Raw genomic sequence first — 57,671 nt, forward strand, 5'->3', positions numbered from 1 at the left:
TAAAATAGTCAGCCAAATACTCAGCGAGCGTGACGGAGCGGTGCTGGCCGCCCGTACAGCCGATCGCGATGACAAGCTGGCTTTTACCTTCCCGCTTATAAGACGGAAGCATAAAGCCGAGCAGATCAACAAGCTTTTCAATAAACTTTTGTGTTTCGTTCCACTTCATCACATAGGATGACACTTCCTCATCTTTCCCCGTAAGCGGCCTCATGCTTTCAATGTAGAACGGATTCGGCAGAAACCTTACATCAAACACGAGGTCGGCATCTATCGGAAGCCCGTATTTGAACCCGAATGACATTACGTTCACTGTAAATGTTTCACCTTGGTTCGTGGCGAAATGCGCCACGATTTTTTCACGCAGATCACGCGGTTTCATATCCGATGTGTCATAGATCAGCTGAGAGCGCCCTTTCAATTCTTCAAGCAGCTGGCGTTCCAGCGCGATTCCTTCGAGAGGAAGCCCGGTAGCGGCCAGCGGGTGAGAACGCCTCGTTTCTTTGTATCTCGTCACAAGGATGGAATCCTTAGCGTCTAAAAAGAGAATGCGCGGTGTAATCCACGGATTTTCCGCCATTTCATCCAGCGCCTCAATCAGCCTGTCAAAAAATTCACGTCCCCGCAGATCCATGACAAGCGCGACCTTGCTCATTTTTGAACTTGATTCTTTCATCAGCTCCAAAAATTTCGGCAGCAAGGAAGGCGGCAGATTGTCGACGCAAAAATAGCCGAGATCCTCAAAGCTTTGAATGGCGACGGTTTTCCCCGCTCCAGACATTCCCGTAATGATGACGAGCTGAATATCATGGTTTTCATTCATACTCATCTTTCTCCCCCCTGCGGTCTTTCTTTTATTTAATAAACTGCGGATCTAAACGATAGCTGAGCAGCTCGAAGTCCGGCGTATACGTAAAGGTGCCGTGCAAAAGCCCTTGGCCCTTGATCATAAAATCAAGGATATGCCCGTCTCCGGGGGCCATCGGAAGGCTGTGGATATCTTTTACGTCATGCCACTTCAGAACGCCTTCCTCTGATTCAGCGACATTCCGCCCCGTGTAGGAGTCGGCGACGAAAGTAAACATCATCCACTCTGACACGATTTGTTCCTGTTCCTTAATAATAAAGGTAAATACGCCTTTTAACTGCGGATTTAGTATATAAATGCCCGTCTCTTCTCTGTACTCTCTGATGACGGAATCTCTGACGGACTCGCCGCTTTCCATCTTCCCGCCAGGCGCGACCCACCAGCCCCGTCTCGGCTTTTGGAGAAGGAGAACCTGATCATCTGTCTGCAGCACACAATTTGTCACTCTTTGCACAAGTACGTCACCTAACCTTCTCAACAAATCATCGTCTCTTCATTATACCGTTTCGGCATGTCTCTCACAATGCAGAGACACCGACATCCTTTTCTTTTATTTGACAGAAAACAGAAAATCGCAAAAAAAGGGCACGGATACTGGAATCCGTGCCAAAGTGTATTCATTAAAAAGGGGGTCAATTACTACATTCATCTTAAAACATCAGTATTTCACCCGTGTTACAGCGTAATTAAAACACAGTAACGATTCAAAAACTGAACATTACAGTGATTATTTAACGGTTTTGAGCGTTTCCTCAAGCTCTTCCACATAATGCTGAACGCTTTGAGCCGCAATACTTCCGTCGCCTGTCGCCGTTACGATCTGGCGGAGCGTTTTTTCACGGATGTCTCCCGCGGCGAAAATGCCTGGAACTTTTGTCTCCATTTGAGCGTTTGTTTCAATGTAGCCTTCTTCATTTGTGATGCCCAAGTTTTCGAACGGTTTAGAAAGCGGAAGCATACCGATATAAATAAAGACGCCGTCAGCTTTGAATTCTTCCTCTTCTCCCGTCACGGTATCCACAAGAGTAAGTCTGCCGACTTTTCCGTTTTCCTCATGGATTTCTTTTACGGTTTTGTTCCATTTGAAGTCAATTTTCTCATTGTCAAAGGCACGCGCCTGAAGAATGCTTTGCGCCCGCAATTTGTCACGTCTGTGAACGATGGTGACTTTTGAAGCGAAGCGTGTCAGATAGACGCCTTCTTCAACGGCGGAGTCTCCGCCGCCGACAACGACAAGCTCTTTATTTTTAAAGAACGCGCCGTCACAAACCGCGCAGTACGATACGCCGCGGCCGCCCAGTTCTTTTTCGCCGGGAACGCCGATCTTTTTGTATTCCGCTCCGGCAGAAATGACGATGGCGCGCGCTTTATATTCTTTTGAACCGGCTTTGACCGTTTTATATTCTTTGCCGTCAACGATTTCTTTGATATCGCCGTACGCATATTCCGCACCGAATTTTTTCGCATGTTCAAACATTTTATTAGAAAGTTCAGGGCCGAGAATGCTTTCAAAACCCGGATAGTTTTCAACATCCTCCGTGTTGGCCATCTGGCCGCCCGGAATTCCTCTTTCGATCATTAATGTGGATAAGTTCGCTCGTGATGTGTAAACAGCAGCGGTCATCCCCGCCGGACCCGCGCCGATAATGATCACATCATAAATTTTTTCTTCTGACACCATGATTCACTCCTTTTCGAAATGGGGCGCACCCTATATGACTAAGAATCCCCATCAATCGTATTCCTTACCCATATCCTATTAAATCTGAGAGCAATTCGCTATTTTTTTGCTCATTTTTCTGAAAAACCGTGATTAGGCAGCTCCTGAGCGGGTATACAAATAAAGAAAGAGCCTTCCGGGATAGAAGGCCCTTGTCTTATTCATTATTGCACGACACGTCTTACATTGCCGTTGAATGCTTTCTTCCAGTAAGGGTTGCTCATAGAATCAATGGATACACCGTGTGATGTATTATCGTTCAGGAACGTTCCGTTACCTAAGTAGATGCCGACGTGGCCGTTTGTTTTATACGTATTGAAGAATACTAAGTCTCCGCGTTTCATGTCAGACGCGCTTACTGCTTTACCTCTTCCGATTAATGTATCTGTGTTTGTGCCGCTTGCAGGTCCGAGGTTAACGCCTGCGTTAGCATAAGCCCAGCGTACGAATGAAGAGCAGTCAAAAATACGGTTGTTAATATCAGATTGAGTGCGTCCGCCGCCGAACTTGTACGGGGATTGACCCACAAGGCTTGATCCTACGCTGATCGCGCCTTCAATACCGCCTGAATTTGAAATAACAGATCCGCCGTCAGAATCATCTGAACCGCCGCTGTTATGAGATGATCCGCCTGAAGTGCTCTTCGGTTTGCTTGAGCTGTCATCAGATGATGTTGAAACAGCCGCTTTTTTCACAGTTTTAACCGCCGGTGCCGGCTGGCTGTCATCTTTTTGGTTTTGGTCTTCAGAAGCTTTTTGCGCTTCTTCCTGTTTTTTGATCAGGGCAGCTGCTGCAGCCTGCTCAGCTTTAATACGCTTCTGTTCTTTTTCAGTGTCAGCTTTTTCGTTTGCAAGCTTTGATGCTTCTTTTTTCAGATCAGAGATAGCGGAAGCCGCTTTTTTCTGGCCGTTTTTCGCTTCGTCGAAAAGCTTGTCTTTCTGATCAAGCTGTTTGTTCAGGTCTTTTTGCATAGACTCGAGTTTCGCAAGATCATCTTGAACTTTTTTCAGCTTCACGTTAAGTTCAGCTTCTGCATCTTCGAGTTTCGCTTTATCCTGCTCCTGCTGTTTGATCAGGTCTTTATCCGCATCAACGATAGAAGATACCGCAGTCGCACGGGAAATGAAGTCTCCGAAGCTTGTCGCCCCTAAAAGAACATCTATGTATCCTTGAGAACCGCCGTTTTCCTGTAAAGAACGAACGCGTTTTTTCAGGATTTCATTGCGTTTTTCAATACGCGCTTCTGTTTCTTTGATTTCTTTTTTCAAATCAGCGATCTGCTTTTTCGTTTTTTCGTTTTCAGCTTTTTTATCTTCGATTTTATTGCTTGTATCCAACGCTTTAGCGTTAATGTCTTTCAGTTCTTTTTCAATCTTAGCCTGCTTGTCCTGAAGCTTAGACAATTCTCTTTCTTTTGCTTCAAGGCTTGAAGCCACCTCAGATTGCTTGCTTTCGATTTTTGCTTTTTTGCTGTCTAATGTTTCCGCCGATGCAGTTTTTGTAAACGGGATCAAAAAACTGCTTGTCCCGATGACGGAAGCCAAACCAAGTGTTAATAAACTCTTTTTCACTTTTTCTTTCCTCCCTTTTACTTTAAACCTGTTCTCATTTGGAATTCTATTATGAACATCAAAGTTACGCTCCCTCACATACCCGTGAGGCTGATGATTTTTATGTATGAATCTTTAAATCTTTTAAATTGGTATAGATTATACAGCACATGTAAAATAAACTAATCTCTTATGTACGAGACTCATTATACCATCATGTTTCGACAATTTTTATTACAGTTATATTTCAATGTGATTGCAAATCTCATATTTTGCAAAATAAACGGTGATTACGGCCTGATTTCGATTCGAAAAGCAAAAAAATACGTATGAATACCTCTTTTTTCGGCGGTAAAGTTCTGTTTTGCCCTTTTCTGATAAAAAAAGAACCGACTCTTTATATAGAAAGAATCGGTTTTATTCTAAAATATCGTCTATTTGTCTGATGTATTTCGAAAGGGTTGCCGGCGTTATACCGTAAACGGCTGCTGTTTCTTTTTTCGTCGTTTTTTCGCCGTTTGCTTCTTTCCATACATATGCGATGGCTGCTGCCCATGCCCGCTCATTCTGTACGGCAGCGGCGGCGCGGATGTGCTGAATGACGTGAAAAACCCAGCAGCTCATGACGTCAGTTTTTAAACTGTCGGCTTCCGCTTTCTCCAGAAGCTTGACCGTCCGATACGTGAACACCGCATCACCGGAGACGCCAGAAGCGCCTTTTTCACCGGAAAGCAGCAGTCTGACGAAATCTTGTTCAAACGGTGAAACGGCGCGTTTTGCCGTCAGAACTTTTTCAAGCTGGTCCCGCTCTCCTTCAGCGCTGCTGATATAATAGGCGGCAAGCCGCTGTTCAAGTGAAGCAGGCAGCGGTTCCTGCCGCTCCGCCCAAGGCGCGGGCCGGTCTGATTCGGGAAATTCGGCTTCGGCCTTTTTCCAAATGGTTTCCGCAAATTCTGTGCGGCCTGTCCCGTAGGCTGAGGCGGCCAGCCAATAATAAAACGTGTCGTCGCCTTCGAACCCGCTTTTGTAAAGAGAACGGAGCCATTTATAACCGAGATCATGTCTGCCGACAAGCGCAAGCGTCGCTCCCAGCTTATAGCGCTGTTCGAATAAAATCGGATACACGTTGGCGAGTTTTCCGCTCAATTCTCCGACTTTTTCATCTTCTCTCTCGTAATAGCAGAATACAAGGAGGTTGCACAGGGCATGGAGATTGCCTTCATTTTTCTCAAGCACTTCGAATACCGTTTGTTTCGCTTTTGTGACATTGCCTGAGTAAAAGTAAGCGAGCGCCAGATTGTTGTATGCAGACCAAAGCTCGGGGTAATCGGCCGTAATCTCTTCAAGCATGACAACCGCTTCATGAAGCTGGCCGCTCTCAAGAAGCGTTTTTGCCCGGTCCTGCCTGATCAGCAGCTCATCCTGGTCGTAGAGCGATTCGTCTTCACCCGCTTCACCGAAATCCAAAAGCTCCATCAGATTTTCAATCTCTTCGCTGAATTCCCCGTCCGGATCGGCATCTGAATAAGCCGCCGCTTCTTTGTATGCTTCCTGAAAGAGTCCCAAATGCGCGAAATTATTCGCTTTAAAGTAATGACACTCGGGCATTTCTTCTTTCAGGTTCACCAAAATAAAGTCGAACAGCTCATTTGACTGCTGGTAGTGGCCCATTTCAGAATAAATGACGGCCAGCCGGGACAGCATTTCGGAATCATTCGGCTCGAGGTGGACGGCCCGCTGAATCAGTTTGCTGGCCCGCTTTAAATTCCGCTCTTTATATGCTTTTAAGCCTTTATGAAAAAAATATTGTCCATCCTGAAGCAGCTGGACAATTTGCGCGTGCTTTTTCTGTTCAGAAGTGTGTTTTCCCACAAATATCCTCCGTTTTATACGTATTACCGTCAGTAGTATACCATAAAACGGTTTCACCTCAATAGTTCAAAAGACAGGATCGGCTTCGTTTTTTACTGGCTGGTTCGACCAGATTTTAGCTGTTTTTTTCACGAGGCTCGGCTGGAAGAATGACACGGAAAAGGGTTCCTTCGCCGCGTTTGCTCTCAACCTCTATCGAACCGCCGTGCAGCTCTGCGATTTTTTGGGCGATGGACAGGCCGAGCCCGCTTCCCCCTGCGTTTCTCGCCTTGTCCGCTTTATAAAACCGTTCAAATACACGCTCCGCCTGTTCAGGCTCCATTCCGATTCCGTCGTCGGCGATTTCGACAGCCGCCGCTCCCGGCAGATCTGCAATTTTAACGGAAATGCGGCCGCCTTCACCGGTAAATTTCACGGCATTGTGAATCAGATTCATCCATACTTGGCTGAGCAGTGCTTCATCTCCGTACACATACGACTCCTGTAAATCAATGAGAAACTCAATCTGTTTGGCGGACCATTCAGGCTCACAGGTCAATATGGTGCGCCGCAGCTGTTTGTCAATGCGGAACGGTTTTTTTTGTATCGGTTCGGTTTGGCGTTCGAGCGCAGTGAGCTTCAGCAGATTTTCACTGATTTTTGATAATCGTTCTGTTTCTGTCTCGATGATGTGTAAGTAGCGCCCCCGCTCCTCATATGATAAATCCGGTTTTTTCAGAAGATGTGCGTAGCCCTTTAATGAAGTGAGCGGGGTTTGGATTTCATGGGAAACGTTCGAAATAAATTCTTGTTTCAGTTTTTCCATTTCACTCAGTTCCGCGGCGAGTGTCGACAGTTCATCAGCTAATTTCGTCACGGGGTGGTTCCGCTCAATCTTCTCCATTTTCCGGGAAGCGGCCGCTGTGAAGTTGCCGCTCGACATTTGCTTAATCGTGGCGGTCAGCGAATCCCAGATCGCATGATGCCTTTCACGTGCTGACTTTGAAAAAATAAACATCGTTACAAACAGCAGGCCGAAAACAAGCCAAAGCGTCAGAATCTGCTCGGCGTACGGAACAAGCAAAATCGGCCATATGAGACCGAAACCCTGAACGATCAGGTGAGCCGCCAGCCATAAGAATGCGGTGACGGTGAGAAGGATGATGATTTTTCCAGCCGTTCTGAAGATCCGTTTCATTCTGTCACCACAAACCGATACCCGAGCCCCCGCACCGTATGGATGGCAAACGGATAGTCCTTTTCCGGAAATCGTTCCCTCAGCCTTTTAACATGCACATCAACCGTCCGCTCGTCACCTTCATAATCAAAGCCCCAAATATCTTCTATTAATTGTTCTCTTGAAAACGTCTTATTCGGATAACCGGCGAGCTTAAATAAAAGCTCAAATTCACGCCGGGGCAATGTTAATCCCGCTCCGCCGCCGCGCGTTACGGTGCGGGATTGCTTATCTAATGTGACCGTTCCGATGGTCAGCAGTTTTTCAGCGGTGATCCGGTACCGTTTCAGCAATGCTTTGACCCTTGCTTCCAGCTCGAGCGGCTCAAATGGTTTGACGAGATAATCATCCGCTCCGGAAGTAAAACCTTGCACTTTGTCCAGCGTTTCGCCTTTTGCCGTCAGCATCAAAATCGGAATGTCCGTAAAGCTGCGGACGGCTTCGCTGACTTCAAACCCGTCCATTTTCGGCATCATCACATCCAGTATGATGAGGTCTATAGGTACTGATTCGATCAGCCGCACCGCCGCTTCCCCGTCTTCCGCTTCTGCGACGTCAAAACCGCTCTGCTCCATCATAAGGCGGACAAGCTCACGGATATGGCGGTCGTCATCCGCAACCAATATGACAGCCATGAAAATCCCTCCTTCTGCTTTTTTCTTTTCATGAATCGACATGATGTCTATAAACCGAATTTTTTCATTGTCTCCTGTACCGGCATACACGCTTATGGCTTGGCTCTTCATCGTTACCGACCGTACACCCGTATGAACAGGACTCCGGCTGCAAAATAAAAAGCAGCTTTTTCAGCTGCTTTTTATTCATAAAGTCTTGCTTTACACAGCTTTGTTTTCTAAGTCGGCATTCAGCTTCAGCTGCTGCTCTGCAAAATCGCGGTACAGCGAATGGGATGCCATTAATTCATGGTGTGTGCCCCGTCCGGTGATTTCACCCTGTTCGACAAAGAGAAGCTGATCTGCATCCACAACCGTGGATAAACGGTGGGCAATCACAATCGTGGTGCGCCCTTTCATTAAGACTTCGAGCGCCTGCTGCACCCATTTTTCAGATTGGCTGTCCAGACTTGATGTCGCTTCATCAAGCATCAGAATGCTCGGGTTGCGAAGGAGCGCTCTGGCAATGGCGATGCGCTGGCGCTGTCCGCCTGACAGCATAATTCCCCGCTCACCGACCTCGGTTTCAAATTTCTTCGGTAAGTCTTCAATAAATTGCAGGGCGTAGGCCATGTCGGCCGCTTGCCTCAGTTCCTCATCTGTCACTTCGCGTTTTAATCCGTAGCAGATATTGTCGCGGATGGTGCCTGACATTAACGGGCTTTCTTGCGACACGTAGCCGATATGCTCCCGCCATGACTCAAGGGAATACGCATCAATCGGTTCATTTCCGAGCAGGATGCTGCCCGCAGTCGGATTGTAGAATCGTTCAAGCAGCTTAAATAACGTTGTTTTTCCGCCGCCGCTCGGTCCGACGATCGCGGTGACTTTGCCGGCCTCAATCGTAGCCGTAATGTCTTTTAAGATGGTTTGATCTGTTTTGTAGCCGAATGAGACTTGTTCAAGCTTAATCGGCTGATCCGCGTTTTCAATGGCTTTTCCGGTTTGGATATCTTCTTCTTTTTCTGCAAGAATATGAATCATCCGTTCCGTTGCGCCGATGGATTTTTGAAGCTGTGTGAAAAATGAAGTGATCTGGCCCATCGGCATAATGATCTGAAACAAATACAGGATAAAGGCAACGAGTGCGCCGGCTGTCAATTCACCGGATGACACCTGCATCCCGCCGTACCCGATGACAGCGACCAGCGCCGCCATTAATACAAGTGTAATAAGCGGGCCTACGAGCGACTGCACCTTCGCTTCACGCAGCCCGAGTTTAAAGAGCGCCATGATGCCTGCTTTTCCGCGTCCGTATTCCGCTTCTTCAGCGTTTGACGCTTTTACAAGCCTGATTTCCGGGAGGATGTGGTTTAATAATCCGGTGAATTTCGCCGTTTCATCCTGTGTTTCCCGAGAAATTTTAAACATTTTCCGGCCGATCGGCACTAAAATCACCGCAGCCAGCGGCACGACGATCAGCACGAGCAATGTGAGCTTCCAGTTCATGAAAAATAAGATCGTCAGTGACCCGATAACGGAAATGATTCCGGTAATAAATCCGCTGATATTGTTTGTGATCAGCTCTTTTACCACCATTGTGTCATTGGTGACACGGCTGATCGTTTCTCCTGTGGCGTTTTTGTCAAAATAAGAGACGGGCAGTTTAATTAATTTCTGCCACAATAAATCACGCAGTCCCGAGATGATTTTCTGGCCGCTGTAGTTCAGGGCATAGGTGGCGTAGGCGCTTAATGCGGCCTGTACGATAAACACGGCTGCGATGATTCCGATTTGCACGCCTGACAGCGACGACATGGAAAAGCCGTCAACGAGCTGTTTTGTCAACAGCGGAATCAGCAGGCTGACGAGCGTTGTCACAATACTGAGAGACAGCGCGAAGGCCAGCATACCGTATGATGGTTTTGTTTTTTTGACTAATGAAAAGAATGAACTGAATTTCCCTTTAGGTTTTGGTTGTTTATTCGGCATATGTTTTCCTCCTATATCACTGTTTATACTATAACGGATGTGCATGAACGGAATATGAACAAAACGTATATTTTTGATAAAAACCAAAATAAACTCTATTAGTCAATATTATCAAATTCATCTGCCTCCGGTTGCGGAAATAAGAAATATTTAATTGAATGTTTAAGTTTGACAGATTAAAAACCTCACGGATCTCTCCGTGAGGTTTGTTTTACTCAGATGCTGAATGGCGTTTCGCAAGGACGTCAAGCACGTCGTCCAAAGGAAGCGACTGCTCACGCAGAAGAACGAGCAAATGATACAGCAAATCCGCCGCTTCCCATTTTAATTCTTCATGGTCGCGGTTTTTCGCGGCGATAATAACCTCTGCGGCTTCTTCGCCGACTTTTTTGAGGATTTTATCGACGCCTTCCCGAAACAGATACGTTGTGTAGGCTCCGTCAGGCATCTCCGCCTGCCGTTTGGCGATTACGCTTTCCAGTTCGTTTAAGATGCCGAAACGATCCTGCGCGTCCGCTTTTTCCGGAGAAAAGCAGCTGTAACTTCCCTTATGGCAGGCGGGTCCTGAGGGCTCCGCAAGCACGATGAGGGCATCTTGATCGCAGTCATAACGGATGGCTTTCACCTTTTGGGTATTCCCTGATGTCGCTCCTTTATGCCACAGCTCCCCGCGTGAACGGCTGTAAAACCAGGTTTCTTTCGTTTCTATCGTTTTTTCGTAGGATTCACGATTCATATAAGCCAGTGTCAGCACTTCTTTGCTTGCCGCATCCTGTACGATGGCGGGAATCAGTCCGGCCTCGTCAAACCGCAGTTCATCTGCCCGTTTCATCTCACATTCACCCCGTGTTTCTTCATATAATCTTTCACTTCTTTTATAGATGTCTCTTTGTAATGGAAAATGGAAGCTGCAAGCGCGGCGTCCGCTTCACCGATCGTGAAGGCTTCAAGCATATGGAGCGCGCTGCCGGCTCCCCCTGACGCAATGACGGGCACCGGGACGGCACGTGTGACAAGCTGTGTGAGCGTATGATTAAAGCCTGTTTTCTCACCGTCTGCGTCCATGCTTGTCAGCAGGATTTCACCCGCTCCCCGGCTGACGGCTTCTTTTGCCCAGGCCGTGACTTCCCACTCGGTTTTCTTTCTGCCGCCGTGTGTGTACACTTTATAGCAATCCGAATCTTCGTCATACTTTGCGTCAATCGCCGCGACGATGCATTGCGAGCCGAAAAAATCCGCTCCTTCCGTAATCAGCTCGGGGCGGAGGACGGCCGCTGTATTAACGGATACTTTATCAGCGCCGGCGCGAAGCATTCGTTTCATATCGCTTAATTGATTGATCCCGCCGCCGACCGTAAACGGAATCGCCAGTTTTGCCGCAACCTGTTCTACGACGTCTGTCATCGTCTTGCGGCCTTCGTGAGAGGCGGAAATGTCGAGAAAAACAAGTTCGTCAGCGCCCTCCCTGTCGTAAGCTTCGGCCAGCTCGACAGGATCGCCCGCATCTTTCAGCCCGAGAAATTGAATGCCTTTGACGACGCGTCCTTCTTTCACATCGAGACACGGAATGATTCGTTTCGTGATCATGCGTCCTTCACCCCGCTGAGCGCTTCAGCCAATGAAAATTGTTTTGTATACAGCGCTTTTCCGATAATCGCTCCCGATACGCCGGCGTCTTTGAAGCGGGCCAGTGCTTTGAGATCGGCGACTGAGCTGACTCCGCCTGAAGCGATGACGTTTTTTCCCGTTGCTTTTGCGAGCTGAACGGTGCTTTCGATGTTCGGTCCTGACAGCATGCCGTCAGTTGCAATATCCGTGAAAATGAAGGTTTCCGCTCCTTCGGCCGCCAATTCACGGCCCAGATCGGCCGCCCTTACCGAGGATGTTTCCAGCCAGCCTTCCGTGGAGACATATCCGTTCCTTGCATCAAGGCCGATCGCGATTTTGCCGCCGTATTGTTTCAGCATGCTCCTCACGAATGCCGGATCGGATACGGCCGAGCTGCCGAGAATGACACGATCAACACCTTGTGATAAATAACCGTACACATCCGCTTCAGAACGGATCCCGCCGCCGATCTCGACTTTGATATCAAGCTGCCGCGCAATGTCAAGAACATGCCTGTCGTTTACTTTCCTGCCTGCTTTCGCGCCGTCAAGATCCACGAGATGAATCCACTCGGCACCTTCTTGTGCAAATTGCGCCGCCATGTCTAAAGGAGAGTCACCGTATATCGTTTCCTTGCCGTAATCGCCTTGGATGAGGCGGACGCATTTGCCGTTTCTCATATCGATTGCCGGATATAATGTAAAAGCGTTCATTTCTTCACCTTCTGTTCCGCTGCCATTTTTGTAAATTGCGTTAAAATCGCCATTCCGGCCGTACCGCTTTTTTCCGGGTGAAACTGTGCACCGAAGACATTGCGTTTCCCGACGACCGCCGGAACACGAACGCCGTACTCAGCGCTTGCCAGAAGATCGCCGTCTTCCATCCCGTCTATATAATAGGAATGGACAAAGTAAACGAAGCCTTCTTCCGCTTCCGAAAGCAAAGGAGACGTTTGGTGAAACGTCAGCCGGTTCCAGCCCATATGCGGCACCTTCAGCTTGTTTCCTTCGGCATCTCTGTCTTTGAGTCTCACAGCTTTTCCGGCTAATAAACCAAGTCCTTTTGCAGAGCCGTTTTCGGTGCTTTCCTCGAAAATGAGCTGCATGCCGAGGCAGATGCCGAGGAGCAGCTTACCCTCGTCAACCATACGGTGTATGAATTGATCAAGCTTTGTGCTGCGTAAATTGTCCATGGCATCACTGAATGATCCGACACCGGGAAGAATAAAAGCATCCGCTTTTTCAAGCTCTTCCGGCCGGTCTGATACGACATACGGGACGCCGACGCGTTCCAGCGCCTTCGATACGCTGAATAAATTGCCCATGCCGTAATCAATTACACCGATCATTTACAGCATTCCTTTCGTAGACGGCACACCCTTGACGCGCGGATCAATGGATGACGCTTCATCAAGCGCTCTGCCAAGCGCCTTAAACACGGCTTCTATCATATGATGAGTATTCGTGCCGTAATGAACGATGACGTGCAGATTCATTCTCGCTTCCAGCGCCAGTTTCCATAGGAATTCATGTACCAGCTCGGTATCAAACGTTCCGACTTTCGCTTGCGGAAATGCAGCGCGCATCTCAAGGTGCGGCCGGTTGCTCAGGTCTACGGCGACTTGGGCGAGCGCTTCGTCCATCGGCACAAGCGCTGATCCGTACCGTTTGATCCCTTTTTTATCACCGAGCGCCTCCAAAAAAGCCTGCCCTAAACAGATGCCGATATCTTCAGTCGTATGGTGATCATCTATCTCCGTATCGCCTTTTGCGTCAACAGTTAAATTGAATTGCCCGTGCTTTGTGAACAAATCAAGCATATGAGTCATAAACGGCACATCCGTGCTGATGTCGGCTTTTCCTTCTCCGTCTATTTCGAAAGCCAGCTTAATATCCGTCTCATTTGTTGTTCTGGCGCGTTCCGCTTTTCTCATCGGTCATTCCTCCGTTTCTCGCTTCAATCGATCTTGCGTGCGCTTCAAGCCCTTCCAGTCTCGCGAAGGCGGAAATGCTGTCCGCGTGTGTTTCAAAAGCCTTCCGGCTGTATGAGATGATGCTCGATTTCTTTTGAAAATCTGTTACATTCAACGGGCTTGAAAACCGCGCCGTTCCGTTTGTCGGCAAAACGTGATTCGGTCCGGCAAAATAATCGCCGACCGGTTCAGCGCTGTATCGTCCTAAGAAAATCGCTCCCGCGTGTCGGATGCTTCCAAGCAAAGCCTCCGGCGAATGCGTCATGATTTCTAAATGCTCGGGCGCCAGCGCATTCACCGTGTCCACTGCATCTTCCATCGATTCCGCGATATAAATGCGGCCGTGATCCCTGATCGACGCTTCGGCGATTTCTTTACGCGGCAGCGTCTGAAGCTGTTTATCCACTTCATCGGCTACCGCTTCTGCAAGCTTCCGTGAGTCGGTGACAAGCACGCTTGAGCTGAGCGTATCGTGTTCGGCCTGTGAAAGCAGGTCAGCGGCGACTTCTTTGGGCACCGCCGTATCGTCTGCCAGAACCACGATTTCACTGGGCCCGGCAATCATGTCAATATCCACAACGCCGAAGACTTCGCGCTTTGCGAGCGCCACAAATATATTTCCGGGGCCCGTGATCTTATCAACAGGCTGTATCGTTTCAGTTCCGTAAGCGAGCGCGGCAATCGCCTGTGCGCCTCCCGCTTTGTAAATTTCCTTTATGCCGAGCTCAGACGCCGCGGCCAGAACGCCCGGTGAAAGGCGGCCGTCTTTTCCCGGAGGACTGACGAGAACGATCCGTTCCACTCCCGCAGCGAGAGCGGGGATGACATTCATTAAAACGGAAGACGGATAAGCGGCCGTCCCGCCCGGCACATATACGCCCGCGGAATCGAGCGCCGTTATTTTCTGCCCGAGCATCGTGCCGTCTTTGCGATGGTAAAACCAAGAGGATTGCAGCTGGCGTTCGTGATATTCTTTAATATTGGCAATCGCCTGTCTGATCACTTCCAGCAGCTGATCATCAAGCAGACGGTATGCCTCGGTGATTTCCTCTGCGCTCACGGCCATTTGGTTCAGGCTGATGCCGTCAAATGTTTTTGTATAGGCCAAAACGGCTTTGTCACCGTTTTGTCTGACGTCTTCAATAATCCCCCTGACGGTTTTCCGCTGCTCTTCGGTTCCGCTGTCGATGGAACGCTTCAGTGAGAACCGCTCGCTTCTATTTATTGCGGTTATTTTCATTTTGCCGTTTCTCCTTCCACAACCTTGGCCAGCCTGGCCGCCATTTCGTCGATTACATCATCCTTCATGCGGTAGCTGACCGGATTGACGATAAAACGCGATGTGATGTCACAAATATGTTCTGATTCAACGAGACCGTTTTCCTTTAATGTCCGCCCGGTTGATACGATATCTACGATTCTGTCAGCAAGCCCGATTAAAGGCGCCAATTCAATCGAACCGTTCAGCTTAATGATTTCCACCTGCTCGCCCTGCTCTCTGAAATAACTTGACGCAACATTCGGATATTTCGTCGCGATCCTCGGGGCGACTCCGTTCCAATCCGCTCCGGGAAGCCCCGCAACGGCGAGATGGCATTTGCTGATTTTCAGATCGAGCACCTCATACACGTCACGCTCTTCCTCAAGCATGACATCCTTTCCGGCAATACCGGCATCAGCGACGCCATGCTCGACATAAGTCGTCACATCCATCGGCTTTGCCAGAATAAAGCGGAGATTTTCTTCAGGAACGTCAATGATCAGCTTTCTCGATTCTTCAAACTCCTCGGGCAGCCTGTACCCGGCCTGCCGCAGCAACCCGGCCGCTTCTTCGAATATCCGTCCTTTTGGCATTGCCATTGTGAGTACCTTACCCATTCTGCTCTTCCTTTCTGGCACCGATAAAGTATGTGACGTTTGCGAATGATTTTGTCATATGATCGATATTTTCAATGCCCGCCAGATCCTGCAGGACGACTTTTCTGCCTCTCGCCCTTTCTTCCTCCGCGAATAAAATGGCCTGCGCCCGCTGCTCCTTGCTGAAAATCACGGCGTCCGCTTCACTAGTTTCTTCCTGGATGCCGAGCGCTTCAATCAGCCTGTCGATACGGAGCCCGAAACCCGTGGCGGGAGCGGGGCTGCCGAAATGGCCGAGTAGATTGTTATAGCGTCCGCCGCTTCCGATGACAAAACCGACATTGGCCGCATACACTTCGAATAAAATTCCCGTGTAATAACTCATATGGCTTACCATATTCAGATCAAGGCGAATATGCTCGGCACATCCGTAATCCTCAAGAATGTCCCACAGGTCTTCCAGCTCCTGAATCAAGCTTTGTCCGGAGATGCCGATGATCTCCTCCGCCTTGGCGCAGATCTCTTTCCCGCCTCGCAATTCCAGAAGTGCGAGCAGCCGGCTTTTGTCTATTGAAGAAAGCGGAAGCGATTTGACATGTTCCCTGTATCCCACGTAATTCTTTTCAAAGAGAAAGCGCCGCAGAACATCCGCCCGTTCGGCATTGCCCAAAACCTCGACAAACAGCTCATCTGCGAGTCCGGCATGGCCGATCGCGATTTTAAATTGGTGCAATCCCGCGTTTTTCAAAGCGCCGGCCGCCAGCGCAATCACCTCGGCGTCCGCGCTTGTTGATCCGTCGCCGATCAGCTCCGCGCCGACCTGTTCAAATTCGGCCGGGCGTCCGCCTTCCCGCTCCTGAGCGCGATAGACGCTTGCCGCGTACCCCGCTCTGAGCGGATGATTGTGTTTGTGCAGCTTAGACGCCGCCACCCTGGCAATCGGTCCGGTCATGTCAGGCCGAAGCACAAGCGTTTTTCCGTCCTGGTCGAGAAGCTTAAACAGCTGCTGTTCTTCAATGGCTGACTGGACGCCTACTGTTTCATAGAATTCAAGGGTCGGCGTCTCCATAAACTGATAACCCCATTTATCAATTAAATCCGTCAGTGTGGAACGGACTTTTTTCTTTGCTTCATATAAACCGGGCAGCGTATCTCTCATGCCATGCGGTTTCTCAAACATAAACATTTGCCTTTCACACCTCCGCTTTGTCTGAAGGAAAATTCCGAATCCTTTAGTTCGCTAATATGATAATATGTTAGCAGATAAAAGAATGAATTGCAACGCCCAATGTCCGCCTATTCTTTTCCATAAACATGGCTAAAGAATGAACAAACCTGTAAACATATCGGAACGATCGAATCATATTGAGCAGAAGTGCTATAATACATAGAATAGCTTCATCAGAACAAGGGAGAGTAATAATGAAGACGCTTGGAACATTATGTGTGCTGATTCTGACAGCCATCCTTGTCTATCTCGGGTATAACATCTATACAAACGATATTCATTTGAATTTTTTTAATCAGCAGTCCGACGAGCCTGATGAGAAAACACCGTTAAAAGGGAGCGCGTCACCGCTGAATGTCGTTCTGTACAGACAGATGGATTCTCCCAGACTGTACAATGGCTGTGAGGTGACAAGCCTTGCCATGATTTTGAATAATGCCGGATATCATGTGTCAAAAAATACATTGGCGGATAAGATCAATAAAGTTCCGCTCACTTACAGCAGCGGGCTGAAGGGAGATCCGAATGAAGGATTTGCCGGAGATATGGAAAACGGCCCGGGTTTAGGCGTTTATCATGAGCCGATTGATAAACTTGCCAAAGAATATGCGGGAAACAAAGTATACGACCTGACGGGAAAAGACATTTCTTCAGTGTACCGCCAGCTTGAAAAAGGGCGGCCGGTCTGGGTGATTACCACCACATCCTTTAAGCCGGTTGATAATATGCAGACTTGGAATACGCCGAACGGAAAAATCGACATTACGTTCAGCATGCATAGCGTAGCCGTTACCGGTTATGATCACGATTATGTATACGTTAATGATCCTTACGGCTATAAAAACAGAAAAACAGACCGATCTGACTTTGAAAAAGCCTGGAAGCAGATGGGCAGCCAGGCCATTGTGATCAAGTCATAAAAAAACCCCGCTGACGTTAATCAGCGGGGTTTTCCATTCGTTTTTTCATTTCTTCGTCCGTATAGATCACCTGCATCGGATTTCCTCCGACAAACGCCCCGGCCGGGACATCTTTGTGCACCAGCGTGCCGGCTGATACAACGGCTCCGCTCCCGATGGTGACGCCGGGCAGAATCGTTGTGTTTGCCCCGATCATCACCTCGTCACCGATTGTGACAAAACCGGTCCGGTACTCATGTATTAAATATTCATGAGCCAAAATCGTCGTATTGTAGCCGATGATACTGTTTTTTCCGACAGTGATTTTTTCGGGAAACATGATATCCGGCATCACCATCAGCGCGAATGACGTCTGTTTTCCGACATTCATTTTCAAAAAGGTTCGATACAGCCAGTTTTTCACGCTTAAAAACGGCGTATACCTTGCGATCTGAATGATGATGAAATTTTTCATCACCTTCAGGAAGGGAACCGTCTGATAAACATGCCACAATGAATTTTCACCTGAAACCGGATGGCGGTCTGTTTTTCTCATGGATTACTTCACTCCGGTGATGTGCAATAAATCACTCATTTTCTCGAGCATATAATCGGGTTCATAGGCGGAAAGCGTCTGTGCGCCTTTAATCGTCCACGCGACGCCGGCTGTTTTCGTGCCGGCGTTTTTGCCCGCCATGACATCGTGATAATTGTCACCGACCATTATGGCTTCCGACGGATCGCACCCAAGCCGGCCGAGCGCAAGCCGCACAGGCTCGGGGTCAGGCTTCGGATGCTTGACATCATCAAGCGTGACGACAGTATCGAAAAACGCCCCGATGCCTGTCAGCTTCAATCCCATATTGACTGTATCCCTCAGCTTCGTGGTGACAATACCCAGCTGATACCCCGCTTTTTTCAATTCATCAAGCGTTTCATAAACCGTTTCGTACTCCGTGACGAGCTCATCGTGCTTTTCATGGTTGAATGCTCTGTACATGCTGATCATCTCATCGCACTTTTCAGCATTAATGCCTGCAAACGTTTCATACAGAGGCGGGCCGATAAACGGAAGCACATCTTCCCTTTTGAACTGCCCCGGGCAATAATGATCAAGCGTATGAAGGTAAGAAGCGATAATCAGTTCATTCGTGTCAATCAGCGTGCCGTCGAGATCAAATAAAATGGCGGTTACACGTTTATCAGTCATCTTATGTCCTTTCCGATTTCAGACGTCAGTCCGTATCTGCATACCGCTTATCGGCATACCCCTTCATGCGTCTGAAAATCATTAAAATAATCGCAAGTACAATCAGCACAATGGAAATGACCTGCGCGATCCGAAGCTGGCTCGTAAGCATCAGGCTGTCCGTCCGCATTCCCTCAATAAAGTATCTGCCGATCGAATACCAGATCACATACGTCAAAAACAGATCGCCCCTGCGCAGGTTCACGCGGCGGAGCAGAAGCAGAATCACGACGCCCGCAAAACTCCACAGCGATTCATACAAAAACGTCGGGTGATAATATTGTCCGTCTATGTACATCTGATTAATGATGAAATCCGGAAGATGCAGACTTTCCAAAAATGACCGGCTGACCGCTTCACCGTGAGCCTCCTGGTTGATAAAGTTCCCCCAGCGCCCGATGGCCTGGCCAAGCAGAATACTCGGCGCGGCAATATCCGCCAGCTTCCAGAATGAGATGCCTCTTACTTTTGAAAAGACGATTCCCGTTGCGATCGCGCCGATTAATCCGCCGTGAATCGCAATGCCGCCTTTCCAAATTTTAATGATTTCCCCGGGGTGTTCCGAGTAATAGCTCCACTCGAAAAGCACATAATATGCCCTTGCGCAAATGATTGCGATCGGGATGGCGAAAAGAACAAGATCAATAAAAATGTCCTTTTTCAGCCCCCGCTTTTCACTCTCCCTCATGGCCATCCAAAGCCCTAATAACGCGCCCGCGCCGATAATGATTCCGTACCAGTGCACGGATAACGGCCCGAGCTGAAAGGCAATCGGATTGATTGGTGTTCCTGCTTCATTCATATCATTGCCAACTCCTATTCGTCTTGTTCGCCGTCCTCAATGACATCCGCCAGCTTATTCGTGAATTGCTCGGCAGCATTTAAGCCCATCCGCTTCAATCTGAAGTTCATCGCCGCAACTTCGATAATAACGGCGAGATTTCGCCCAGGGCGGACTGGAATGGTCAGTTTTGTAATTTCCGTATCAATGATTTTCATTTTTTCTTCTTCAAGTCCGAGACGGTCGTATTGCTTCCCTTGCTCCCAAAGCTCAAGGTCCATGACGATTGTAATTCTTTTATTGCTTCTGACGGCGCCCGCTCCGAACAGCGTCATGACATTTATAATGCCGAGACCCCTGATTTCAAGCAGATGCTCAATCAGATCAGGCGCATTCCCGACGAGCGTATCCTGATCCTCCTGCCGGATTTCGACGCAGTCATCCGCAACAAGACGATGGCCGCGTTTGACGAGCTCCAGCGCCGTTTCACTTTTACCGACGCCGCTTTTTCCCGTTATGAGCACGCCGACGCCGTATATATCCACAAGCACGCCGTGAATGGCGGTTGTCGGCGCGAGACGGCTCTCAAGAAAATTCGTCAGCCTGCTTGACAGCCTGGTTGTTTTCAGAGGGGATCTGAGCACAGGCACACCGTTTTGCTCGGAAGCTTCTACAAGCTCCGGCGGGATCGGCATATCTCTGGAAAGTATGATAGCCGGCGTCACATCGGTGCACAGCGATTTCATCCGCTGTTTCTTATCTTCCTCGGGAAGCTGATCGAAAAATGACAGCTCCGTTTTTCCTAAAAGCTGCACCCGTTCTCTCGGGTAATATGTAAAATAACCGGCGATTTCAATACCGGGCCGTGATAAATCACTCATCGTAATCGGGCGGTTAATCCCTTCTTCTCCGCTGATCAATTCTAAATGGAACTGCTCCATTACGTCTTTGGTCCGAACCTTTGCCAAGATATGTTCCTCCTGTTCTGGGATGTTCCGAGCTTTGAACAGTTATATTTTATCACTTTACCGTCTGAACCAAAACAGATTTATACAATTCCGGCATAACTGGTATAGATAACTAGTCTGAAAAGGAGTAAAATAAAACTAACAACTAACCAGAAAGGCGTGTTTTAAAGTGGCTGAAAGCTTGTTAATCAGCGGTGCGGACATCGTAACAGAAGAAGAAATCATCCGAAACGGATTTCTTGGTATAAAGAACGGCATCATTTCTTACGCGGGGAAAACAAGACCGCAAGAAACGTATGAGAAGGAATGGAAGGCGCCCGAGGGTTCATATGCGCTTCCCGGAATGATTGATATTCATATTCACGGCGGATACGGCGCGGATACGATGGATGCTGATGTTGCAGCTCTTGATACAATGTCCGCCCGGCTGCCCGAAGAAGGAACAACCTCTTTTCTAGCGACAACGATCACACAGCAGCACGAAAACATTGAAAAAGCGCTCGTCAACGCCAAAAAATGGACGTCTTCCTCACCGCAGGCCCAAAAAGGCGCTGAGTTGATCGGCATTCATTTAGAAGGACCGTTTGTCTCTCCGAAAAAGGCGGGAGCACAGCCGAAACAATGGATTACTCCTGCTGATGCCGGGCTCTTTCAGAAATGGGAGCGGCTCTCGGGAGGGCTGATCAAAATCGTGACGCTTGCGCCGGAAGAAGATTCTGATTTCAGCCTGATCCGTTATTTAAAAGACCAAAACATCATCCCGTCAATGGGACACACAGACGCGGGAGCCGAGCTTTTACAAAAAGCGGCGGATGCCGGGGCAGTGCATATGACGCACCTCTTCAACGCCATGAGCTCCTTTCATCACCGTGAGCCGGGGGGCATCGGTACGGCTCTCGCCTGCGGCCGTATCACGGCGGAGCTGATCACCGACGGCATTCATTCTCATCCTTTGGCCGTTAAGCTTGCCTATTTGGCGAAAGGAAGCCAAAACCTGATCATGATTACAGACTCCATGCGGGCAAAAGGGCTTAAGGACGGAGAATACGAATTCGGCGGACAAAAAGTCACCGTTCGCGGGGACACGGCGCTTCTCTCTGACGGGACGCTGGCCGGTTCCATTTTAAAAATGAATGAAGGCGCGGCGCTCATGCGCAGGTTTACAAACTGCTCATGGCTGGATATAGCAAATATGACATCGGCAAATGCGGCCCGCCGCCTCGGCATATTCGACCGTAAAGGAAGCATCGCGGAAGGAAAAGACGCCGACGTTGTTCTGACGGACGGACAGTGCGGCGTGCTGGCAACGATTTGCCGCGGAAACACCGCATATATCTCAAGGGAGGCTGATTGGACATGAACGTTATCACATGCAGACATTATGAAGAATTAAGTGAAAAAGCCGCAGCGATTATTGCTGAAACAGTGAAACAAAAGCCGGATGCCGTTCTCGGCCTTGCGACGGGGGGCACCCCTGAAGGCGTATACAAAGAACTTGTGCGGATGCACCGCTCAGAAGGCTTGTCATTCCGGAATGTCACGACGATCAACCTTGATGAATACGCCGGGCTTTCTCCCGAGGACAAAAACAGCTATCATTATTATATGAATACACATTTTTTTGCACATATCGACAGCCGAAAGGACCGCCACTTTCTCCCTGACGGACGGGCAGACGATCTTGATGCCGAATGCGGACGCTATGACCGATTGATTCAAACACTCGGCGGAGCGGATATACAGCTTTTAGGCATCGGACACAACGGCCATATCGGCTTTAATGAACCCGGGACGCTATTTGAATCCCGAACCCATGTCGTTGAGCTGAATGAAGAGACAAGACAGGCGAATGCGCGGTACTTTCCGTCAATTGATCAGGTCCCTGTAAAAGCCCTGACAATGGGGATCGGGACGATTTTGTCCGGCAAACGGATTTTGATCATGGCATCCGGAAAAAGCAAGGCCCAAGCGGTGAAGCAGCTTCTGGACGGGTGCGTCAGCGAAGCATTCCCCGCCTCCGCCCTGCACGCGCATCCGGATGTGACGGTCTTGATTGATGAAAAGGCTGCGGGCGGCGATTGAAAGGATTTGACCTATGCAGATTGATAAACAATCTCCGATTCCGATTTACTTTCAGATTATGGAACAATTAAAAACACAAATCAAAAACGGCGAGCTGAAAGCGGATGCGCTGCTTCCGTCGGAGCGGGAATACGCCGAACAATTCGGCATCAGCCGAATGACGGTGCGCCAGGCGCTTTCCAATCTGGTGAATGAAGGATTTTTATACAGGCAGAAAGGCCGGGGAACGTTCGTCAGCAAACTGAAGATGGAACAGCCGCTTCAAGGGCTGACAAGCTTTACGGAAGATATGAGAAGCCGGGGCATGAAGCCGGGGAGCAGACTTGCCGAATACCAGCTGATTCAGGCGACGGAAGAATTATCTTCTATCCTGGGATGCGGCTATCCGGCAACGCTTCATAAAATCATCCGCGTCCGGCTGGCAAATGATATCCCGATGGCGATTGAAGCCTCGTACATTCCGTTTGACAAAGCGGGAAAACTGGACGCCTCTCATTTTCAATCATCCATGTATGAGCATATTGAAGCGTACAATCAGATGCCGATCTCACGGGCAAAACAAGAGCTTGAACCGGGAGCCGCTTCCGAGGAAGAAGCTGAGCTGCTCGGTATCCAGCCCGGCGCCCCCGTCCTCTATATCAAGCGGACCACTTATCTGCAGGACGGCACTGCCTTTGAGCACGTCAGATCCGCCTACAGAGGCGACCGCTACACATTCGTGCATTATATGGACAGGGTGAAATGAAACATCTCCAACCGTTACGGGTTGGAGATGTTTTTTTGATCTGCCATTTTCAAATCAAGCCGGTGAATGTTCTCTATGACTCTGGCAAAACGAAGAGGCTGTGGTTCTGGCATCTATTTTTATAAAGAAAAGAGTAATAAAATGCTACCCTCTGTTTTGGACAATATACGGAACCTGCTTTGAAACCAGTAGCAGCGGTTCTTTGTTTTTATGAGCCAGCGAAAACATGATTGCGCCTTCAATCATCGAGTTGATTGTCACCCCGAGCTTCTCCGCTTCCTCTTGTTCAAACCCATGCTCAAGAAATTTTGCCGCAAACACATCCGTCCACTTTTTGAACACCTCAACACATGTGCATCTTAACGTTTCATTGATCAGAGCGGTCTCACCCGCCAGCAATCCAACCGGCACGCCCTCAATATTCTGCGGATCATTAAACTGTTCAGCCGTTACATGAATAAAGTGCTGAATCGCTTCTATAGGGTCCGCGAATTGAGACATACTATTCTGTATTTGCTTTTCAACGCATCTTCCCGTATATTTGATCGCCGCAATGGCGAGTTCTGCTTTTCCGTTTGGAAAGTGATGATACACAGACCCTCTGGGTGCTCCGCTCTCTTTTATAATTTGATTCAAACCAGTCGCATGATATCCCTGAATCTGAAAAAGATATGCAGAGGTTTGAATAATTCTTTCTTTTGTCCCGGTTTTACTGTTCATTATGTTTCCTCCTGCATATTACGAAAACCAATCGATTTTAGTATAGAAAAGGGACATAAAAAAGTCAAAAGCACTTATCACAGCAGGGCGCCGCCATTTACGCACAGAAAAAATCCTGCTGACCGTCAGATTTTCTTCTGAGCGATCAGCAGGCTGTATTTTTTTCGTTATGGGTTTGAGGCATGCCTGAAATCAAACTGATCCGGAGCCGGGCGATACGGCGTATTTCCCGTTTTGAACATCCACAGCGGTGATATTGTTTTGCCGTTGTACGGGTCCTTAACGACGGTGTACCAGTAATAAACGGAATCAGGCTGCAGGCCGTCCCAGACCCAATTTGCGGTTTTTCCGCTTTTTACGTGTTTTTTATGACCGAGCAGTTCGTTCGTATAGACGTTGCATTCAAAATAATCGGTCGCCACCCTTTTCCTCTTCGGCTGTAAATCCATTTCTGCTGAGAATTCGTCTTTATCAGCGAACAGATCGGTGTCATAGTAATTGATGTCATCCGTGTACGGCGAGTAGGAGAACATGTGAACCTGATTGGCGGCCTGATCGAATTGCATCATGCGCATAAAGCCCTGCCCCCCTTCCGGACCGTCCTGGTAGTCGGTCAGAATTTGGTGAACGAGGCGGTCCGGTTTTCCGTCCCCGTCATCGTCAAGCGCATCGGTTTTTTTCATGGCGTTATGGTAATGGCCGCTTAATACCATCGCCACATTGCGATTCGGCTTGACGACTTTTCGATAGATCGTTTCCCCGATCGGGCTTCGATTTCCGCTGACAAGCAAGTACTCATGAAAGCATAAGATGGCGGTTCGGTCCGGATACCTCTTCAGCACTTGATTGATCCAGTCAATCTCTTGTTCCGCAATGCCCCAGCCCATATAAATCATAATAAAATCGTTCCCGCTTGCCGACAGCAGGTCATAATGCCCGCGGTTATTTTTATATGATCCGCCGTAATGCATGTTCTGTTCAAACCGGCGGCTCCCGAAGAAATCCCCGAAGGTTCGATATGTGCCGTCTTTATGGCCGACGTCGTGATTGCCGGCAAGCACTCCGTACGGAATCCCCGCCTTGTCAAGTGTCCGCATGGAGTGATCGGCGTTTTTCCACTGTTTCATCACCATTGAATCATCGACGATATCACCGGTATGAAAGACATATTTAATATTGTGCTTTTCCTTATTTTCTTTGATCCACTCCGTCATTTTGTCAAAAATGTGCGGGTGTCCTTGTGCGTAATATTGTGTATCCGACATCCAGACAAACGTGTAATTGCCTTTCGCCGGTATTTGATCCTGCACGATGACATTCATTTTTGAGTTCTTCACCGCATCCGCTGCGGAAACGGCGGCTTTTAATGTAAACGGCTTTTTATCTTTGGCAAGAACGCTGTCCGCCTCCTGCCAGCGGCTTGTCCGGTAATTCCAAATATACATGGTTACCTTTCGGCCGGGCAGAGAGCTTCCTTTCCAGACCGCCTCGGCCAGATCCGTTTCGTCGATAGACGGGTCAACGGAGACTTCGAATCGGTGATAAGGAAAACGCTCCACACTTTCCGTCGATACGGTTTTTCCGTCATTTGCCGAGATGCGGTTCATTTCCGGCAGGGTAAACGGCATTTCATTTTCTTTTATGCCCCTCGGCGGTTCCGTTAATGAGGCGTGTTTATACACTTTCACGCTGCCCGGATTCCGCGCGGTATAACGGAAGCCGCGATAAAATGATACATTCATGTCATCCTTCGTCGGGTCTTTTACCCGGACGGACAGCTTTGCTTTGTGGGCGCCGATTTTTTGATCCGCAAGCTCCGGCTGGTTCGGCTCCTCCCGTTTGATATGGAAGGTGCGGACGGACGTTGTTTCATTTCCGGCAAGGTCTGCCGCAATGATGGTAAGGGTATGTTTTCCGGGCTTGAGATCGGCTGATGACGTGTGATGCGGGAGCGTAATGCTTTCTCCGTCCAAAAACGCTTTGACCTCTTCCACTTTGCTCCATTTATCACGGATGTCCGCATTCAGCTCAACATTACCTTTCAGCGCCGCGCCTTCTTTGATACCCGGGACAATCTTCGGCCCCGTATTGTCCACCCGCACAGATTGGCTCAGCTGCTCCTCACCGTCGCTAACAAAAATATGGTGATAGCCTTCAGAAAGCTTCGCCGTGTTCCACGGCAGCAGCCGTGACGTAAACAAATGATCCGGCAGGCTGAATGAGAAGGTCTTCTGCTGATTCGCCCGCCTGCCGTCACCGATAAACAGCTGCTCAGCCGGATCCGTCTTCCCGTCTTTGATCACCGTTCCATCCGAAAGCACCAGACGGGCATGTTTCACCACAAAATCATCCCGATTCTCTCCCGTGTCATACGGAGAAACCTTTGAGCCCGAACGGATGGATACTTTCTGTGTTTTGCCCCCTTTTTGTAGCAGACGTTCCGGAAGGAGAACCGAGTGCGTTCTGTAACGGTGAGACGGATCGTCAAAAATGTGCAGCACCTCATTTTCCATTATGACGGTGTTTTGAAAATAAAGATTCGTTTTCCGGGCATCGAAGGCGAAATAGACCTCTTTTTCCAGCGCCGGCCGGGTCTCCTGCCGTTTGCCGTCAATCCACAGCTTGATCTTATCGGGGCTGACGTCGGAAGTCGCTTTGAGCAGATAGGTGCCGGATATCGTATCTTCGGGTTCAACATTCATTCTGAGTCCGTGTGATTTGCTCGTCTGTTCAATGTCAATCATCTTGACGGGCGTTTTTGCTTCATTTTCTCCATCACTGGCTGCGATATAATACTCAAGCTGATCCTGACCGAGCAGTTCCGGGGAATAAAGAATATGATGGTATAAGCTGTCGTTGCGGTCTTTTTCGGCCAGAATTCGTTTGAATGGTTTTTTCTCATTGGTCCGGTAATAAAACGCGGCTGTTTTGACAAGGTTTTTGTCTTTTATGTCAGCCTTTAATTCAATGCTTTCAGCGGGCCGGACGGGCTTTCTGTCTGTAAGGTCTTCGATGACCGGTTTTTTCTTGTCGGGTTTTATCACCCTTTTCTGCTGCGGGATCTGCGCCTGAAAAACAGAGCCCGGTGACGGCTTATGCTCGCTCGTGGAGATCCTCAGCAATTCTCCCGTTCCGTTCAGCGGATATTTGTACAGCAAAGAAGTCAGCCGGCGGAAAGCGTGTTTCCGGTAATGCGCTGAGGCGATACCCTTTCCGGTATTTGCCGACAGCACCACCGTACGCGGGCGGCCGTTGGACATTCCGTCCGTCCCTTCGATGACGGCGAGATGTTCTCCCTCCTTCAGGCGTGTCCCGTAATAGCGATTGAAATCATCTATCGTCAGTTCTGATGCGGCGCGTCTCAGCCAAAACACGTAAGTCCCGCCTGACGGAATGACGGTATCTTCTTTCGGTCTCCATATCATATCTGATTCCGGCCCTTCCTTCGGATAGCGGTAGCGGATGTGATAGTCTTTAAAATGAATGGGTCTGTCCGTCGTGTTATACACCTCGATAAATTCATAGGCATCAGCGCCGTCTTCATTTTTCGTATCAACCGCAAGCTCCGTAATCATCAGCTCGGGAATATGATTCAAATCGGCTTGATAGCCGTCCAGCTTCAGCCGCTTTTTCTCCGATTCCGCCCGCTGTCTGCCGTTGGTGAAAACGAGGTAATATTCCAATTCTCCATTCCAGATATCCCGCTTTGAAACCTGGGCCGTAAACAGCCGGATTGCGCCTGGCGCGGGCTCCATCGGCACCATTTTAAATCCCAGCTCATTGCTTTGTTTATAAAAAAGAAACGCCGAAAACGCTTGATAGTCAGCATTCCGTACATGAGCCTGTATGAACAGGTTTCTTTTCATTTCCGCCTTTACTTCGATTTGGGGAGGATTCTCCAGAAGCGGTATGTAATGAGGCGGCTGTCCGAATTCCTGCTGATTCACGGGGATTGCCGATTCTTTGCGCGCCGCATCCGCAGAAGGACTCACACAAAGCAAACCAATCAGAAAAAAGAGCGTCATCACAAGTTTCATCTCATTACCTCCCTATGCATTATGTTGCGTCAGGAGGCTGCCGCTTATGTAAATCACACATAAAAAAGCTGCCCTCTCGGGACAGCTCGTTTTTTACCTTTTTCTAAGCGGCTCCAATATGCCTTTTTGGATCAGCAAGTGGAAAACGGACAGCACGACGGATGCCCAAATGGCAGTGCCGAACCCATCAATCTGAAAGCTGTCTCCCATCAAGGCTGCGGTCATCATTAACGTAATGGCGTTGATGACAAACAGAAAGAGGCCGAGGGTCACAACCGTGACGGGCAATGTCAATATGACGATGATCGGCTTGATCAGTACATTTAACACAGAAAGAATCACACTGGCGATGACAGCCGCTCCGATACTGCTGATATGGACGGAATCAAAATATCCCGCGATAACGATTAATAATAAAGCATTTACTAAAATGCTGACTGCCCATTTGATCATTTATTTCAAATCTCCTTCTAAAGGTACAACAAAACACCAGATAATATATACAATCGGCACGATTCCGCTCGTGACAAGCGCTAATACAACGGTGATAATGCGTAAAAGCGACGCATCCATATTGACGTACTCCGCCAAACCGCCGACAACGCCGGCGATTTTACGGTTTTTTTCTGAACGGTAAAGTCTTTTCATCCAATCACCTCTGAGTATGCTTGAGCTTAATGGCTCCTGTTAACGATTCTGAGAAAATCGAGAGATGCTGATCATGGCCTTGATTTGATGCCAGCATCAGTTCTTTTTGAATGGTATCATTCTTTTCCTTTAAAATTTCCGCATCAATCAGCTCATGGCTGAGAGAGCCGAGATTGCTTTTCAGCTCCGCTTTCACCGCCGAATCATCAGGCAGAGCGATATCCACGTTTCCGGTCGTCGTTTTCGTGTAGATGGAGCGGCAGTGCGGCGCTGTCACGGTAAGCATGATATTGCCGTTAAAGCTTTGAACGTCAATGGATTCACTCGATCCGCGCAAATCAATCAAGCCGTTGATCGTTTCCGCTTCAATCGCTCCGCATTGATGTCCGGCCAGCTTGATTTGTCCGTTAGCCGTTTCCGCCGATGCTTTATCAGCCGTCAAATGAGAGAATGACAGAACGCCGTTTGTCGTTTTCGCCGAGAATTCTTTTACATGTAAATGTTCCCCTCTGATCGGTCCGTTAAACAGCTTCACTCTTATCTTATCGTACTCTTTCTGGGGAACATAAAGCGTGACATTGGTTTTCATCGTTTTCTTTTCCGTGCGGACAAAAAACTTATTGCCCTTCACTTCACACTCAATGTGCTGAAGAAATGCGGTGCGCGCCGCCTCCTGACTGTCCGCCCGGTACACTTTCGCCTGGCACTCCGCTCTGATATCTTCATCCGCCCACGGCACGATATTGACGCTGCCGTTTGCAATCTGCATATCAATGGCCGAGAATTCACTGTCTTTAAATTGAAAAATATGCTGCACTTCGTGTGCGTGGCCGAAATTCAGATCAAGATCCGCTTCCTTCACTTTTTTGACGGCAGAATCAATCCAGTCGAACAGCTTCGCCCCGAGCGACGGCTTTTGGCTTCCTTTTGCCCCGCTTTCGAAATCTTCCGCAGGTTCCTGGACCTCCGCAGATAATGCGGTGATCTGCTCTTCTTTTTCTTTATATTCATGATCCAGTTTTTCAATGAGCGTCAGTGCTTCCTGCGCCGTCAGCATGCCGTCTTCCACAAGCTTTAAAATCCGTTCTTTCTCCTGTTTCATACAAAACGCCTCCCCCGACTTTTCTTACACCTGGCGTAACACCTTAATTCCCTGCACGATATTCCAAATGACCATTCCGATGAGGATCAGAAAATAAACAGCTGCTCCTGTTATCATAACAAAAACGGGCACCATACTCTCCCCCTGAGCCGTAATCAATCCGCCGACAACACCCGCGGTCACAATCAGCAATCCCGCAAACGGAATGATATGGGAAATCAGAGCGCGCATGGCATGCCGCTTCGTCTCTTTTTCATCGACGACAAAGTAAGCCACAATCGGAAGAATGAGCGGCGCGAGAAACACGCTGAAATAACAGATTGATGCGATAATCGCTTGATTTCGGTTCAATAAAAACACTCCCTGTGCCGTGATGTAAAAACCCTTCCTTATACATACGTATGACGAATGGGCGGGTTTCATTTTCATGCTAAGGACATGCTTCGTTATACGTAATTTTTGATTTCAGAGATTTCACTATAGAATCTTTTCCCCGAACCGATTACAATATGTAACAAAGCCTGACCGTATGCAAGGAGGACATACAAATGGAGAAAGATCCCAAAAACGCCCAAGTAACGGAAGAGAGTCTTCGAAATTTAATTCGCGAACAGAAAAGAATGAACAGCGAAATGCTGGCTGAATTGGAACAGATCAAAGCAGCCCCTCTTCCCATTTCCCATGATATCCAATATATAAAAGTGCTGCTGGACAGCAGCAGCACCCATATTCTGCAGGACTTAATGCATTTAAGCAGACAGCTTCCCCAACAGAAAAAAAGCCTGTAACAACAACAGCCCAAAACCGATGAGTTTTGGGCTGTTTTTATTGATCTATTACGTGGCTGCCGTTTCTTTTTCGGCCAGCAATGTTTTCATCCGTTTTTTATCACGTTCCATTACCGGTTTCAGATAACGGCCCGTATATGATTCTTTCACTTCGACAACTTCTTCAGGCGTCCCGGAGGCTACGATCGTGCCGCCGCCCGATCCGCCTTCAGGTCCCAGATCGACGATGTAGTCAGCCGTTTTAATGATATCGAGATTATGTTCAATGACCAAAACGGTATCACCGTTATCGACGAGTCTTTGAAGCACAACCAAAAGCCTTGCGATATCATCAACGTGGAGGCCTGTCGTCGGTTCGTCCAAAATATACAGCGTCCGGCCGGTGGAACGCTTATGCAGTTCGGAAGCGAGCTTGACGCGCTGCGCTTCTCCGCCTGACAGCGTCGTCGCCGGCTGGCCGAGCGTCACATAACCGAGTCCGACATCGGCAAGCGTTTGAAGCTTGCGTTTGATTTTCGGGATATTTTCAAAGAAAGACAGAGCATCTTCCACCGTCATATCCAGAACGTCAGAAATGCTTTTTCCTTTGTATGTGACCTCAAGCGTCTCCCGGTTGTAACGTTTGCCGTGGCACACTTCACACGGGACGTACACGTCAGGAAGGAAATGCATCTCAATTTTAATGATGCCGTCGCCGCGGCAGGCCTCACAGCGCCCGCCTTTTACATTAAAACTGAACCGGCCTTTTTTATAACCGCGCACCTTTGCTTCATTTGTCTGCGCGAATACATCGCGGATATCATCAAACACACCCGTATAAGTTGCCGGATTTGATCTCGGTGTCCGGCCGATCGGCGCCTGGTCGATGTCGATCACCTTATCAAGGTGGTCGAGGCCTTTGATCTCTTTATGGCTTCCCGGTTTCGCTTTGGCTTTATGAAGCTTTTGCGCAAGCGCCTTATGCAGAATTTCATTCACAAGCGTACTTTTTCCGGAACCGGACACACCTGTCACCGCCGTAAAAGTGCCGAGCGGGAATTTGGCGTTCGCTTTTTTCAGGTTGTTTTCTGACGCGCCTTTGATTTCAATGAACCGGCCGTCAGGCTTTCTTCTCTCCGGAGGCATCGGGATGAATTGAGCCCCTGACAAATAACGTCCGGTCAGAGAGTCCGCATCATTCATCACTTCTTCAGGCGTCCCCGCCGATATGACGCGGCCGCCGTGAATGCCGGCGCCCGGACCGATATCTATCAAATAATCGGCAGCCATCATCGTATCCTCATCATGCTCCACGACAATCAGTGTGTTGCCGAGATCCCTCATGTTTTTCAACGCGCTGATCAGACGGTCATTGTCACGCTGGTGAAGGCCGATGGACGGCTCATCAAGAATGTACAGAACGCCTGACAAACGGGAGCCGATCTGTGTTGCAAGCCTGATGCGCTGAGCTTCTCCGCCTGACAGCGTTCCCGCCGCCCGGCTCAGCGTCAGGTAATCAAGACCGACTTTATCTAAGAAGCTGAGCCGCTCCACAATCTCTCTTAAAATTAAATCGGCAATCTGCATATCTTTCTCAGACAGCGTCAGTCTTTTGAAAAATTCCAGCGCATCGCCGACGGAAAGCTCGGTAATGGTGCCGATGTGGCGCCCGTTGACCAAAACGGCCAGCGCTTCTTTCTTCAGCCGGTAGCCTTTGCACGTCGGGCACGGCTTCTGTGACATGTACTGCTCCATCTGTTCACGGATATAATCGGAGCTTGTCTCTTTATACCGTCTCTCAATATTGCGCAGCACGCCTTCAAATTCAATTTCATTTTCGCGCACTTGTCCGAAATCATTCTCGTATTTAAAGTAGATCCGTTCATCGCCGCTACCGTACAGCACTTTATCAAGCTGATGCTTCGGCAGGTCTTTGACCGGAGTCTCCATATCAATGCCGTAATGGCGGCAGACCGCCTGAAGCAGCTGCGGATAATATTGTGAACTGATCGGCGTCCACGGCGCGATGGCGTGTTCTTTTAATGACAGCTCAGGATTGGGAATGACGAGCTCAGGGTCCACTTCCAGCTTTAAGCCGAGACCGTCACAAGTCGGACAGGCGCCGAACGGGCTGTTAAACGAAAACAGCCGGGGTTCAAGCTCTCCGATAGAAAAACCGCACAGCGGACAGGCGTGATGCTCGCTGAACATCAGCTCCTCCTGACCGATGACATCTATCATGACACGGCCTTCCCCTAAGCGGAGCGCGGTTTCCAGTGAGTCGGAAAGCCGGGCGGCAACCCCTTCCTTGACGACAATCCGGTCAATGACGACTTCAATGGAATGCTTTTTGTTTTTTTCAAGTTCAATATCGTCGGAAAGCTCGGCCATTTCTCCGTCAATCCGCACCCTTACGTAACCTTGCTTTCTGATTTGGTCAAGCACTTTGACATGGGCGCCTTTTCTGCCTGAGATGATCGGCGCAAGCACTTGAAGCTTCGTCCGCTCCGGATATTCAAGAATCCGGTCAACCATCTGTTCAATCGTTTGCGACGTAATTTCAATGCCGTGCTCCGGGCAGTGCGGCTTCCCGACTCTCGCGTACAGCAGCCGGAGATAATCATAAATCTCCGTTACCGTTCCGACGGTTGACCGCGGATTGCGGCTCGTCGTTTTCTGATCAATGCTGATCGCCGGAGAAAGCCCTTCGATCGCATCGACGTCCGGCTTATCCATTTGCCCTAAAAATTGGCGCGCATAGGCAGAAAGCGATTCAACATACCGCCTCTGTCCTTCCGCGTAAATGGTGTCAAAGGCAAGGGATGATTTTCCCGATCCGGACAGCCCCGTCACGACGACGAGCTGATCCCGCGGAATCGTTACATCAATGTTTTTTAAATTGTGCGCCCTCGCGCCTTTCACCTCGATCCGGTCAATTGCCATGTGTTCATCATCCTTCCGCTTTAAGCTCTAACAGTAAATCACGAAGCTCTGCCGCCCGCTCGAAATCAAGCGCTCTGGCCGCTTCTTTCATTTCGTGCTCCATTTGCTCAACGACTTTCTGGCGTTCTTTCTTCGTCATCTTCGCCAGTTTAGGCGCGGCTTTTGTTTTATATTCTTCTTTATCCTCAGCGGCCTGCGTCGCGCGGATCACATCGCGGATTTCCTTATTGATCGTTTGCGGCGTAATGCCGTGAATTTCGTTAAAGCGCTCCTGCTGTTCCCGGCGGCGCTTCGTTTCATTAATCGCGATTTCCATCGAATTCGTGATTTTATCGGCATACATGATGACGCGGCCTTCCGCGTTTCGTGCCGCCCGTCCGATCGTCTGAATCAGCGAACGTTCGGAACGGAGGAAGCCTTCTTTATCCGCATCGAGAATGGCGACAAGTGACACTTCCGGAATATCAAGCCCTTCCCTCAGCAGGTTGATGCCGATTAACACATCATGTTTTCCGAGGCGGAGGTCACGGATGATTTCAATCCGTTCAAGCGTCTTAATCTCGGAATGCAGATAATTGACCTTGATGCCGATTTCCTTGAGATAATCGGTCAGATCCTCTGACATTTTTTTCGTTAAAGTCGTCACAAGAACGCGCTCATTCCGTTCAATTCTCGCCTGAATCTCGCCGATCAGATCATCAATCTGTCCTTCGATCGGACGGACGTCAATGAGGGGATCGAGGAGTCCCGTCGGTCTGATGATCTGCTCGATCATTTCCGGCGTATGCTCAATTTCATACGGTCCTGGAGTCGCCGACACGTACACGATATTGTGCATGTGTTTCTCAAATTCCTCGAATCGGAGCGGACGGTTGTCAAGCGCTGACGGCAGGCGGAACCCGTGATCGACAAGCACCTGTTTTCTCGCCTGGTCACCGTTGAACATGCCGCGCACCTGCGGAATCGTCACATGTGATTCATCAACGACAATCATAAAATCGTCCGGAAAATAATCAAGCAGCGTATACGGCGTAGAGCCCGGCGGACGGAGTGTCAAATGTCTTGAATAGTTCTCGATCCCTGAGCAAAAACCCATTTCCCGCATCATTTCAAGATCATATCTCGTCCGCTGCTCAAGCCGCTGCGCTTCAAGGAGCTTGCCGTTTTCGTGCATCACTTTCAAGCGCTCCTCAAGCTCCTGTTCAATATTCAGAATCGCTTTTTCCATCTTTTCCGCCCGGGTGACGAAGTGGGAAGCCGGGAAAATTGCGACATGGTCACGGTCGCCGAGAATTTCTCCGGTCAAAGCGTCGACCTCTCTGATCCGCTCAATTTCATCTCCGAAAAATTCCACTCTGATACAATGTTCATCACGGGAAGCCGGAAAGATTTCCACAACGTCTCCGCGCACGCGGAACGTCCCGCGCTGAAAGTCGATATCATTGCGGGCATACTGGATATCCACAAGCTTTCTCAGCAGCTCGTTCCGCTCAATTTCCATTTCCGGTCTGAGCGACACAACCATCTCCCGGTATTCTTCAGGTGAACCGAGACCGTATATGCATGACACACTCGCAATAATAATGACATCTCTCCGTTCAAACAGAGAGGATGTCGCGGAGTGTCTCAGTTTATCAATTTCATCATTAATGCTTGCGTCTTTCTCTATAAAAGTATCCGTTTGAGGCACGTACGCCTCCGGCTGATAGTAATCGTAATAGCTGACAAAATATTCGACAGCGTTGTTCGGGAAAAACTCCTTAAACTCGCTGTACAGCTGTCCGGCTAGGGTTTTGTTATGGGCAATGACCAGTGTCGGTTTATTCACTTCTTTAATCAGATTGGACACGGTAAAGGTTTTGCCCGTCCCTGTCGCACCCAGGAGAGTCTGGTGTTTTCTGCCTTCCTGTATGCCTTTGACAAGCTTCTCAATCGCTTGCGGCTGATCTCCCTGGGGCTGATATTTCGAGACTAACTCAAAACGATCTTTCACAAAAAAGCCTCCGTTTCTTTACGAAATCTTCCTATTGATATAGTAACACAATGACGGGCAAAATCACTAAAAATACGAACTAAAGTTCGATGGTTTGTTTTTACCAAGTCAATTTTTGTATAAAAAACCTGCTTTTATGGCGTAAAAGCAGGCATTCTATTTCATATTCACCATGTCAGGCATTGTCTTTCTTTTTGTCTGCTTCTTTTTTGGCCATGTACAGCCCTCCGGCCACCAGCGATACGACATCCAATCCAACGATAAAATACGTTTCGGTATAACCCTTTAAATAGGATGCGAAAAGCAGTGCGGCTGTGAGAGCGATCGCCACATAGTGGTTAAACGTGACGCGCGTAAAAAGGACGACCAGCATAAAAGGGAAACATAATGCAAAAACGGCTTTTGTAATCACAAAAACCCTCCTCGGGAATTCTTCATCTCATCTGATTATAGTAAAAAATGAAGAATCGGACAATCGTTCCCCTGCTATCACAATACCCTTTTTCAGCAGTCTTCAATCATCTGTCAAAAAAATTGTGAATATAAATCCATTGAACCATTAACCAGATGAATCGAATTACCTTTCTTCAGCCGAAAGGATGAGAAGGTTTAGGTCTTTGTATCTTTGACAGTTTCTTCCTCCCTCTTTACAATGTAATGATAGTGTTTACTATCATTTTCTTGGATGAAGAAAAAAAGGGGGTCATACCGCATGTATTCAGTGCGATTTCAAAAAGCGGAAGAATCGAGCCGCTCTGCAGGAGCAAAAGGAATGAACCTGATTAAACTGACGAAAAACGGGCTGCCCGTTCCCGGCGGTTTCATCATTCAGACGAATGCCCTGACACGTTTTATGGAAGACAACGGGCTTCAAGCAGATCAGGAACAGATGGAGCGCGCCATTATGAACGGCACGTTTTCAAAAGAGCTTCGGGAGGAACTGACCGCGTCGTTTTATGAATTGAGAGAATCATACGCCTCTGTCGCCGTACGTTCCTCCTCCGCGTCCGAAGATCTTGAAGGGGCTTCTTTCGCGGGCCAGTACGAAACCTATTTAAATATCAAAACAGAAGAAGAGTTTCTCGGAAAAGTGAAAGAATGCTGGGCTTCCTTCTTCTCGGCGCGGGTCAGCGGTTATAAAGAGAAAATGAACAATGACACCGCAGAACCGTTAATGGGCGTTGTCGTGCAAGGGCTTATCAATTCCGAGGTTTCAGGAGTCATTTTCAGCCGCAACCCGGTCACACATGATGACGGAGAGCTGATGATCAGCGCGAGCTACGGTCTCGGAGAAGCAATCGTCTCCGGCAGCGTGACGCCCGACACATTTATCGTCAATAAAGACACATTTCAGATTGAAAAAGAAATCGGCTTAAAAGAAATGTATATCGTTTCTAAAGACGAAGGCGTGACGGAAAAAGAGACGTCCGCTGACATGAGAAACCGCTTCTGCCTTGATGACGAGAGCGTCAAAGAGCTTGCCATGCTGACGATAAAGACGGAAGAACTGTACGGTTATCCCGTGGATCTCGAATTCGGATTTGCCGAAAATAAGCTGTATCTGCTTCAGGCCAGACCGATTACAACGATCGTGCAGGATCAGAAAGCGGCAGACGAAGAACGGGAATTTATCATGACGCCCCGGGATCAGAAAGATTTTTGGCTCAATATGGAGGCCAATATAGAAGGCCCCGTCAGCCCGTTATTCGCCTCACTCATTGTGCCGGCTTTGGAATACGGCCTCAAAGAGAGCACGAAGACATTCCCTGTAATGGGCATCGAAATCGAGCGTGTCAAACTTCATCAGGGCCGTGTTTTTTCCAGACAGCATAAGACGGACGACAAGCTGCCCGCAGAACAGTTGGAAGCGCTTTTCCCCGTCTTGGCTGACCGCATGTACGATATTATTCAGGAAACCTTTCTGCCTTTTTATCAAAAGCTGGACGAACTGGCGCATACAGACCATACGCCGGAGACTGCCCTTGATGCATTCCGAAACCTGCAAGATTTCTATTTAAAAGGATACGCAGAACATTTCAATATTGTCTTTCCGCAGGTTGCGTTAAACATGATACTGGAATCCATGTACGGACAGGTTGAGAAAGAAAACACCTCCCTTCTGTACGAAATGCTGGCAGGCGTCATGAATAAGTCATTGGAGACCGACAGACAGCTCTGGCTGCTTTCCGGACAAGTAAAAGACAGCCCTGAGCTGCGGCGCGTCTTTACGGTTTCTCATGCCGACGAGCTGCATCAGACGCTTCTGCAATCAAATGAGGGAAAACGCTTTCTCGAACAAGTCGGTGAATTTTTACAGGAATACGGCTGGAGATCCGTGAAAAGTCATGATCTCATTGAAGAAACTTGGGCGGAAAACCCTTATTTCGCTTTGGCCAACATTCAGAACTATGTCCGGAACGGATACGATTTTGACAGTGAGTTTCATAAAACGATAGAAAAACGAAAACAGCTCTACACCGACTTTATGGATAGAATTGAAGATGACGGCTTCCGGGAGACGTTTGACCGCTATTATCAGTGGACATTGTCTTCATCCATCATCAAAGATGATCACCATTTTTATATTGATGCGATGCTGGACGCCAAAGCGCGCCTCTGCCTTCTGAAAATCGGCGAGCTGCTTCAAAAACAAGGCGTAATCGATGATCGGGAGGATATGTGGTACTTATACAGCGATGAAGTCGAGAAAGCGCTGGCGTCGCCGGTTCCGATGCAGGAAAAAGCCGCTCAACGAAAACAGCTCTTCCAGCAATATCAATTGCTTGAAGCCCCCGCTTATCTCGGGACTCCGACTTCGGAACAGCTGAAAACGGCTGAACAGATTACCGGCTCCATCACAGAAGATGAAAAAAACACTGAACATCAAATTTACGGACTTGCGGCGTCAAGCGGAATCGCAAGCGGCCCGGTGAAAGTCATTCGTGACGCAAGTGAATTTTCCCGTTTTTCAACAGGAGACGTTCTTGTCTGCAAAATGACGACACCGCTGTGGACCAGTCTGTTCCAGGATGCAAAGGCCGTCATTACGGACACGGGCGGCATCCTGTCACATGCGGCGATCATCGCGAGAGAATACGGGCTCCCGGCCGTTCTCGGCACACGTGCCGCGACTGACAGGCTCAACGACGGAGATATCGTCACGGTGGACGGGACAAACGGCAAGATTACGATTGTCAAACGCGCTTCATGCTAGGTTTCCCTCTTTATTGACGGCCAGGGCGGGTGTATACTTGTCCTGCCAGTATTTACGCGAGGTGAAACATGTTGAGAACGACGAACAAGAGAATTATTGACGCCGCGATGAATCTGATCATCCAAAAAGGATACCGCGCAGCGACAACAAAAGAAATCGCAGAAAAAGCAAAAGTAAGCGAAGCAACGATTTTCCGTAATTTTAAAAACAAACAAGGATTAATGAAAGCCATGATTGAACAGCAGACGCCGGTTCCGGAAAGCATGATCACTAAGGCGGAAGGCGATCTGTATGAGGATCTTCTTCATTTCGCCGCGACCCTTCTTCAGCAATTGGAACAAAAAAAAGAAGTGTTCCGCATCTGCCTGCGCGAACCGGAACTATTCGAAGACGTCCTGCAGGATATTGTCGTATATCCGCAATCCGTGAAAAAGCATTTAATCGTTTACTTTAAGGAGCTGACAAAGAAAAATATGATAAGCCCCGGCAGCGAAGAAGCTAATGCAGACGTCTTTATGACGATGATTTTCGGTTATTTTATACACCGGCTGCAGCTGGGGAAAAGAGTCATTACTCTCTCTGAGGAAACGATGCTGAAACACAGCACTGAGATTTTCATGAAAGGCATTACCGGCCGGTCATTTTCCGGCTCCAAGGAGGATGAAGGATGGGTTCAAAGAAAGAATGGGCGCTGATCGTTTCGCTTTTGCTGGGAGCCATACTCGTTCCCATCAATTCTACGATGATCGCAGTCGCCCTTTCATCCATTTCCCGCTCATTCAGCGAATCAATTGCCAGCATCACATGGGTAGTGACCGTGTATTTAATCGTGATGGCCGTGACACAGCCCATTGCCGGCAAACTCGGTGATATGTACGGAAACAAAAAAATGTATTTATGGGGCGTCGGCCTTTTTCTCATCGCATCATTGGGGTGCGCCCTCTCGCCAAGTCTTTTCTTATTGATTTTCTTCCGGGCGCTTCAGGCTGCCGGCGGCGCTTTGCTTACGCCAAACAGCATCGCCATCATCCGCCATGTCGTGTCTGAAAAACGGCTTCCGAAAGTATTCGGCTTTTTCGGCCTCGGTGCCGGGCTGGGCGCGGCTCTCGGTCCGTTTATCGGCTCTCTTTTAATTGAGAGCTTCAGCTGGCATTCGATCTTTTGGGTCAACATTCCGTTTCTTGCAATCGCACTCGTGACGGCATTAGTGATGTTTCCTAAATATAAAGAAGAAACGTCTGACGCTCCGCTTGATATCATCGGGTCCGTTTTGCTTGCCGGAAGCATTGTATCTATTATTCTTCTGACGAAAAATGAAAGCTCTTTGGGCTATTGGGTGTACGCGCTGCTCATTCTCATATTTGTTCCGCTATTTTTCAGGCGGGAGCTGCGCACGAAACATCCGATTATTGATTTTGACCTGTTTAAAAACACGACCTTTACGAGCGCCAATCTGTCGGTTCTATTAAGCAATTTAATGATGTACGCCGTGTTATTGATTATGCCGCTCTTTATGACCGGCCACTTCAGCATGAATACGTCGCACAGCGGCATGGCGCTGTCAGTCTTTTCTGTTTTCATGTCCGCCAGCAACTGGGGCGGAGCTCAGCTGCATCAGAAATGGGGCGCGCGAAGAATGATTTTTCTATCCTTCGGGCTGATGGCCGTAGCCAATCTCTTATTTCTGCTTTTGGTTTATTCCCATTCCGTTCCGTTTCTTATGGCATCGCTTATTGTCGGAGGCATCGCGTCAGGTGCGGGGCTGACGAGCATGCAGGTATCTTCTCTTGCGACGGTAGAACCGGGCATGTCCGGCATCGCATCCGGGATTTTCTCCACCTTCCGTTATTTCGGAAGCATTATTTCTTCAGCACTGATCGGTTTAATCTCCGGGTTTCATATTCTGTTTATCATATTGATCGGAGTTTCTGTGATCGGCTTGTTCGTATCGCTTGGTATCAAGTCCGGGGAAACCGTTCAGACGAAAAAAAGCCATTCGGCGTAAACAAAAAAAGGTTCCGTGAGCACCCGCTTTCCGGAACCTTTTCCAGTTTTCCTTCTTATTTTTCTCTCTCAGAGTGTCACCGCAATGCCGTTGCAATGTAAATGGCTGAGAATTCCGATCAAGTTCGGCGCTGCCGTAAAAAAAGCCCGGCCGCCGTGTTGTTAGCGGCACCGGGCTTTTTATATGTGATTTTTCATAATTAATAAAACTGAAAGCTTATTATTTCCAATGTTTTTTCTTAATTTTTTTCATAATTCTCCTTACTAAAACCTACCTAAAACAATTATTGAATATTACTTTTATAATTAAGCAAAATTAAGTAACAATCATTGAAGGATTCTCAGACTGATAAAATTTATTTTAAATATAATATTTCAAAACACATTCAAACTGTACAAAGAAAAGAAAGTCTAAATTTTTATTTTTGGAACTTGATTGGGACAAGAAAGTCTAAACCAAAATCTAGGCGATCCAGGTGGGTGGCCTGGTAAATATTTTGAGTCTCTGTATCTTTAACAATAGTATTTACAATATCATTAGGATACCGATTCAAAAAAAAATGTTCTCCTTTAAACTTATGAAATTTCACGTTTCCTTCAACAACTTCACTCCATTTATGCATTTCATTGATATGAGTCGAAAAATCGCTATCCGCATAAAAAACGCTTACTCCACAACTTATTTTTTCTGCTTTGGGCTGAAACTTATAATTGTCCAAAATTATAAAATCTGCTCGCAAAATCGGAAGAAACATATCCATAATCTCTTTTGTATAAAACTCCTCTGGTATTCCCCCATATTGTTCCACCTTTGTCAAGAAAGTTTCATTAGTCATATTTTCAATGTCTTCTCTCTTTTCAAAAATATGTGGAGCATCTCGCCCAGAAAAAAACAGATGCCTTGGTTCCTTAGTTCCCATTTGCTTAAGTTTATAATATATCTCATAAGTCAATAAGGCTCCCATGCTGTGTCCAAATATAACATATTCATCGTCATATTCTAATTGTTCACTTATTCTTTTGGCGATATCTTCACTTGCTTCACCAACAGACTGGTAACAAGGCTCTGTGAATCGAGTTCCTCTTCCAGCCAATTCACATATACACAATTCATATCTATCCGGCAGTAGTTTTTTCCATTCATAATATGCATTTACCGAGGCTCCAGCATATGGAATAGGAAATACTTTTATTTTATTTATTTCACTCACTCCTATGTTCAACTTGAGCCCACTATCATTACTATATAAACCTATAAGTATTCAAGATACATTTAATTGTACTTCTCTATCTCTCGCTGCTCTGCCAGCAACAAATTCACCATATCACTATAGCTATTCAAACCGTCTGTCTGATTATTTGCCTTCAGATATACGTCATTTACATTTCTTGAAATACTTGAAATAACACCCTCATACTTATCCCGGTACTGCTCATTTTGTTCTATATCATGCCGCACCGCTTTGGACAGACTGGACATTATATCAGACGCCTTATCTGGATCCACTTTCTTTAGCTCAGATATAGAATAATCAAATGCCAGAAATAAACCACTGTATAGTATCATTGGATCATCCTGCTGCTTACATGCCAGGTAAGCTATAAAATTAGCCTCATCCTCATGCATGAAACCACTCTGATGTGCCAATTCATGCGCCATAGTAGCAGGCACCAAAAAAACTGGCACATTAACATTGATATTGGATTCATAAGTAAAAGGGACAAAAATACCATGTATCCCTGCATGCGACATTAGTTTTGACATCACCACTGGTTTTGGTGTTGAATATGAATGCTCCAAAACAGGATATTTCTTTGATAACATTTGCATCGAGAACACTGCGTGTTGTGCATAATAATCAAAAACCTCTGGTACATGAGCCAAAAGATCAGTGTCCGCTAACTTTTCCCTTGCCAATTCCATTTCAACGGCAAGCGACTTACTCAATTTGACCAGTTCCTCCTTGCTGTAGTTCTCTTCTTTATATTCGGTATAAGACAAAAAAGAATACCTGTAATAGTTTATCCCACCCAAAATAGTATAACAAAAATATATCACGCTACAGATCGTAACGATTCCTAGAGCACCACGATAAACTACCATCCTACGCACACCTTTACTCATGATAACCTTGCGCACATAATAAACGATATAAAATAGAAAAAGTAACACAACCAACACGACGAGCCATTCACTAACAGAAAACTTGACCCAAGAAGGTACAAATCCTACTATTTTTGACAATAACGGATATACAGACCTACTGTATTTTTCCGCCCAATCCTGATGGTTCTGCGCGTATTTTGTCAGTATGTAAGCTATAACTCCAAGTGAAATCAACGGTAATCTCTTAAGTAAAAGCTTTTTTATAATGTACTCCCCCCTATCCAACATAACCATTATAATCAGTTATTCTTAATATATATCCTGCTAAAGATTCATCTTCTAAAGGTTTTGGAGTTAGCAATAACCTTTCCAATAAGCCATACCTCTCCTTCATTTATTTTTTTATTATTTCAAAATAAAACAGCTAAGAAAATATAATTTTCTTAGCCGTTTTACTTTTATAGCTGATTTTGAAATCTAGTTTAGGAGTTCTTGAAACTATTCCGAATAATTATGAAAAATCACATTATAATGCTGTCATTTCTTCGTGCTCGTGTTCATCCTGCACGAATAAAATACCTAATTCATGATGTTCGCCTTCATAGGACGCGCGCTGATCAAACCGGATCTCACCATTCAGGCCGATGATCTCCATTTTTACAAATGCGCGGTTTTTTTGAAGTGCTTCGTAAAAATCCGATACATGCTTTACGGGAATGCCGTTTACTTTCGTTATAATCTCACCGATCTTCAGCTCAAGATCTTCCGCGGGCGTATTCGGAATGATGCCGAGCACCATTAAGCCCTGATCCCGCTTAGAGAAATAAAACGGAGCCGCGTTATCGTTCAGCCGCTGTCTCAATGATAAGAACAGGCGTCCGAGCACCGCAATACAAGCGGCAGCACCGGCAAGCGGACTCCACCAAAGGGCCGCTGCCCCGAATGCGGTCACGATAACCCCGAGAATCATGACACGTTTCGCTGTTATCCTTATGCTGACTTCCGGAAGTGACCCCTGCACACGCTGTCCGAAGCCGGCGATATAAGGAATCCAGATCAAATGGAAAGAGCCGCCCGGCACGGTAAAGACAGGCCACCAAGAAAGGTGTGACTCAAGCCCGCTGCCCGGCACCAATAAGAAAAGCGGAAGCAGCCATGCGCGATTCGCCAATTGTCGGCCGATGGGCAGGCCTCTGCTGCTGACGACAAGCGCCGGAGATGTTTTCAGATGCGCTGAACGGCAGGCAGCCGCTCCCTCCGTGATAATCAAAAGGCCCATAAACACGGCCGCCGATGCCCAATTCACGCCGAATGCCTGCGGAAACCGATCCGCAAACGGCACTGTGTGGGTATACTGAAGGATAAACGCAATGAACATGCCGGCGCTGACAATATAAGCTGAGGACAGCCAATTCATACGGAACGTCAGCGAAGCCAAAGCCGTCACAGCCGCGATTATGCCGAGAAGACCGAATGGAATCGAAATTCCCAGTCCAAAAAATAATACGGAGAGAAGAATACCCGGTATAAGTCCTTTTATGTATGTAAAGATAAGCTCGTCATACATATCCGCGATTTTTGTATGAAACGTATGGCGTTCACGTTTGATCCGCAAATATCCGCATGCGAGACTTATGATGATAAAAAACCAGAACATCGGGTGCAAAAAAAACAGACCGATACTTTTCAGAAGTTCAATTCCCCATTGAACAGACACTGCTTTCACCGCCTCAAGCCAAACATTTTAATTCTATTCTACCAAATAATCATTGGCTTGAATATCTCAAACGTCTATCTCTCTTCCGTCATCCACAACGTCACATTTGATAGAGAGAAATCTTTCAGATAGTGGTCGACTTCCACCTCGATTACACCGCTGATCAAAAGCATGGACCGTTTAATATCCGTCAGATTGATTCCTAAACGCTTATGGTTTTTCATTAAGTAAGTGAAATAATGCTTTGCACACTCTTCATTAATTTCGTGAACGCATTCAACATTTGTGTAATTGACCAGGTATCTGCTGAACAGCATAAGAAGACTTAGTGCTTTTGTTGATGAAAATGTGACGTCTTTTGTTCTGTCTTTTAGTTGTTCCACTAATTCATAATATTTCTTTTCACGCACAATACTTGCCCTCTTCAATTGTGAACCCCCATTTTTTTATCCAGATAAGCACGGGTGATTACAGCTGCCGTGCTGAAGCGCCGCAAACACTTCTGCTTTCGATACTGAAATGCAGCTGCCAAACTAAAACTGTTCTCTATTAGAACCTTCTTTTATTGTAAGAACTAAAACTGACTGAGGCAACTTTCAAAAGTTTCATTTTGAATACATATTAACTCGGCATAAAGTCTCTCTTCTCTATAAATATCGGGTAATGTTTGTCCTTTATAAATGTTTAAATGTGAAAATTTTTTTAATATCTTGTCAAAACCGACATAATTATATGTCTTTTAGTTCATTTTTAGAGTGTGACAAAAGAAACAGGAGACGTAAAAAACGCCTCCTTTTCATTTATTTTACAAATAATGATTTTAACGCCATTTGCAGCTGTAAATCATTTTTTTCGTCAGATTTCTGTTCATTCATCAGCTGATTCATTTTTTCCGCTGTCTTTTTATCAATGACCGCTGTTTTATCAAGCTTGTACCGGTCTTGAAACGCCAGAACGGCTTTTTTCATTGTTTTGCTGAAATAGCCGTCTGCTCTGCCCGGATCGAAGCCTAGGCCTTTCAGCAGGATTTGAGCGTGCTTGACATCCGCGCTGTTCATATCAGGCTGAAGCGGCTGTTTCAGCTGAAGCGGTCCCGCCGCAAAATAATCCGGCTGGCTCACAGCGATTGTCGGAGCAATGCCTTTTTTGTGAATCCAATTGCCTTTCGGTGTCAGCCATTTGTAAAGCGTCAATTTAATGTTGCTCCCGTCTCCCATAGGCACGGCCTGCTGAACCGTTCCTTTACCGAAAGAAGTGTCACCGACAACGTCATAATGTCCCGCTTCTTTTAACGCACCCGCAAGAATTTCTGAAGCGGAGGCGCTTCCTTTATCCGTGATGACATTGACGGGATACGGCTTCTTATGTTTTAAGGTTGAGAAATATTGTTTTTTATCGCCGTTACGCTCCGCAATTTGGATATACGGCATGTCTTTTGTGATGAAATGCTTTAAAATTTGTTCGACGCTTTGAAGGTAGCCGCCGGGATTCCCTCTTACATCAAGGACGAGACCGTCAATCCCTTGTTTTTCAAGCTTTTTCAGCGCCGCGGCGAAGTCCTGGGCGGTATGCTCGGAAAATGTCGATATTCCGATGTAGCCGACATGATGACCGCCTGATTCTTTGCGGGAAGCAAATACGGTTTCAAGCGGGATTTCCGCTCTTTTAATCCGGAATGACAGCTGTTTTTCAGTACCCGGACGCTGTATTTTAATAGAAACCTTCGATCCTTTTTTTCCTCTGATTTTCAGCACGGCTTCGTTTAAACCTTTCCCGTTCATTGACTCGCCGTTTATGCTGATGATTTCATCATTCGGCTTGAGTCCCGCTTTTTCCGCCGGAGATTGCTTAAACGGTGATACGATAATGATTTTATTGTCCTCCATACCGACTTCAGCGCCGATCCCTTCGAAAGAAGAATCAAGAGAATCGGAAAACTGCTTAGCGGTCTGCTTGTCCATATAAACGGAATAAGGGTCGTTTAATGTAGACAGCATCCCCTGAATCGCTCCTTCAAGAAGCTTTTCTTTATCTACATTTTCCACGTATTCGTTCGAGATCAGCTCATATGCTTTTTCGATTTTTTCCATTGCCCGGCTTCTTTCTGCGTCTGTTGAATTCGGCTGTGCCGCCCCGGCAATATGAGCTCCGCCGCACATGATGCTGACGGCCGCTATCACTGCGATCATTTTCTGCTTCATCGTTTACCTCCTCTTAGTCCTTTTACGAAAACCTGGAGATAGTATGTGTAAATTGCAAAGAATTCATGTAACGGCAACAAAAAAATGAAAACGCGAGATTGTTACATATATATGGGTAACGTATAATATTTTGTATGCAATTCATTAAATATACAGGAGAATGCGATATGAAAATAAAATTATCGATTTTATCCGCGGCGGTTCTGGCCGCAGGCATTACCGCCTTTGTCTGGCCAAAAACAGAGGCCAATGAAAAAACGCAGACGGACGCCCTGTATGTTTCTCCCGCAGGCAGCGACCAAAATGAAGGAACGAAAGAAAAGCCGTTCCGCACATTAAAACATGCGGCTGAAAAGGCAGAGGCCGGGACAACCGTATTGATTCGGGAAGGGACGTACGATGAAACGTTTGAAGTAAAGCACAGCGGCACGGCCGAAAAGCCGATTACATTTCGGAACTATCAGAATGAGCATGTCTCAATCAGCGGCAAATCTGCGCCAAAAAGCGATTCTGAAACTCCGTTAATTCAAATCCGCAATAAACAGTACATTACCATTCACGGCGTTACGCTTGAGAATCTCTCCGTATCATCAGAAGATGCGACGGCCATGGGGATCTGCGTCACCGGGTCGAGCAGTCATATCAACATTGACGGCAACCATATCCGAAACATTAAAACCACGGCTGATGAGGGAAATGCACACGGCATCGCGTTTTACGGCACAGGCGCCATGAAGGATGTCAGCATCACAAATAATACGGTTGAAAAATTGACGCTCGGCGCAAGCGAAGCGGTCGTGCTGAACGGGAATGTTGACGGATTTAAGATTGCCGGCAATACCATCCGGGACAATAACAATATCGGGATTGACGTGATCGGATACGAAGGAACGTCCAAGCAAAACGACTATGCGCGAAACGGCGTCATTGAAAACAATACGGTGAGCCATAACTCTTCTTACGGAAATCCCGCTTACGGAGATGAATATTCAGCGGGCGGTATTTACGTTGACGGCGCAGAACATGTGGACATTAAGAATAACACCGTTTACAACAATGACCTCGGGATTGAAGCCACTTCCGAACATAAAGGGAAATACGCACAAGATATCCGGATTACGGATAACAAGGTGTACGGCAATGCTTACACCGGTATTTCAATCGGAGGCTATGACACGAAACGCGGCGGAACCATCAATTCAGTGATCGCTCACAACATCATGTACCGAAATGACACGAAGGACCTTGACGGCGGCCAGCTGCTGCTGCAGTACGGCACAAAAGGGAACACGATCGAAAAAAACATCATGACGGCTAGCGGTTCACGGATTTTTATCGCAAATGATTATACGAAAAACGAAGGCAATACCGTTAATCATAACGTCTATCACAAAGAAGCAGGAAAAGACAGCATTTGGAATTGGAAGAACAGAGAATATGATTCATTCACAGCGTACCAAAAAGGAACGGCAAACGATTCGGATTCCATTTATGCGGACCCGATGTACCGTGACGAAGCGTCTTATGACTTTACATTAAAGCCCGGATCACCGGCCCTGCCCGTCATTCAGTAACGAAACCATTAAAAAAAGCCAGTCTATATCAGACTGGCTTTTGTATTTATACACGAAGGAATTTCCGGATGGAAGTCAGACTTCCCCATACTCCGATAACCGCGCCGATCAGAATGAGCACAAGTGATACTTGAAACACAAACGGACTGTACGGCAGAAGTGAAACAAATGATCCCTGAACTTTCGGGGCCACCCAAGCGACCATCGACTGGTACGTACTCAGCACGAGAGCGATCGGTATGATAGAACCGAATACCCCCAGCAGCAGCCCTTCCAGGAAGAACGGCCAGCGGATAAACCAGTTTGTCGCGCCGACAAGCTTCATGATTTCAATCTCTTTTCTTCTGGCGAAAATCGTGATTTTAATCGTATTTGAAATTAAGAACATCGCCGTGAACAGAAGGCCGATGATTAACGCGATCCCGATGTTGCGTGACACCCCGACGATCTTAAACAGACGGCTGACTTCTTCTTTCCCGTATGTCACTTTATACACATGATCCAGCTTCTCAATTTTTTTCGCAACTTTCGGCGTATCATGCGGATCTGTCGTTTTGACGATAAACGCGTTGTTCAGCGGGTTTTCCTGATCTTGCATTTTCATGGCCTTTCCGCTGTCGCCGAAGCTTTTGACCAATTGATCAAGCTCTTTATCTTTAGATGAAAACTCTACGCTTTGGATTCCCGAGATGTCTTTAATCTCATTCTGCAGCGTATCCTGCGTTTTCTTATTCGACGTCAGATCGATTAATACTTTAATTTCCACTTCTTTTTCAGCATTTTTAGCCATGTTGTTTAAATTCAGCATAATGACTAAAAACACGCCGACCAAAATTAATGTAACGGTAACGGCACTGATGGATGCAAATGTCATCCATGTGTTTCTTCCGAGAGATTTAAAACTCTCACGCAAATGGCGCCCGAGAATTTTAATCATAAGAACCATACTCCCCTCTTGACTCATCACGCACAATAATTCCGTCTTCGATCGCGATGACCCGTTTCTTCATGGTGTTTACTATTTCTTTATTGTGTGTCGCCATCACAACGGTCGTTCCGCGGTTATTAATCTCTTCCAGTGTCTTCATGACTTCCCATGATGTGACCGGATCAAGGTTGCCCGTCGGTTCGTCAGCTATCACGACGTCAGGATTGTTGACGATGGATCTTGCGATGGAAACACGCTGCTGTTCTCCTCCGGAAAGCTGGTCGGGAAACTGCCGCGCTTTATGCTTCAGCTGCACAAGATCGAGCACTTCGAGCACGCGTTTTTTAATGACTGACTGCTGCTCTCCGATAACCTCAAGTGCAAACGCGACGTTTTCAAATACCGTCAATTTCGGAAGAAGTTTGAAATCTTGGAAAACAACGCCTATTTTACGCCGCACGAAAGGAATCTCTTTTTCTTTCACAGACGCGAGATCTTTATGATTAATCAATATTTGCCCTTTTGTCGGCTTTTCTTCTCTGTAAATCATTTTAATAAAAGTAGATTTACCGGCTCCGCTCGGTCCCACGACATATACAAATTCTCCGGGATGAATCATGACTGACAGCCCGTTAATCGCTTTTACACCGTTCGGATAGGATTTATATACTTCTTTCATCTCTATCATGAAATCACCTAATCTTTTAATTATGTCTTGCAGCCATAGAGTTCGCAAACGTACAGCGGTTTATGGCCGATTTACCAGGAAACAGATGAAAAATCTGAAAGTTCCTTTTCCTCAGTACACTTCATTATACGTCAAATTTAGACATATTACTATTACAGTTTCTTTTCATTCCCAGACCGTGAAAAAACCTTGCCCCTATAACAGGCAAGGTTTTTCTGTTATTTTTTCTGTGACAGCCATTTTGCGATCTCAGCGGCTTCCTTATCATTTACAAGATGGCTCGGCATATTGCCGCGTCCGTTTTTAATGATGCTTTCAATTTTAGCTTCATCATACTTCCCGCCGACTTCCTGTAAATTCGGACCTCCGCCGCCTTCTAAGTCTTTTCCGTGGCAGCCGATACAGCTTTGCTGATAAAGCTCTTCTCCTGCTGACGCAGATGCTTTTGATCCGCCTGAGCTGTCAGAGCTTTCTTTTTTCGATTCATTGGATCCGCCGCATGCCGCCAGCAGGACGGACATGGTCAGAACCAGCGCCAGCAGCGCCCATTTTGATTTCATATGTAAGATGCACCCCTTCGCTATTATAACCCCGTTTACGCGCGTTTGAAACCCTCGCCGAGCACCTCGCTTGCGTCTGCGACAATGACAAAGGCTGACTCATCAATCTGTTTGACGATTTGTTTCAGTTTTGTGAATTCAGTCTGGCCGACGACACACATTAAGATCGGCCGGTCATGTTCCGTATACCCGCCGACTGCGGAAATCTTCGTCACACCCCTGTCGATTTCTTTAAACACAGCCGACCTGACGGCTTCTTCATGCTGCGTAATGATTAAAGCCATTTTGGAGCGGTTGAACCCGACCTGCACGACATCAATCGTTTTGCTTGAAATAAATACCCCGAGCATCGCATACAATCCCTGCTCCACTCCGAATACGAGCATCGCGCTCAGCACAATTAATCCGTCCATGATGGCAAGGCACGTTCCCAGCGACAGCCCCGTGTATTTGTGAATGATCTGCCCCGCCAGAGCCGTTCCCCCCGTGGAGCCTTTGCCGAGATACACGATGCCGATTCCCGTTCCGATCCCGACGCCTCCGAAAATCGCCGCCAGCAGTTCATGGGTCGTCGCGGCAGGCAGATCTCTTGTTAAATAGACTGCGAGCGGCAGAACGATGGAACCGACCAGTGTCTTCATTCCGAACTTCCCGCCGAGAATGATCACTCCGGCGATAAACAAAGGGATGTTAATAATCCACTGCACGTAAGCCGGTTCAAAACCAAACGTTTCTAAAATGGTGCTGATCCCGCTTACTCCCCCCGCTGCTATACGGTTCGGCAGCAAAAATACGTTAAACACGACCCCCGTAATCGCCGCGCCGATCATGATGTATATATAATCTTTGATCAGACGGAGCGGCTTATTGTGATTCACATCCATGCAAAATCCTCCGTTCTCCGATTTTCTCTCGATAGCATTTTAAGTCTTCCCGGCTTAGAAGTAAATAACAGCCAAATACCGTATTAATTTGCTAAAGCGCTGTTGTGAAAAATGGAGAAAGAGAACGGATAAAAAAACACACCTTGCCAAAGGCAGGTGTGTTCCCGGATTACGACAGTTTAGAACGTAAATAGGCGTCAATGAAGATATCGATATCTCCGTCCATAACCGCCTGCACGTTCCCCATTTCGGTATTGGTACGGTGATCTTTCACCATGGAGTACGGATGGAAGACGTACGAGCGAATTTGGCTGCCCCAGCCGATTTCTTTCTGTTCGCCGCGGATTTCGTCAAGCTCCGCCTGCTGTTCTTCAATTCTGCGCTGATACAGCTTCGCTTTGAGCATTTTCATCGCCCGGTCGCGGTTTTTGATTTGTGAACGTTCCGTCTGGCACGTGACGACTACATTTGTCGGCAGGTGGGTGATCCGAACGGCTGAATCAGTCGTATTGACGTGCTGTCCGCCGGCACCGCTCGCCCGGTACGTATCAACTTTAATATCTTCGGTACGAATATCAATGTCGATTTCTTCATTGAATTCAGGCATGACTTCACATGACACGAATGACGTGTGGCGGCGGCCTGATGAATCAAATGGAGAAATCCGCACGAGGCGGTGTACGCCTTTTTCCGCTTTTAAATAGCCGTATGCATTGTGGCCTTTAATAAGCAGTGTGACAGACTTAATTCCTGCTTCATCTCCCGGGAGATAATCAAGCGTTTCAACTTTGAAACCGCGTCTTTCCGCCCAGCGGGTATACATTCTGAGCAGCATGGAACCCCAATCCTGAGATTCCGTACCGCCGGCGCCCGGGTGAAGTTCTAAAATCGCATTATTTTTGTCATATGGTTCACTGAGCAGCAGCTGAAGCTCAAATTCATTCAATTCCTTCGTTAATGACTTCAGCTCTTTTTCAAGCTCTTGCTGAAGGTCCTGGTCAGGTTCTTCTTTTAAAAGATCATGTGTCATTTGCAGCTCTTCGTGAGACTCGCTCAGCTGATGATAGGAGTTCACGTATTCTTTCAGACCGTTCGCTTCGTTAATGACGGTTTGGGCCTTCTGCTGGTCATTCCAGAATTCCGGTTCCGCCATCTTTTCATCTAATTCTGCAATGCGGGCTTCCTTTGATTCGAGGTCAAAGAGACCCCCTGAAGTCCGCTAAACGAGAAGCCATATTTTCGAGCTCTGCCCTGATTTCTGATAATTCCATTCCATTCACCTCATTAAAAGATCCGGGGCGCCATAAGACGCAGACCCGGTCATGTTCGCTTCATACAGTCGAGACTATTCTGTCCGGCCGCAGCAATTTTTATATTTTTTTCCGCTGCCGCAATGGCAAGGCGCGTTGCGTCCGATATCTACGACTTTTCGCACCGGCGCTTTTTTCGCTTGTTTGGCCTCATCGCCGTCCTGCGGCTGATGAGCCGTCGTTTGGCCCTGAACCACTTCTTCGCGTTCCAGATTGCTTTCAATCTCGGCCTTCATGACGAATTTCGCAACTTCGTCCTCAATGGACTCAATCATGTGCTCAAACATTGCGAAACCTTCCATCTGATATTCACGCAGCGGATTTGTCTGCGCATAAGCGCGGAGGTGAATCCCTTGACGCAGCTGATCCATCGCATCAATATGATCCATCCATTTTGAATCAACGGCACGCAATACGATGACTTTTTCAAATTCACGCATCTGCTCTTCGCCGAAATTCTCTTCTTTGTCATTATATTTCGTCATGATGCGGTCCATGATCATCTCATGCATCTCATCCGGTTCTTTTCCGAAGATATCGCTCTTTTCAAGAGCGCCTTCATCAAGATACGTTGTATTCACCAGCTCCACGAGGCCGTCAAGATTCCATTCTTCCGGAAGCTCCTCTTTCGGCGTATAAGCGGCAATCGCACGTTCCAGAGAAGACTTGATCATGCCTTCAACAATGTCACGCAGGTTGTCAGAGTCAATGACTTCAAAACGCTGCTTGTAAATGACTTCGCGCTGCTGACGGAGCACGTCGTCATATTGAAGAAGCTGTTTACGTGAATCAAAGTTGTTTCCTTCGACACGTTTTTGAGATGATTCCACGGCGCGTGACACCATTTTGCTCTGGATCGGCGTGGAGTCATCCATACCGAACCGGTCAAGCATCGCCATCGTCCGTTCAGCTCCGAAACGGCGCATCAATTCATCTTCCATTGAAAGATAAAATTGTGTGATGCCCGGGTCTCCCTGACGTCCTGAACGTCCGCGGAGCTGATTGTCAATCCGGCGGGATTCGTGGCGTTCCGTACCGACGACTGCAAGGCCGCCAAGCTCTTTTACGCCTTCGCCGAGTTTAATGTCGGTTCCGCGTCCCGCCATGTTGGTCGCAATCGTGACAGCGCCTTTTTGTCCCGCTTCTTCAATAATCTGAGCTTCACGTTCATGGTTTTTGGCATTCAGCACCTGATGCGGAATCCCTTTGTTTTTCAGAAGTTTAGAAATCAATTCAGACGTTTCAACGGCAACCGTACCGACAAGAACCGGCTGTCCGGTCATGTAGCGCTGGGCGACATCCTCCGCCACCGCCTTGAATTTCCCTTCCATTGAGCGGTAGATCAAGTCCGGACGGTCGTCACGGATGACCGGCTGGTTGGTCGGAATGGATACAACCTGCATGTTATAAATATTTCGGAATTCTTCCTCTTCCGTTTTTGCGGTACCGGTCATACCGGCCAGCTTTTCGTACATACGGAAATAGTTTTGGAACGTAATCGTCGCCAATGTCATGCTTTCATTTTGAATCTCCAGGCCTTCTTTCGCCTCAATCGCCTGGTGAAGACCTTCGCTGTAGCGGCGTCCTTTCATCAGACGGCCGGTGAAGGAATCAACAATGACGACCTGGCCGTCCTCAACAACATAATCCACGTCTTTCTGCATCGCCGCATGGGCTTTTAAAGCCTGGTTGATATGGTGGTTCAAGGCCACGTTTTTGACATCAAACAGGTTGTCGATGCCGAACGTTTTTTCAGCCTTCGTCATTCCTTCTTCCGTCAGCTGAACGCCTTTCGTTTTGACGTCATACGTATAATCCTGATCTTTCTTGAGTGTGCGGACAAACGCATTTGCCTGCACGTACAGTTTTGTGGACTTCTGAGCTTGTCCGGAAATAATCAATGGCGTTCTCGCTTCATCGACTAAAATTGAATCGACTTCATCAATAACGGCAAAATGAAGCGGGCGCTGCACCATCTGTTCTTTATAGAGCACCATGTTGTCACGCAAATAATCAAAGCCGAGTTCATTGTTCGTTGAATACGTGATATCGGCTGCGTAAGCTTCGCGTTTTTCGTCTTTTGACATCGAATTCAGGTTAAGGCCGACTGTAAGCCCGAGAAACGCAAAGATTTCTCCCATTTGCTGGGCATCACGGCTCGCCAGATATTCGTTGACCGTTACGACGTGAACGCCTTTTCCTGTCAACGCATTTAAATACACGGGAAGCGTGGACGTCAGCGTTTTCCCTTCCCCTGTTTTCATTTCGGAGATGTTCCCCTCATGAAGGGCGATGCCCCCCATCAGCTGCACTTTAAACGGGAACATGCCGGTTACGCGGCGGGAAGCTTCACGAACGACGGCAAACGCTTCGACAAGAAGGTCATCCGTCGTTTCTCCTTTTTCAAGCCGCTCTTTAAATTCTGCCGTTTTATGTTTAAGCGCCTCGTCAGAGAGATTTTCATAATCTCCTCTTACGGCATCAATGTCATTTGCTATTTTTTCGTATTTGTTCAGCGCACGTTTGGTCGGATCAAACATTTTATTTAAAATCCCAAGCATCTATAACGCTCCTCTATGTTCACATGCAGATTTTGCATGGAATAAATGATAATTTTCTGTCCATGTATACCTCTCATTATCATAACATACCTTTTGCCATTTCCAAAGAATTTGCAGGTAAAGATAGAGAAAAACCTTCCGCACGTTCACGGAAGGCTGGATGGGTTTATTCAGTCGGTTCAATTAATCCGTATTTGCCGTCATTTCTGCGGTAAACGACGTTTGTGAGATTCGTCTCCGCGTTGGTGAATACGAAGAAATTATGGCCGAGCATATTCATTTGGAGAATCGCTTCTTCATTATCCATCGGTTTTAAATTAAAACGCTTTTGACGGACAATTTCCGGGCTGTCATCTTCAATTTCGTCCTGAACCGCTACGCCCGTATCACCAGCGCTGCCGTTCTCGAAATAATGTTTCGGAAGACCCTGGTCGCGGAATTTTCGGTTGACTTTTGTTTTGTGCTTTCGGATTTGACGTTCCAGCTTGTTTGTTGCGAGATCAATTGCATTGTACATATCCTCGTTATGCACTTCAGAACGAAGCGCCAGATCAGTCATCGGAATGGTGACTTCAACTTTAGATTCCTTATCATTATAGAATTTTAAGTTGACGTTCACATCGGCATTGACGCTCTGCTCGAAATATCGTTCCAGCTTGCCGATTTTTCTCTCCACATGATCCTTTAACGCAGGTGTAACCTCAATGTTTTCTCCTCTGATATTGTAGTTCATCAAAGAACGCCTCCCTTTATCTAAGGATATGTAACTATTTCTCTTTTACCCCTTCTGATCCCTGCTGAAACGTTAAAATAATGTGTAAATTCGGTGAACGATGACGAATGGTGTCGGTTTTATCCCGCAGCTTCCGGCAGGATTATAAGTATATGCGGAAGACGCAGGCAAAAGACCTGCCGCTTGCAGCAGGTCTAGTGAAGAACATACGGTTTGATGCAGTCGTGCGTCTGCTCCATCCATAGCTTATAATGCGGCAGAAAGATGGTTTTTAAAAACTCCTGAAAAGGGGCGGACGGGAAATCATAATCATTTAACATGCTGAAATCCTGAAAGATCTCGTCAAATGAGCGGATCGCCGTCTCCACGCATCGGCACTCAATGATAGACAGCAGAAGCGCATGAGAGGAATCGAGATGAAAAAAAGCCTGAATCAAATCGTTGTAAATCCGCTCGCCCTCCGTCTTAAAAAAATCATCCTGCGTGTCCAACAGGTAGCAAAGCCCCTCATCAATCGTAAAAAGAAGCTGGTAATAGGCTGACACCAAATGGTAATCGTTCAAACTTCTCAAAACACTCACCTATTTGCGTTTGTCGTAATAACGGCCGTCACTTGTCGTTTGATGATACGGATTGAAATACGTATTATGGTAGATTCGTTTTTTCTTAAGCGTTTTTATTTCATTTCGGATACCATCCTGAATCCGTTTTACTTCGCCTGTAATCAGGCGGTCCATCGCGGCCACCTGCTGAAGCAGCGTTTTTTCTTCTTCGGAAAAAGGCGGCTTTATGCCCGCAAGCATCTCCTCCCTTTTCTCCGTAAATGCCGTAACGCTGCTGATAAGACCGTCGCTTTCCGGGGCGTCCTTCAGTGCGGCGTACATGTTCTTCGTTTCGTTATACAAAGAAAAGACATTGCTGTTCATCAGGCAAGGCCGCCCGCGCCATGGCTGTTTTTCCGTTCACTCTGCATGGCCTGCTTCCACGTGTCGCGAAATTCAGTAACGAGCTTTTCCGCTTCATCTAAAAACTCTCCGTTATTCTGCACGTTCGCATCGATCAGCCGGCGGCGGATGTAATCATAAATGGATGACATCTGCTCGGAAATCTCAATCTCCCGGTTTAACGTGATGCTGAGCTCTTGAATGATGTTTTGCGCCTTTACGATATTTTCATTTTTGGCTTCAAGGTTGTTTTGCTTCATCGCCTGCCTTGCCAGCTTAATGAATCGCAGGCAGCCGTTATAAAGCATAAGGGTCAGCTCTTCCGGAGCGGCTGTAAAGACGGATGTCTGCTGATAAGCAGCAAAAGGATTATTTATTGCCATTTTTATAAAACCTCCAAGGTTATGATGTTGAAGATCCTAACATTGACGTGAGATATGAAGATTGGCTGTTCAATTTCTCCAATGCCGTATCCAGTGCGCTGAACTTTTTATAATATCTCGTTTCGATGTCATCCAGCTTCGTTTTCATATTGGAAATATTCGTCTCTATTTCATTCAGGCTTTTTCCGATGGCAAAGCTGGTTGATACCGAGCTTTCCGTACCCGCCTGTTTTGAAATTTGGGTCTGCATTTTGTTTAATGTGTCTTTTAATCTCCGGGCAATCCCCTGTTCCTCCGGGTTTTTGGTTTTCGCTGTATCAGGACTGTCTGCATTAAACAGTTTAGCCACGAGAGCAGGATTCTCGGTAATTTTCTGTTTCAGTTTCGCTTCGTCTTTAATGACAAGCTTTCCTTGATCCGTATAACTATCAG

At 47.4% G+C, this 57,671-nt stretch carries 54 protein-coding genes (2 of these 54 running past the window's edge); 9 read left to right on the forward strand and 45 right to left on the reverse strand.

The window, feature by feature from the left end:
* From rapZ to G4O42_RS16835, 16 genes are all read right to left on the reverse strand, one after another.
* Positions 1-829: the 5' portion of an RNase adapter RapZ gene (rapZ, locus tag G4O42_RS16760; protein ID WP_012118535.1), read on the reverse strand. It extends 59 nt beyond the left edge of the window; 829 of the gene's 888 nt are visible here — the first part of the coding sequence; its start codon is at positions 827-829; its stop codon lies beyond the left edge, outside the window.
* 25 nt (positions 830-854) lie between these two features.
* Positions 855-1,322 (reverse strand): 8-oxo-dGTP diphosphatase, encoded by a 468-nt coding sequence (locus tag G4O42_RS16765; protein ID WP_029325815.1) that lies wholly within the window; start codon positions 1,320-1,322, stop codon positions 855-857.
* Positions 1,323-1,595: 273 nt separating this feature from the next.
* Positions 1,596-2,546 carry a thioredoxin-disulfide reductase gene (trxB, locus tag G4O42_RS16770; RefSeq protein WP_007407423.1) on the reverse strand — a complete coding sequence of 317 codons (951 nt, stop codon included), beginning with the start codon at positions 2,544-2,546 and terminating at the stop codon, positions 1,596-1,598.
* Between the two features lie 206 nt (positions 2,547-2,752).
* Entirely contained in the window at positions 2,753-4,159 is a 1,407-nt protein-coding gene (gene cwlO / locus G4O42_RS16775; protein WP_032876243.1) for a peptidoglycan DL-endopeptidase CwlO, read from the reverse strand.
* Positions 4,160-4,555: 396 nt separating this feature from the next.
* Positions 4,556-6,010, reverse strand: a complete 1,455-nt coding sequence (locus tag G4O42_RS16780; RefSeq protein WP_032876240.1) for a tetratricopeptide repeat protein — start codon at positions 6,008-6,010, stop codon at positions 4,556-4,558.
* 115 nt (positions 6,011-6,125) lie between these two features.
* Positions 6,126-7,187 (reverse strand): sensor histidine kinase, encoded by a 1,062-nt coding sequence (locus G4O42_RS16785; RefSeq protein ID WP_007407426.1) that lies wholly within the window; start codon positions 7,185-7,187, stop codon positions 6,126-6,128.
* Positions 7,184-7,861 (reverse strand): response regulator transcription factor, encoded by a 678-nt coding sequence (locus G4O42_RS16790; protein WP_032876958.1) that lies wholly within the window; start codon positions 7,859-7,861, stop codon positions 7,184-7,186. Before G4O42_RS16790 ends, G4O42_RS16785 begins: the two co-directional genes overlap by 4 nt.
* A gap of 201 nt (positions 7,862-8,062) precedes the next feature.
* Positions 8,063-9,832 carry an ABC transporter ATP-binding protein gene (locus G4O42_RS16795; RefSeq protein WP_032876237.1) on the reverse strand — a complete coding sequence of 590 codons (1,770 nt, stop codon included), beginning with the start codon at positions 9,830-9,832 and terminating at the stop codon, positions 8,063-8,065.
* A gap of 211 nt (positions 9,833-10,043) precedes the next feature.
* Positions 10,044-10,664, reverse strand: coding sequence for a bifunctional phosphoribosyl-AMP cyclohydrolase/phosphoribosyl-ATP diphosphatase HisIE (gene hisIE / locus G4O42_RS16800; protein WP_032876234.1), 621 nt, complete (start codon positions 10,662-10,664; stop codon positions 10,044-10,046).
* Positions 10,661-11,419 carry an imidazole glycerol phosphate synthase subunit HisF gene (hisF, locus tag G4O42_RS16805; RefSeq protein WP_032876230.1) on the reverse strand — a complete coding sequence of 253 codons (759 nt, stop codon included), beginning with the start codon at positions 11,417-11,419 and terminating at the stop codon, positions 10,661-10,663. Before hisF ends, hisIE begins: the two co-directional genes overlap by 4 nt.
* Positions 11,416-12,153: a 1-(5-phosphoribosyl)-5-[(5-phosphoribosylamino)methylideneamino]imidazole-4-carboxamide isomerase gene (gene hisA, locus G4O42_RS16810; RefSeq protein ID WP_032876227.1), complete on the reverse strand. Its 738-nt coding sequence runs from the start codon at positions 12,151-12,153 to the stop codon at positions 11,416-11,418. Before hisA ends, hisF begins: the two co-directional genes overlap by 4 nt.
* Positions 12,150-12,788 (reverse strand): imidazole glycerol phosphate synthase subunit HisH, encoded by a 639-nt coding sequence (hisH, locus tag G4O42_RS16815; protein WP_029973526.1) that lies wholly within the window; start codon positions 12,786-12,788, stop codon positions 12,150-12,152. The genes hisA and hisH overlap by 4 nt, the downstream gene beginning before the upstream one ends.
* The gene (hisB, locus tag G4O42_RS16820) at positions 12,789-13,373 is read right to left on the reverse strand and encodes an imidazoleglycerol-phosphate dehydratase HisB (RefSeq protein WP_007614023.1); all 585 of its coding nucleotides are present in this window, start codon (positions 13,371-13,373) and stop codon (positions 12,789-12,791) included.
* Positions 13,339-14,652 carry a histidinol dehydrogenase gene (hisD, locus tag G4O42_RS16825; protein WP_032876224.1) on the reverse strand — a complete coding sequence of 438 codons (1,314 nt, stop codon included), beginning with the start codon at positions 14,650-14,652 and terminating at the stop codon, positions 13,339-13,341. The genes hisB and hisD overlap by 35 nt, the downstream gene beginning before the upstream one ends.
* Positions 14,649-15,290, reverse strand: coding sequence for an ATP phosphoribosyltransferase (gene hisG, locus G4O42_RS16830; protein ID WP_032876221.1), 642 nt, complete (start codon positions 15,288-15,290; stop codon positions 14,649-14,651). The genes hisD and hisG overlap by 4 nt, the downstream gene beginning before the upstream one ends.
* The gene (locus tag G4O42_RS16835; RefSeq protein ID WP_032876219.1) at positions 15,283-16,455 is read right to left on the reverse strand and encodes an ATP phosphoribosyltransferase regulatory subunit; all 1,173 of its coding nucleotides are present in this window, start codon (positions 16,453-16,455) and stop codon (positions 15,283-15,285) included. Before G4O42_RS16835 ends, hisG begins: the two co-directional genes overlap by 8 nt.
* Positions 16,456-16,691: 236 nt before the next feature.
* Between G4O42_RS16835 and G4O42_RS16840 the strand changes: the two genes are divergently transcribed.
* Positions 16,692-17,417 carry a C39 family peptidase gene (locus G4O42_RS16840; RefSeq protein ID WP_007614029.1) on the forward strand — a complete coding sequence of 242 codons (726 nt, stop codon included), beginning with the start codon at positions 16,692-16,694 and terminating at the stop codon, positions 17,415-17,417.
* A gap of 16 nt (positions 17,418-17,433) precedes the next feature.
* Here G4O42_RS16840 and G4O42_RS16845 read toward each other — a convergent pair whose 3' ends face one another.
* From G4O42_RS16845 to hprK, 4 genes are read right to left on the reverse strand one after another with little or no spacing between them, the layout of a single operon-like run.
* Positions 17,434-17,952, reverse strand: coding sequence for an acyltransferase (locus G4O42_RS16845; protein WP_032876217.1), 519 nt, complete (start codon positions 17,950-17,952; stop codon positions 17,434-17,436).
* A 3-nt stretch (positions 17,953-17,955) separates the two neighbouring features.
* Positions 17,956-18,606 (reverse strand): pyrophosphatase PpaX, encoded by a 651-nt coding sequence (ppaX, locus tag G4O42_RS16850; protein WP_032876215.1) that lies wholly within the window; start codon positions 18,604-18,606, stop codon positions 17,956-17,958.
* 25 nt (positions 18,607-18,631) lie between these two features.
* Entirely contained in the window at positions 18,632-19,447 is an 816-nt protein-coding gene (lgt, locus tag G4O42_RS16855; protein ID WP_032876213.1) for a prolipoprotein diacylglyceryl transferase, read from the reverse strand.
* 14 nt (positions 19,448-19,461) lie between these two features.
* Complete coding sequence (gene hprK / locus G4O42_RS16860) at positions 19,462-20,394, reverse strand: HPr(Ser) kinase/phosphatase (protein WP_003151456.1); 933 nt, start codon at positions 20,392-20,394, stop codon at positions 19,462-19,464.
* A 169-nt stretch (positions 20,395-20,563) separates the two neighbouring features.
* On the opposite strand from hprK, the gene nagA reads away from it, so the two are divergent.
* Genes nagA through G4O42_RS16875 form a run of 3 tightly spaced genes read left to right on the forward strand, consistent with a single transcriptional unit; the run spans position 20,564 to position 23,221 of the window.
* Entirely contained in the window at positions 20,564-21,754 is a 1,191-nt protein-coding gene (gene nagA / locus G4O42_RS16865) for an N-acetylglucosamine-6-phosphate deacetylase (protein ID WP_032876210.1), read from the forward strand.
* Positions 21,751-22,476 (forward strand): glucosamine-6-phosphate deaminase, encoded by a 726-nt coding sequence (nagB, locus tag G4O42_RS16870; RefSeq protein ID WP_032876207.1) that lies wholly within the window; start codon positions 21,751-21,753, stop codon positions 22,474-22,476. Before nagA ends, nagB begins: the two co-directional genes overlap by 4 nt.
* A gap of 13 nt (positions 22,477-22,489) precedes the next feature.
* Complete coding sequence (locus G4O42_RS16875) at positions 22,490-23,221, forward strand: GntR family transcriptional regulator (RefSeq protein WP_032876204.1); 732 nt, start codon at positions 22,490-22,492, stop codon at positions 23,219-23,221.
* A 144-nt stretch (positions 23,222-23,365) separates the two neighbouring features.
* Here G4O42_RS16875 and G4O42_RS16880 read toward each other — a convergent pair whose 3' ends face one another.
* The 6 genes from G4O42_RS16880 to G4O42_RS16905 form a co-directional block, all read right to left on the reverse strand.
* Positions 23,366-23,941: a TetR/AcrR family transcriptional regulator gene (locus tag G4O42_RS16880; protein WP_015418312.1), complete on the reverse strand. Its 576-nt coding sequence runs from the start codon at positions 23,939-23,941 to the stop codon at positions 23,366-23,368.
* Between the two features lie 167 nt (positions 23,942-24,108).
* Positions 24,109-27,978 carry a metallophosphoesterase gene (locus G4O42_RS16885; protein ID WP_032876201.1) on the reverse strand — a complete coding sequence of 1,290 codons (3,870 nt, stop codon included), beginning with the start codon at positions 27,976-27,978 and terminating at the stop codon, positions 24,109-24,111.
* A 93-nt stretch (positions 27,979-28,071) separates the two neighbouring features.
* Positions 28,072-28,431 carry a phage holin family protein gene (locus tag G4O42_RS16890; protein WP_007407446.1) on the reverse strand — a complete coding sequence of 120 codons (360 nt, stop codon included), beginning with the start codon at positions 28,429-28,431 and terminating at the stop codon, positions 28,072-28,074.
* Positions 28,432-28,626, reverse strand: a complete 195-nt coding sequence (locus tag G4O42_RS16895; protein ID WP_007407447.1) for a PspC domain-containing protein — start codon at positions 28,624-28,626, stop codon at positions 28,432-28,434.
* Positions 28,627-28,630: 4 nt separating this feature from the next.
* Positions 28,631-29,728, reverse strand: coding sequence for a DUF4097 family beta strand repeat-containing protein (locus G4O42_RS16900; RefSeq protein WP_007614045.1), 1,098 nt, complete (start codon positions 29,726-29,728; stop codon positions 28,631-28,633).
* A 24-nt stretch (positions 29,729-29,752) separates the two neighbouring features.
* Positions 29,753-30,079 carry a hypothetical protein gene (locus G4O42_RS16905; RefSeq protein WP_003151444.1) on the reverse strand — a complete coding sequence of 109 codons (327 nt, stop codon included), beginning with the start codon at positions 30,077-30,079 and terminating at the stop codon, positions 29,753-29,755.
* A 197-nt stretch (positions 30,080-30,276) separates the two neighbouring features.
* On the opposite strand from G4O42_RS16905, the gene G4O42_RS16910 reads away from it, so the two are divergent.
* A complete protein-coding gene (locus G4O42_RS16910) occupies positions 30,277-30,516 on the forward strand; it encodes a hypothetical protein (protein WP_032876198.1) in 240 nt (79 codons plus the stop codon).
* A 48-nt stretch (positions 30,517-30,564) separates the two neighbouring features.
* Here the strand turns inward: G4O42_RS16910 and uvrA are convergent, their stop codons facing one another.
* The 3 genes from uvrA to G4O42_RS16925 form a co-directional block, all read right to left on the reverse strand.
* Entirely contained in the window at positions 30,565-33,438 is a 2,874-nt protein-coding gene (gene uvrA, locus G4O42_RS16915; RefSeq protein ID WP_032876195.1) for an excinuclease ABC subunit UvrA, read from the reverse strand.
* Between the two features lie 7 nt (positions 33,439-33,445).
* Entirely contained in the window at positions 33,446-35,431 is a 1,986-nt protein-coding gene (gene uvrB, locus G4O42_RS16920) for an excinuclease ABC subunit UvrB (protein WP_003151439.1), read from the reverse strand.
* A gap of 175 nt (positions 35,432-35,606) precedes the next feature.
* Entirely contained in the window at positions 35,607-35,843 is a 237-nt protein-coding gene (locus tag G4O42_RS16925; protein ID WP_003151438.1) for a CsbA family protein, read from the reverse strand.
* Positions 35,844-36,143: 300 nt separating this feature from the next.
* Between G4O42_RS16925 and G4O42_RS16930 the strand changes: the two genes are divergently transcribed.
* From G4O42_RS16930 to G4O42_RS16940, 3 genes are all read left to right on the forward strand, one after another.
* Positions 36,144-38,645, forward strand: coding sequence for a PEP/pyruvate-binding domain-containing protein (locus G4O42_RS16930; protein WP_032876192.1), 2,502 nt, complete (start codon positions 36,144-36,146; stop codon positions 38,643-38,645).
* 71 nt (positions 38,646-38,716) lie between these two features.
* On the forward strand, positions 38,717-39,340 hold the full coding sequence (locus G4O42_RS16935; RefSeq protein ID WP_015240677.1) for a TetR/AcrR family transcriptional regulator: 624 nt from the start codon (positions 38,717-38,719) through the stop codon (positions 39,338-39,340).
* Positions 39,313-40,650, forward strand: coding sequence for an MFS transporter (locus tag G4O42_RS16940; RefSeq protein WP_022553858.1), 1,338 nt, complete (start codon positions 39,313-39,315; stop codon positions 40,648-40,650). Before G4O42_RS16935 ends, G4O42_RS16940 begins: the two co-directional genes overlap by 28 nt.
* Positions 40,651-41,068: 418 nt before the next feature.
* Here G4O42_RS16940 and G4O42_RS16945 read toward each other — a convergent pair whose 3' ends face one another.
* The 5 genes from G4O42_RS16945 to ctpB form a co-directional block, all read right to left on the reverse strand.
* Entirely contained in the window at positions 41,069-41,872 is an 804-nt protein-coding gene (locus tag G4O42_RS16945; protein WP_074534232.1) for a thioesterase II family protein, read from the reverse strand.
* Positions 41,873-41,922: 50 nt separating this feature from the next.
* Positions 41,923-42,990 (reverse strand): DUF3810 domain-containing protein, encoded by a 1,068-nt coding sequence (locus G4O42_RS16950; protein ID WP_032876952.1) that lies wholly within the window; start codon positions 42,988-42,990, stop codon positions 41,923-41,925.
* Between the two features lie 292 nt (positions 42,991-43,282).
* Entirely contained in the window at positions 43,283-44,473 is a 1,191-nt protein-coding gene (minJ, locus tag G4O42_RS16955) for a cell division topological determinant MinJ (protein ID WP_032876189.1), read from the reverse strand.
* A 74-nt stretch (positions 44,474-44,547) separates the two neighbouring features.
* Positions 44,548-44,901, reverse strand: a complete 354-nt coding sequence (gene swrA / locus G4O42_RS16960; RefSeq protein ID WP_014305920.1) for a swarming motility protein SwrAA — start codon at positions 44,899-44,901, stop codon at positions 44,548-44,550.
* A gap of 372 nt (positions 44,902-45,273) precedes the next feature.
* Entirely contained in the window at positions 45,274-46,632 is a 1,359-nt protein-coding gene (gene ctpB, locus G4O42_RS16965) for a carboxy-terminal processing protease CtpB (protein ID WP_370465912.1), read from the reverse strand.
* A 209-nt stretch (positions 46,633-46,841) separates the two neighbouring features.
* Here ctpB and G4O42_RS16970 point away from each other — a divergent pair, with 209 nt between their 5' ends.
* Entirely contained in the window at positions 46,842-48,248 is a 1,407-nt protein-coding gene (locus tag G4O42_RS16970; RefSeq protein ID WP_032876184.1) for a right-handed parallel beta-helix repeat-containing protein, read from the forward strand.
* Positions 48,249-48,294: 46 nt separating this feature from the next.
* Here the strand turns inward: G4O42_RS16970 and ftsX are convergent, their stop codons facing one another.
* From ftsX to G4O42_RS17025, 11 genes are all read right to left on the reverse strand, one after another.
* Entirely contained in the window at positions 48,295-49,185 is an 891-nt protein-coding gene (ftsX, locus tag G4O42_RS16975) for a permease-like cell division protein FtsX (protein WP_007407464.1), read from the reverse strand.
* A complete protein-coding gene (ftsE, locus tag G4O42_RS16980; protein ID WP_007407465.1) occupies positions 49,178-49,864 on the reverse strand; it encodes a cell division ATP-binding protein FtsE in 687 nt (228 codons plus the stop codon). The genes ftsX and ftsE overlap by 8 nt, the downstream gene beginning before the upstream one ends.
* Before the next feature lie 218 nt (positions 49,865-50,082).
* Positions 50,083-50,424, reverse strand: coding sequence for a cytochrome c551 (gene cccB, locus G4O42_RS16985; RefSeq protein WP_007614074.1), 342 nt, complete (start codon positions 50,422-50,424; stop codon positions 50,083-50,085).
* A gap of 35 nt (positions 50,425-50,459) precedes the next feature.
* A complete protein-coding gene (locus G4O42_RS16990; protein WP_007614078.1) occupies positions 50,460-51,308 on the reverse strand; it encodes a YitT family protein in 849 nt (282 codons plus the stop codon).
* 169 nt (positions 51,309-51,477) lie between these two features.
* Positions 51,478-52,579, reverse strand: a protein-coding gene (gene prfB, locus G4O42_RS16995) for a peptide chain release factor 2 (RefSeq protein WP_096034905.1) whose coding sequence is annotated in 2 segments (ribosomal slippage) — positions 51,478-52,506 and positions 52,508-52,579 — 1,101 coding nt in all. Because the reading frame shifts where the segments join, the coding sequence is not laid out codon by codon here.
* A 74-nt stretch (positions 52,580-52,653) separates the two neighbouring features.
* Positions 52,654-55,179 (reverse strand): preprotein translocase subunit SecA, encoded by a 2,526-nt coding sequence (gene secA / locus G4O42_RS17000; protein WP_032876181.1) that lies wholly within the window; start codon positions 55,177-55,179, stop codon positions 52,654-52,656.
* A 166-nt stretch (positions 55,180-55,345) separates the two neighbouring features.
* On the reverse strand, positions 55,346-55,912 hold the full coding sequence (gene hpf, locus G4O42_RS17005; RefSeq protein WP_032876178.1) for a ribosome hibernation-promoting factor, HPF/YfiA family: 567 nt from the start codon (positions 55,910-55,912) through the stop codon (positions 55,346-55,348).
* 194 nt (positions 55,913-56,106) lie between these two features.
* On the reverse strand, positions 56,107-56,484 hold the full coding sequence (locus G4O42_RS17010; RefSeq protein ID WP_003151412.1) for a DUF8042 domain-containing protein: 378 nt from the start codon (positions 56,482-56,484) through the stop codon (positions 56,107-56,109).
* 9 nt (positions 56,485-56,493) lie between these two features.
* Entirely contained in the window at positions 56,494-56,838 is a 345-nt protein-coding gene (gene fliT / locus G4O42_RS17015; RefSeq protein WP_007407472.1) for a flagella biosynthesis regulatory protein FliT, read from the reverse strand.
* On the reverse strand, positions 56,838-57,239 hold the full coding sequence (gene fliS / locus G4O42_RS17020; RefSeq protein WP_003151407.1) for a flagellar export chaperone FliS: 402 nt from the start codon (positions 57,237-57,239) through the stop codon (positions 56,838-56,840). Before fliS ends, fliT begins: the two co-directional genes overlap by 1 nt.
* Before the next feature lie 19 nt (positions 57,240-57,258).
* Positions 57,259-57,671, reverse strand: the 3' portion of a protein-coding gene (locus tag G4O42_RS17025) for a flagellar hook-associated protein 2 (protein WP_032876175.1). It continues 1,108 nt past the right edge of the window; only the last 413 of its 1,521 coding nucleotides appear in the window; its start codon lies beyond the right edge, outside the window; it ends in the stop codon at positions 57,259-57,261.

The organism is Bacillus sp. LUNF1 (assembly GCF_011008975.1).
GTDB lineage: Bacteria > Bacillota > Bacilli > Bacillales > Bacillaceae > Bacillus > Bacillus velezensis.

Coding starts and splice junctions, on each gene's coding strand:
- G4O42_RS16785 (WP_007407426.1), bottom strand. CDS start 7,187: ATGAAACGGATCTTCAGAACGGCTGGAAAAATCATCATCCTTCTCACC.
- G4O42_RS16900 (WP_007614045.1), bottom strand. CDS start 29,728: ATGAAACAGGAGAAAGAACGGATTTTAAAGCTTGTGGAAGACGGCATG.
- hpf (WP_032876178.1), bottom strand. CDS start 55,912: ATGAACTACAATATCAGAGGAGAAAACATTGAGGTTACACCTGCGTTA.
- G4O42_RS16875 (WP_032876204.1), top strand. CDS start 22,490: ATGCAGATTGATAAACAATCTCCGATTCCGATTTACTTTCAGATTATG.
- hisG (WP_032876221.1), bottom strand. CDS start 15,290: ATGGGTAAGGTACTCACAATGGCAATGCCAAAAGGACGGATATTCGAA.
- ctpB (WP_370465912.1), bottom strand. CDS start 46,632: ATGTGCGGCGGAGCTCATATTGCCGGGGCGGCACAGCCGAATTCAACA.
- hisA (WP_032876227.1), bottom strand. CDS start 12,153: ATGAACGCTTTTACATTATATCCGGCAATCGATATGAGAAACGGCAAA.
- G4O42_RS16795 (WP_032876237.1), bottom strand. CDS start 9,832: ATGCCGAATAAACAACCAAAACCTAAAGGGAAATTCAGTTCATTCTTT.
- secA (WP_032876181.1), bottom strand. CDS start 55,179: ATGCTTGGGATTTTAAATAAAATGTTTGATCCGACCAAACGTGCGCTG.
- hisF (WP_032876230.1), bottom strand. CDS start 11,419: ATGATCACGAAACGAATCATTCCGTGTCTCGATGTGAAAGAAGGACGC.
- G4O42_RS16845 (WP_032876217.1), bottom strand. CDS start 17,952: ATGAGAAAAACAGACCGCCATCCGGTTTCAGGTGAAAATTCATTGTGG.
- G4O42_RS16940 (WP_022553858.1), top strand. CDS start 39,313: ATGGGTTCAAAGAAAGAATGGGCGCTGATCGTTTCGCTTTTGCTGGGA.
- G4O42_RS16890 (WP_007407446.1), bottom strand. CDS start 28,431: ATGATCAAATGGGCAGTCAGCATTTTAGTAAATGCTTTATTATTAATC.
- G4O42_RS16970 (WP_032876184.1), top strand. CDS start 46,842: ATGAAAATAAAATTATCGATTTTATCCGCGGCGGTTCTGGCCGCAGGC.
- G4O42_RS16840 (WP_007614029.1), top strand. CDS start 16,692: ATGAAGACGCTTGGAACATTATGTGTGCTGATTCTGACAGCCATCCTT.
- hisIE (WP_032876234.1), bottom strand. CDS start 10,664: ATGAAACGGGCAGATGAACTGCGGTTTGACGAGGCCGGACTGATTCCC.
- G4O42_RS16880 (WP_015418312.1), bottom strand. CDS start 23,941: ATGAACAGTAAAACCGGGACAAAAGAAAGAATTATTCAAACCTCTGCA.
- hisH (WP_029973526.1), bottom strand. CDS start 12,788: ATGATCGGTGTAATTGATTACGGCATGGGCAATTTATTCAGCGTATCG.
- ftsX (WP_007407464.1), bottom strand. CDS start 49,185: ATGATTAAAATTCTCGGGCGCCATTTGCGTGAGAGTTTTAAATCTCTC.
- ppaX (WP_032876215.1), bottom strand. CDS start 18,606: ATGACTGATAAACGTGTAACCGCCATTTTATTTGATCTCGACGGCACG.
- G4O42_RS16895 (WP_007407447.1), bottom strand. CDS start 28,626: ATGAAAAGACTTTACCGTTCAGAAAAAAACCGTAAAATCGCCGGCGTT.
- lgt (WP_032876213.1), bottom strand. CDS start 19,447: ATGAATGAAGCAGGAACACCAATCAATCCGATTGCCTTTCAGCTCGGG.
- uvrA (WP_032876195.1), bottom strand. CDS start 33,438: ATGGCAATTGACCGGATCGAGGTGAAAGGCGCGAGGGCGCACAATTTA.
- G4O42_RS16910 (WP_032876198.1), top strand. CDS start 30,277: ATGGAGAAAGATCCCAAAAACGCCCAAGTAACGGAAGAGAGTCTTCGA.
- hisB (WP_007614023.1), bottom strand. CDS start 13,373: ATGAGAAAAGCGGAACGCGCCAGAACAACAAATGAGACGGATATTAAG.
- G4O42_RS16930 (WP_032876192.1), top strand. CDS start 36,144: ATGTATTCAGTGCGATTTCAAAAAGCGGAAGAATCGAGCCGCTCTGCA.
- nagB (WP_032876207.1), top strand. CDS start 21,751: ATGAACGTTATCACATGCAGACATTATGAAGAATTAAGTGAAAAAGCC.
- G4O42_RS16835 (WP_032876219.1), bottom strand. CDS start 16,455: ATGTTTATGTTTGAGAAACCGCATGGCATGAGAGATACGCTGCCCGGT.
- hisD (WP_032876224.1), bottom strand. CDS start 14,652: ATGAAAATAACCGCAATAAATAGAAGCGAGCGGTTCTCACTGAAGCGT.
- cccB (WP_007614074.1), bottom strand. CDS start 50,424: ATGAAATCAAAATGGGCGCTGCTGGCGCTGGTTCTGACCATGTCCGTC.
- G4O42_RS16990 (WP_007614078.1), bottom strand. CDS start 51,308: ATGGATGTGAATCACAATAAGCCGCTCCGTCTGATCAAAGATTATATA.
- fliT (WP_007407472.1), bottom strand. CDS start 56,838: ATGAACAGCAATGTCTTTTCTTTGTATAACGAAACGAAGAACATGTAC.
- ftsE (WP_007407465.1), bottom strand. CDS start 49,864: ATGATAGAGATGAAAGAAGTATATAAATCCTATCCGAACGGTGTAAAA.
- G4O42_RS16790 (WP_032876958.1), bottom strand. CDS start 7,861: ATGGCTGTCATATTGGTTGCGGATGACGACCGCCATATCCGTGAGCTT.
- G4O42_RS16885 (WP_032876201.1), bottom strand. CDS start 27,978: ATGAAACTTGTGATGACGCTCTTTTTTCTGATTGGTTTGCTTTGTGTG.
- fliS (WP_003151407.1), bottom strand. CDS start 57,239: ATGGCAATAAATAATCCTTTTGCTGCTTATCAGCAGACATCCGTCTTT.